This is a genomic window from Paraburkholderia agricolaris (assembly GCF_009455635.1).
Classification (GTDB): domain Bacteria; phylum Pseudomonadota; class Gammaproteobacteria; order Burkholderiales; family Burkholderiaceae; genus Paraburkholderia; species Paraburkholderia agricolaris.
The window spans coordinates 3,731,508-3,789,178 of record NZ_QPER01000002.1 but is presented as its reverse complement, the minus strand read 5'-3'; the positions used below and the strand labels follow the sequence as shown (position 1 = coordinate 3,789,178).

General features: G+C 61.4%; 48 protein-coding genes (1 of these 48 only partly in view). 35 read left to right on the top strand and 13 right to left on the bottom strand.

Annotated features, from left to right (window positions below; genetic code table 11):
* Positions 1–75: 75 nt before the first annotated feature.
* Positions 76–351: a hypothetical protein gene (locus GH665_RS38130; RefSeq protein WP_028196065.1), complete on the top strand. Its 276-nt coding sequence runs from the start codon at positions 76–78 to the stop codon at positions 349–351.
* Between the two features lie 53 nt (positions 352–404).
* On the opposite strand, the gene GH665_RS38125 is transcribed toward GH665_RS38130, so the two are convergent.
* The gene (locus GH665_RS38125) at positions 405–1,511 is read right to left on the bottom strand and encodes an AGE family epimerase/isomerase (protein ID WP_153142146.1); all 1,107 of its coding nucleotides are present in this window, start codon (positions 1,509–1,511) and stop codon (positions 405–407) included.
* Between the two features lie 161 nt (positions 1,512–1,672).
* Between GH665_RS38125 and GH665_RS38120 the strand changes: the two genes are divergently transcribed.
* The 5 genes from GH665_RS38120 to GH665_RS38105 all read left to right on the top strand — a co-directional run bounded on the left by GH665_RS38120 (position 1,673) and on the right by GH665_RS38105 (position 6,197).
* A complete protein-coding gene (locus GH665_RS38120; RefSeq protein ID WP_153142145.1) occupies positions 1,673–2,359 on the top strand; it encodes an MgtC/SapB family protein in 687 nt (228 codons plus the stop codon).
* A 132-nt stretch (positions 2,360–2,491) separates the two neighbouring features.
* On the top strand, positions 2,492–3,913 hold the full coding sequence (locus GH665_RS38115; RefSeq protein WP_153142144.1) for a hypothetical protein: 1,422 nt from the start codon (positions 2,492–2,494) through the stop codon (positions 3,911–3,913).
* A gap of 328 nt (positions 3,914–4,241) precedes the next feature.
* Positions 4,242–4,400: a hypothetical protein gene (locus tag GH665_RS38870; RefSeq protein ID WP_167346801.1), complete on the top strand. Its 159-nt coding sequence runs from the start codon at positions 4,242–4,244 to the stop codon at positions 4,398–4,400.
* A 431-nt stretch (positions 4,401–4,831) separates the two neighbouring features.
* Entirely contained in the window at positions 4,832–5,134 is a 303-nt protein-coding gene (locus GH665_RS38110; protein ID WP_153142143.1) for a hypothetical protein, read from the top strand.
* Between the two features lie 187 nt (positions 5,135–5,321).
* Positions 5,322–6,197 carry a 3-hydroxyacyl-CoA dehydrogenase family protein gene (locus GH665_RS38105; RefSeq protein WP_246216546.1) on the top strand — a complete coding sequence of 292 codons (876 nt, stop codon included), beginning with the start codon at positions 5,322–5,324 and terminating at the stop codon, positions 6,195–6,197.
* A gap of 297 nt (positions 6,198–6,494) precedes the next feature.
* Here GH665_RS38105 and GH665_RS38100 read toward each other — a convergent pair whose 3' ends face one another.
* On the bottom strand, positions 6,495–6,890 hold the full coding sequence (locus GH665_RS38100; RefSeq protein WP_153142141.1) for a helix-turn-helix transcriptional regulator: 396 nt from the start codon (positions 6,888–6,890) through the stop codon (positions 6,495–6,497).
* A 260-nt stretch (positions 6,891–7,150) separates the two neighbouring features.
* On the opposite strand from GH665_RS38100, the gene GH665_RS38095 reads away from it, so the two are divergent.
* Both GH665_RS38095 and GH665_RS38090 read left to right on the top strand, forming a co-directional pair.
* The gene (locus GH665_RS38095; RefSeq protein WP_153142140.1) at positions 7,151–7,762 is read left to right on the top strand and encodes a flavin reductase family protein; all 612 of its coding nucleotides are present in this window, start codon (positions 7,151–7,153) and stop codon (positions 7,760–7,762) included.
* A 170-nt stretch (positions 7,763–7,932) separates the two neighbouring features.
* A complete protein-coding gene (locus GH665_RS38090) occupies positions 7,933–8,367 on the top strand; it encodes a cupin domain-containing protein (protein ID WP_153142139.1) in 435 nt (144 codons plus the stop codon).
* A gap of 1 nt (position 8,368) precedes the next feature.
* Here GH665_RS38090 and GH665_RS38085 read toward each other — a convergent pair whose 3' ends face one another.
* Positions 8,369–9,826: a polyhydroxyalkanoate depolymerase gene (locus GH665_RS38085; protein WP_153142138.1), complete on the bottom strand. Its 1,458-nt coding sequence runs from the start codon at positions 9,824–9,826 to the stop codon at positions 8,369–8,371.
* A gap of 218 nt (positions 9,827–10,044) precedes the next feature.
* Here GH665_RS38085 and GH665_RS38080 point away from each other — a divergent pair, with 218 nt between their 5' ends.
* Positions 10,045–10,698 carry a glutathione S-transferase family protein gene (locus tag GH665_RS38080; protein ID WP_153142137.1) on the top strand — a complete coding sequence of 218 codons (654 nt, stop codon included), beginning with the start codon at positions 10,045–10,047 and terminating at the stop codon, positions 10,696–10,698.
* Between the two features lie 85 nt (positions 10,699–10,783).
* Here GH665_RS38080 and GH665_RS38075 read toward each other — a convergent pair whose 3' ends face one another.
* The 3 genes from GH665_RS38075 to GH665_RS38065 all read right to left on the bottom strand — a co-directional run bounded on the left by GH665_RS38075 (position 10,784) and on the right by GH665_RS38065 (position 16,243).
* Positions 10,784–12,766, bottom strand: coding sequence for a methyl-accepting chemotaxis protein (locus GH665_RS38075; RefSeq protein WP_153142136.1), 1,983 nt, complete (start codon positions 12,764–12,766; stop codon positions 10,784–10,786).
* A gap of 140 nt (positions 12,767–12,906) precedes the next feature.
* Positions 12,907–15,453 carry a heavy metal translocating P-type ATPase gene (locus GH665_RS38070; RefSeq protein ID WP_153142135.1) on the bottom strand — a complete coding sequence of 849 codons (2,547 nt, stop codon included), beginning with the start codon at positions 15,451–15,453 and terminating at the stop codon, positions 12,907–12,909.
* A gap of 121 nt (positions 15,454–15,574) precedes the next feature.
* Positions 15,575–16,243 carry an FMN-binding negative transcriptional regulator gene (locus GH665_RS38065; protein WP_153142134.1) on the bottom strand — a complete coding sequence of 223 codons (669 nt, stop codon included), beginning with the start codon at positions 16,241–16,243 and terminating at the stop codon, positions 15,575–15,577.
* A gap of 297 nt (positions 16,244–16,540) precedes the next feature.
* On the opposite strand from GH665_RS38065, the gene GH665_RS38060 reads away from it, so the two are divergent.
* Together GH665_RS38060 and GH665_RS38055 are read left to right on the top strand one after the other, a co-directional pair.
* On the top strand, positions 16,541–17,959 hold the full coding sequence (locus GH665_RS38060) for a DUF1254 domain-containing protein (protein ID WP_153142133.1): 1,419 nt from the start codon (positions 16,541–16,543) through the stop codon (positions 17,957–17,959).
* A gap of 263 nt (positions 17,960–18,222) precedes the next feature.
* A complete protein-coding gene (locus GH665_RS38055) occupies positions 18,223–22,014 on the top strand; it encodes a DUF748 domain-containing protein (RefSeq protein ID WP_153142132.1) in 3,792 nt (1,263 codons plus the stop codon).
* A 5-nt stretch (positions 22,015–22,019) separates the two neighbouring features.
* On the opposite strand, the gene pdxR is transcribed toward GH665_RS38055, so the two are convergent.
* Entirely contained in the window at positions 22,020–23,573 is a 1,554-nt protein-coding gene (gene pdxR / locus GH665_RS38050; protein ID WP_153142131.1) for a MocR-like pyridoxine biosynthesis transcription factor PdxR, read from the bottom strand.
* Between the two features lie 128 nt (positions 23,574–23,701).
* On the opposite strand from pdxR, the gene GH665_RS38045 reads away from it, so the two are divergent.
* From GH665_RS38045 to GH665_RS38010, 8 genes are all read left to right on the top strand, one after another.
* Positions 23,702–24,808 (top strand): ABC transporter ATP-binding protein, encoded by a 1,107-nt coding sequence (locus GH665_RS38045; RefSeq protein WP_153142130.1) that lies wholly within the window; start codon positions 23,702–23,704, stop codon positions 24,806–24,808.
* 115 nt (positions 24,809–24,923) lie between these two features.
* Positions 24,924–25,973, top strand: coding sequence for an ABC transporter substrate-binding protein (locus tag GH665_RS38040; protein WP_153142129.1), 1,050 nt, complete (start codon positions 24,924–24,926; stop codon positions 25,971–25,973).
* A gap of 180 nt (positions 25,974–26,153) precedes the next feature.
* Positions 26,154–27,422, top strand: a complete 1,269-nt coding sequence (locus tag GH665_RS38035) for an ABC transporter permease (protein ID WP_174771800.1) — start codon at positions 26,154–26,156, stop codon at positions 27,420–27,422.
* 24 nt (positions 27,423–27,446) lie between these two features.
* Entirely contained in the window at positions 27,447–28,286 is an 840-nt protein-coding gene (locus tag GH665_RS38030; protein ID WP_028196096.1) for an ABC transporter permease, read from the top strand.
* Positions 28,287–28,433: 147 nt separating this feature from the next.
* Entirely contained in the window at positions 28,434–29,483 is a 1,050-nt protein-coding gene (locus GH665_RS38025) for an OmpA family protein (protein ID WP_153142127.1), read from the top strand.
* Positions 29,484–29,804: 321 nt separating this feature from the next.
* The gene (locus GH665_RS38020) at positions 29,805–30,440 is read left to right on the top strand and encodes a response regulator transcription factor (RefSeq protein ID WP_153142126.1); all 636 of its coding nucleotides are present in this window, start codon (positions 29,805–29,807) and stop codon (positions 30,438–30,440) included.
* A gap of 594 nt (positions 30,441–31,034) precedes the next feature.
* Positions 31,035–32,039: an Hpt domain-containing protein gene (locus GH665_RS38015; protein ID WP_153142125.1), complete on the top strand. Its 1,005-nt coding sequence runs from the start codon at positions 31,035–31,037 to the stop codon at positions 32,037–32,039.
* 107 nt (positions 32,040–32,146) lie between these two features.
* The gene (locus GH665_RS38010) at positions 32,147–33,049 is read left to right on the top strand and encodes a hypothetical protein (RefSeq protein WP_153142124.1); all 903 of its coding nucleotides are present in this window, start codon (positions 32,147–32,149) and stop codon (positions 33,047–33,049) included.
* A 113-nt stretch (positions 33,050–33,162) separates the two neighbouring features.
* Here the strand turns inward: GH665_RS38010 and acnA are convergent, their stop codons facing one another.
* From acnA to GH665_RS37980, 6 genes are all read right to left on the bottom strand, one after another.
* A complete protein-coding gene (gene acnA / locus GH665_RS38005) occupies positions 33,163–35,880 on the bottom strand; it encodes an aconitate hydratase AcnA (RefSeq protein ID WP_153142123.1) in 2,718 nt (905 codons plus the stop codon).
* 45 nt (positions 35,881–35,925) lie between these two features.
* The gene (locus GH665_RS38000; RefSeq protein WP_153142122.1) at positions 35,926–37,377 is read right to left on the bottom strand and encodes a bifunctional 2-methylcitrate dehydratase/aconitate hydratase; all 1,452 of its coding nucleotides are present in this window, start codon (positions 37,375–37,377) and stop codon (positions 35,926–35,928) included.
* Positions 37,378–37,402: 25 nt separating this feature from the next.
* Entirely contained in the window at positions 37,403–37,915 is a 513-nt protein-coding gene (locus GH665_RS37995; protein WP_153142121.1) for a hypothetical protein, read from the bottom strand.
* Between the two features lie 101 nt (positions 37,916–38,016).
* Positions 38,017–39,204 carry a bifunctional 2-methylcitrate synthase/citrate synthase gene (gene prpC, locus GH665_RS37990; RefSeq protein ID WP_153142120.1) on the bottom strand — a complete coding sequence of 396 codons (1,188 nt, stop codon included), beginning with the start codon at positions 39,202–39,204 and terminating at the stop codon, positions 38,017–38,019.
* A gap of 25 nt (positions 39,205–39,229) precedes the next feature.
* Entirely contained in the window at positions 39,230–40,246 is a 1,017-nt protein-coding gene (locus tag GH665_RS37985) for an HpcH/HpaI aldolase/citrate lyase family protein (RefSeq protein ID WP_153142119.1), read from the bottom strand.
* A 228-nt stretch (positions 40,247–40,474) separates the two neighbouring features.
* Positions 40,475–41,458, bottom strand: a complete 984-nt coding sequence (locus tag GH665_RS37980; protein ID WP_074289036.1) for a malate dehydrogenase — start codon at positions 41,456–41,458, stop codon at positions 40,475–40,477.
* Between the two features lie 504 nt (positions 41,459–41,962).
* Here GH665_RS37980 and GH665_RS37975 point away from each other — a divergent pair.
* From GH665_RS37975 to trpB, 16 genes are all read left to right on the top strand, one after another.
* A complete protein-coding gene (locus GH665_RS37975; RefSeq protein WP_153142118.1) occupies positions 41,963–42,763 on the top strand; it encodes a GntR family transcriptional regulator in 801 nt (266 codons plus the stop codon).
* 157 nt (positions 42,764–42,920) lie between these two features.
* Entirely contained in the window at positions 42,921–43,337 is a 417-nt protein-coding gene (gene sdhC / locus GH665_RS37970) for a succinate dehydrogenase, cytochrome b556 subunit (RefSeq protein WP_074289034.1), read from the top strand.
* A gap of 4 nt (positions 43,338–43,341) precedes the next feature.
* Positions 43,342–43,710 (top strand): succinate dehydrogenase, hydrophobic membrane anchor protein, encoded by a 369-nt coding sequence (sdhD, locus tag GH665_RS37965; protein ID WP_153142117.1) that lies wholly within the window; start codon positions 43,342–43,344, stop codon positions 43,708–43,710.
* Between the two features lie 4 nt (positions 43,711–43,714).
* Entirely contained in the window at positions 43,715–45,490 is a 1,776-nt protein-coding gene (gene sdhA / locus GH665_RS37960; protein ID WP_153142116.1) for a succinate dehydrogenase flavoprotein subunit, read from the top strand.
* 26 nt (positions 45,491–45,516) lie between these two features.
* Positions 45,517–46,221 (top strand): succinate dehydrogenase iron-sulfur subunit, encoded by a 705-nt coding sequence (locus GH665_RS37955; protein WP_054034792.1) that lies wholly within the window; start codon positions 45,517–45,519, stop codon positions 46,219–46,221.
* Between the two features lie 84 nt (positions 46,222–46,305).
* Positions 46,306–46,581 carry an FAD assembly factor SdhE gene (locus tag GH665_RS37950; RefSeq protein ID WP_153142115.1) on the top strand — a complete coding sequence of 92 codons (276 nt, stop codon included), beginning with the start codon at positions 46,306–46,308 and terminating at the stop codon, positions 46,579–46,581.
* 92 nt (positions 46,582–46,673) lie between these two features.
* Entirely contained in the window at positions 46,674–47,975 is a 1,302-nt protein-coding gene (gene gltA, locus GH665_RS37945; protein ID WP_153142114.1) for a citrate synthase, read from the top strand.
* 407 nt (positions 47,976–48,382) lie between these two features.
* Positions 48,383–49,792 (top strand): 3-isopropylmalate dehydratase large subunit, encoded by a 1,410-nt coding sequence (leuC, locus tag GH665_RS37940; protein WP_153142113.1) that lies wholly within the window; start codon positions 48,383–48,385, stop codon positions 49,790–49,792.
* Between the two features lie 6 nt (positions 49,793–49,798).
* Positions 49,799–49,957, top strand: coding sequence for an entericidin A/B family lipoprotein (locus tag GH665_RS37935; protein WP_028196115.1), 159 nt, complete (start codon positions 49,799–49,801; stop codon positions 49,955–49,957).
* Positions 49,958–50,043: 86 nt separating this feature from the next.
* Positions 50,044–50,697, top strand: a complete 654-nt coding sequence (gene leuD, locus GH665_RS37930; protein ID WP_153142112.1) for a 3-isopropylmalate dehydratase small subunit — start codon at positions 50,044–50,046, stop codon at positions 50,695–50,697.
* A 26-nt stretch (positions 50,698–50,723) separates the two neighbouring features.
* Entirely contained in the window at positions 50,724–51,791 is a 1,068-nt protein-coding gene (gene leuB, locus GH665_RS37925; RefSeq protein WP_153142111.1) for a 3-isopropylmalate dehydrogenase, read from the top strand.
* 361 nt (positions 51,792–52,152) lie between these two features.
* On the top strand, positions 52,153–53,274 hold the full coding sequence (asd, locus tag GH665_RS37920) for an aspartate-semialdehyde dehydrogenase (protein ID WP_115104877.1): 1,122 nt from the start codon (positions 52,153–52,155) through the stop codon (positions 53,272–53,274).
* 167 nt (positions 53,275–53,441) lie between these two features.
* Positions 53,442–55,970 (top strand): motility hub landmark protein FimV, encoded by a 2,529-nt coding sequence (locus tag GH665_RS37915; RefSeq protein ID WP_425496067.1) that lies wholly within the window; start codon positions 53,442–53,444, stop codon positions 55,968–55,970.
* A complete protein-coding gene (truA, locus tag GH665_RS37910) occupies positions 55,967–56,779 on the top strand; it encodes a tRNA pseudouridine(38-40) synthase TruA (RefSeq protein WP_153142109.1) in 813 nt (270 codons plus the stop codon). Before GH665_RS37915 ends, truA begins: the two co-directional genes overlap by 4 nt.
* Positions 56,776–57,489, top strand: a complete 714-nt coding sequence (locus GH665_RS37905) for a phosphoribosylanthranilate isomerase (RefSeq protein ID WP_153142108.1) — start codon at positions 56,776–56,778, stop codon at positions 57,487–57,489. Before truA ends, GH665_RS37905 begins: the two co-directional genes overlap by 4 nt.
* Positions 57,490–57,548: 59 nt before the next feature.
* Positions 57,549–57,671, top strand: partial view of a tryptophan synthase subunit beta gene (trpB, locus tag GH665_RS37900; RefSeq protein ID WP_153142107.1) — the 5' end (the start) only. Its footprint extends 1,071 nt past the window's final position; the window shows 123 of its 1,194 coding nt (coding positions 1–123); the start codon lies at positions 57,549–57,551; its stop codon lies beyond the right edge, outside the window.

The following is a 57,671-nucleotide window of genomic DNA, read 5'->3' as shown; positions in this document are numbered from 1 at the left end:
GGGGCCTGGAAAGCATTTGCAGGGATGCTCCGGCCGGTAGGGTAAACTGCTTGTATTACTTTTCCAGGAAAAACATTGACACATTATTTGCAAGAAGAACTTACCTCGTTCTGGAGTCGTTTGACACCTTATCTGGCGATATTGGAGTCGAAATTACCTCAGGAGGGCGCCTTGGACCCGGTCGGCCGCATCACGATCGACACCGAAAATCACCAGGCTTTCGCCCTTCACACCACCGATAAAAAGCCGCACGGCGACACATCGGATACCCCCACCGGACAAAGCGCGACCTACACGCGATTTAAAACTGCCGACGCCGATTGGGGCCCGTGGCAACGCGAAGCCTATTGATTGACCGGCCAGTCGGCTTTTAACGCCGACGGCAGGCAGAGGACGGCCGGTGCTTAGGCCGGCAACGCGCCATAAGCGGTCGCAAGGTGATAGGGCGTGGTCGACGGCATGTCGGCGCGTGCCACTTCACCGGCGGCCGTTTTGCATTCGAACCAGCCTTGCGGACGCAGGAAGCGTTGCCGGAAAAGTTCGATTTGCCGCGGCAGCGCGGCGAGCACGGCGGGGTCGCCGTGGCTTGCCAGGGCACGCAAATACTCCGTCTGGGCCCAGATCCGCTGGGTGGCGTCCTTGATTCCCCCGGTTTCGTCGAGCGAGGCGCACACACCGCCCGTTTGCGGGTCCACGCCATACTGCTGTGCGAAGCTGAATGCGCGTGTCAGCGATTCGTCGAGACCTGAGCCTTCGAACAACGCGCCCGCCTGCTTGACCAGCCAGAACCATTCGAACTGGTGCCCCGGTTCCAGACGGTTGTCATCGGCGCCAATCGGCAATTCGGCAATGCAGCCAGTCGGCGCATGGACGAAGTGATGGGCGACCGCGCCGGCCAGACGGCGCAACGGGGCGTCGAAGGCGCTGTCGCGCGTGACGTGGCGGGCGGCCAGCCAGGCTTCGGTCAGATGCATCAGCGGATTCTGGATCGGCGTGCCGGTCACGCCGGCGAAATCCGCCGTGAGGGCGGCGTTCAACAGGTCGTCATCCGCCGCGAAATGCGACTGAATCAGTGCCGACGTGCGACGCACGACGTCCAGTGCGTCCCGGTTGCCCGAATGGCCGGCATATTCCGCGCAGGCGAATACGATGAATGCATGGGTGTACAGGTCTTTGGTGCTGTCGAGCGGTGCGCCCTGCGCATCCACGCTATAGAACCATCCGCCATGGCGCGTGTCCTGAAAGGTGTGGATCAGCGAGTCGAACAGCACTTTGGCATGAGCCGCATCACCCGCTTGCGAGAACACGAACAGCTGTCGCGCGCACGCCATCGCCCGGTAGCGTTGCGCGGACAACGGTTCGGGACCCTCGGCGCTGACCGCTTCGTACGGCAGCTTCAGTGCGGTATTGAAACCGGGCCCGCGCCACAGTGGCAGCACCACACGAGTGAAGTGATCACGCAGTGTGGCGGCGAGGGCGGTTGTCGAAGCGGGATGGGTCGTGCTTTGCATAGTTCGGTTGGTCAATTGCGGTCATTCGAGGCGCCTGCGGACTCGGCTTGTCGCTTTCTGGGCACCGGCGTGCGGGCAAGCATAAAGCAAAAACCACTGCTGCTGACACTCCACCACGGGCGCGCAATACGCTTCAAATTATTTTAGATAAGGAGAAAACAATGTTGGGGAACCTTGAACTCATTTCCCGCCTGGTGTTGGCCGCCGCACTCGGCAGCGTGATCGGCTTCGAGCGCGAGCGGCTTTCATGGGCAGCGGGGTTGCGCACTCATATGCTGGTCTGCGTGGGTTCGACGCTCATCATGATCGTGTCCGCCTATGGCTTTGCCGAGGTGCTGTCGGCTGATCGCATCGTGCTCGATCCGTCGCGGATGGCCGCTCAGGTGGTCTCGGGCATCGGCTTTCTCGGTGCGGGGTCGATCTTGCTGCGCGGCGAGATCGTGCGCGGGCTGACGACGGCGGCAAGCCTCTGGTCGGTCGCGGCGATTGGGCTGGCGGTCGGCGGGGGGCTGTATACGGCGTCGATTGCCGCGACCATCATCATTCTGATCATTCTTGCGGGGATCAAGCCGCTCGAGCGCCGCTTCATCACGGTGAAGCAGCGGCGTCAGTTGACGATGCTCGTTGAGCGCGGCGCCTTGACCTTCCATTCGCTGCACGACGAACTCGGCGCCGCGAGCCCGCGCGTCAAGCAATTCGTGATGCAGCAAAGCGACGATGCACCGGAATGCGACGAAGTGACAATCACGTTGCATCGCGTGTCGAATACGGAATATGAAGCGATCTGCGCACGCTTGCGTCAGTTGCGCGGCGTCAGGCAGTTCCGGCAGGACGAGACGTCGTCTTAAAAACGGAAAAACGTCGGCGAATGGCTTCGGCTGGGGCGGGCGGCCATGCGACAATGCGGTCTCGAAAAATTCCAATGGCATTGACGAGCGGTGCTCGGCGCCCGCTTTCCGGCGACGACCGCTTTTTTCTCTATGGCAGATTCCGCAGCATCCACGCAGTCCCGGCCTCAGCGCGCCGCTTCGAAGAAGCGGCGTCAGGCCACCGTCTCGACCGAAACTGAAAACAAACTGGCACGCGCCGCGCGCTCGGCCCAACGTCTCGCGCAACTGAGCGATGCCTCACGCGACGACAGCACGCTCGATCTGTTCCCCGACGATCCCACCCGCGCCACGCTGGAAGCGATGAACATCGACGTCCGGCAAGGCACGCTGCACGGCTTCGAATTACCCGATGTGGTGCTGGCCGCGGTCGGTGCGATCGATGCCGACGGCTTGTCGCTGGAGGCAAAGGCCGCGCGTCGCGCGCCGCGGACCACGAAATCCGAAGAACCGGCGCCGGTGTATGCGCAATTGAGCGGCCTGGAGCCGGAGGCGGTCGAGATGCCGACATTACCGGTTGGCGGGCTGGCTTTCGACGATGCCACGGCAGCCGCCGAGGCGCCGGCCGAAGAGAAGCCGGCGACAGCGGCACGCGACGCGGCCGTGCCGCTCACATCGGCGATGGCAGCGGCTACTGTGGCGCGCAGTGTGACCGCGCTGCGCCAGGCGGCTGAATCGGGCGCCACGACGGCGGATGCAGCGGCTGCATCGACCTCGGGCGGAGCGAAGCCGGCTATGCCGCCGCAGCGCTTCGCCGCGACTTTTACCAAGGCGACGACGGTCTCGCGGGAAGCCGCCGGCGCCGACGCCGCGAATGCCGGGCCTGCGAAAGCTGGAGCGGAGCGCGCGTCGTCTTCGACGGAAGCTGAGGCTGGGGCAGCGCGGGGGGGCTCTTCGGGGGAATCTGGCGCCGGCGTGGTGGCTGCTGGACCGAAGCTGGGTACAACGCCCACGTCCACGCCGGGTAATGCCTCCGCATCGGCGCCTGCACCTGCAGCATCTGCAAGCGCTGCTTTTGCTGCCCCCTCTTTCCGGGAAGCCCAGCGCGCCGAAGCCGCCGCGGCAGCGCTGCGAGCCGCGCCTGAACTTGACCGCGCGCGAGCGACGGCTTTCGCCGATACCGTCGACGCCTTATATGGCGTGATCGCCGATCAACGTCTCGCCGCAACCGACCATTCACGCCGCATGAAATGGATGCTGTCGATCGTGGTGGGCGCGTTGCTGATGACGGTCGCGATCGGCATCACGCAGACCGTGCTTCTGATGCGCCTGACGCGTGAAACCACGGCCCAGCAGCACCGCCTCGAACAGATGATGCAGAACCAGCAGGCCGCCATGGCCAGCCTGCTCGATACCCACCTGGCGATGGCCACCGCAGCGGCGGCCACTGCTGCTTCTGGCGTAGCCGCAACCGCAACCGCGGCACTCCAGCCAGCCGCAGCCGCGCCGGCTCATGGCAAACGCAGCGCGCGAGCACAGCACGCGCACAAGCCGAAAGCAGCCAACTCCCACTGACCTTCAGTGACCGCCGCGCCGGCAGAAGCTGGCCGCGGCGGTCGCCGTCAATGCCGCCCTGTTCAGCCCCCGTAAAAGCATGACAAGCTCGAAACCCGCACGCAGCAGGCGGCAGCGGTGAATCACGCTTCAGTAGGCGGACGGTTTGACCCTGAAATATAAAAAACGGGGACGTTGTCATGATGCGACGCATCATGAATAAAAACCCCTGTGGCAAAAAATCACACCCAGGAAATTGCTGCATTGCACTAGCTTTTGCCTAGGGAAAACCCTATAATGCTTATTAAGGGAAAACCCTAGCAAATGCAGTAACTAACCGGGAGTCGCCATGAGCTACATTTTTGCACTGTTCCAAAAGGTCAGCGACCTCTTTGCGTCGCCCCATCTGCCGCTGGATTCGGACTACTCGTATGCAGCGCGTAGCCGCGAAGCAGAGCGCATGCGCAAAGCGCAAGCCACGTTGTTCGGCATCAAGCTGAGCGACTAAGAAGAAAGCTGTACGGCCTGAGCGCGGACCACCGCGTACGGGCGCGCACCTCGAGTGCACCCGCATTATTGAAGCCACCGCCCGCGAAATGCGCGCTGTGGCTTTTGTTTTTGAATGTCACCATTCCGCTCCGCATTTTTCCGAATATTTCCTGGCCGAAATGAGTGTAACGGCGGCTGACATGACGCCGCGCTGCCATCTGGTTGATCCACCGCGCATCCGCTGTAGACGGGCGGCGGACATCAAAAAGGCCCCTCTTCATCCGTCCCTTTCTACGAAACGTGTGCTTACAAGTGCTCACGTCTTCATGCGATTTGCACCGTTAAAGTTGATTTCAAGCGTACGGCGTCCGGTCCGAACCCAAAATCGCGGTTCGATGTCGGCCGAACACGGACGCCGGCTTGATATAAAACTTTGCATGGGAGGTCACGATGAAAACCTTTAACAAGACGTCGCGTTCGATTGTTGCAACCTTGCTGGCAGGCGGCGCGTTGCTCGCGGCCGGCAGCGCTTTTGCTCAGGAACGAGTGATTGTCGAAAATGGTCCGGGGCCGGTGGTTTACGGTCAGCCGCACATGATGCCGGTGGGCGTGTCGATCAACATCGGCTGGCATGGCGATCGTTATTGGGATGGCCATCGCTACTGGGCTCACGACGACTGGATGCGTCATCATCCGCACGACTACGATCCGCATCACCACGACGACCGTCGTCCGCCGCCCCCGCGTTACTAATGCGCGCATGACGGTGCCGCGTGACGCGGCGTGAAGTCCACAAAGCCGGTCCTTCCTCGCGGAAGACCGGCTTTGTCACGTTCAGGCTTGAAAAACGGCGCGCTGCGCTATGCTTGAAAGCTTTCATCGATGGCAGCAGGAGAGCGGCGTGGACAAGGCAGTCATAGGCGTAGTGGGCACGGGATTGATGGGCGTCGGTATTGCGACGCAAAGTGCGCTGCACGGGCATCGGACAATCGTTCACGACGTCGACCCGGCGCGCCTCGCGAGCGTCGTGCCGAAGGCGCAAGCGGTGCTTGACGAACTGATCGACGCCGGACGCATCGACCACGCCACCAGACAGGCGGCGCTCTCGCGCATCGAGACACATGCGCAACTCGAGGTTATGGCGTCGGCACAATTCGTGATTGAGGCGATTCCCGAAGTGTTGGAGTTGAAGCATCGCCTGTATGCATCGTTAACCGGGCTGATGGCGGACGATGCGATTCTCGCGAGCAATACCAGTGGTTTTCCGCCCGATCAGCTGGTCGCTCCGCTGCGCGCGAAGGAGCGTTTTGTGATCGCGCATTTCTGGAATCCACCGCACATGATCCCGCTTGTCGAAGTCGTGCCGGGCACCGCGACCGCGCCGGAAGTGACCGGGCAAACCGCCGCGTTGATGAGCGCAATTGGCATGGAGCCGGTGGTGCTGGCGAAGGCGATTCCGGGTTTTGTCGGCAACCGGTTGCAGTTCGCCGTGCTACGCGAGGCGTTGAACATCGTGCGCTCGGGGGCAGCGACGCCTGACGTGGTCGATCGGGTCATGAAGGCATCGCTTGGGCGCCGGTGGGGGATTGTCGGGCCGTTCGAGGGCGCGGACATGGGCGGCCTCGATACCTTCCTCGATATCTCCACGCATTTGATGCCGGAACTCGCGAAAGACGAAGACGTGCTCGATCTGCTGCGTGCGCAGGTCGACGCGGGACGCGTCGGCGTGCGCAGCGGCGCGGGTTTTTATGAATGGGACGACGCGCATCTGGCGCGAGTCAAGGAAGGCCGCAAGCAGGTGATTAGCCGGGGGTAGTGATATTGCGCACGCATGCCGCATGAGGGTTAATCGTGACGGCATTTAAAACCGACCTGTTCGACATTTGCCAGCGGGTTGCCGACGAATTTCCCGGGTGGACCTTCGCGTCGGGTCAATTCAAGAACAAGTCAAGTGATCGCGCGCAAGTTGACTCATACTCCCGAGCGCTTTCGGCTAGGCGCTCTCATTCGAGATAACTCAGGCGGTCCCCGTCCCGCGCTTTTTCCCAGTAGCCGACGGGCAAGCCGTTCATCCAGATGTTGAGCCGTTGTGTCTGAGAGCGGCGCGCCATGATTACCAGTTTTCCCGTTTCTTTCTGGTCGTGATTGCCCCAAGGGGTTGCTTCGAACTCGACGCTTTCTGGGTTCGGCCCGAGCGGTTGGCGACCGGTGGAGATTTCGCTTTTCTGGCGGCGGAGACGTGTTGTTGAAGCTTCGGCGTCTCGCCCTGCGCTGGTTCACCGTCAGGCGCGGACGACGTCTGACTCATACGCAACTCCACGTTCAGCAAACGCATGACCTTAAAAAGCCGTTCGACGCTTGCCGATGCCGGATTGGCTTCCAGTTGCGCATAGCTTTGCTGCGTGATGCCTAGCAGTTCGGCCACGGCAGCCTGTGTGAGTCCAGCGGACTTGCGGAAGCCCAGCAGAATGGGGCGGAGCTGACTTAGCGTCTTGATAGCGTAATCCATTGGATTTTCTTCAGGCTCGTACAGTCTCTGGACTGTATCACGAAAATACAGACAATAAACTGTAATTTAAATATACAGGCTGTGGTTTGTATTTGCAATTTACAATTCAAAGCCTGTTAAGACGGAACGTAAAGTCACCCGATGAACACGAGTTCACGGAAGCGCGAATAGCCTTGGTCCGCTTCACGCCCGCCCCAGCAGCCCCAACGAGTCTGCGGTATAAATACCTCCCGCCTCACCCGCAAACCCAAACACAACCCATGTCCCACTACTTCTACGACCCCGCTGCCGGTCACGGCCTCCCGCACGATCCGTTCAAGGCCATCGTCGCTCCGCGTCTGATCGGCTGGATTTCCTCCCGCGCGACCGACGGGACGCTAAACCTCGCGCCCTACAGTTTCTTCGGCGCGTTCGCCAGCTTCCCGCCGATCATCGGCTTCTGCAGCGAAGGCCGCAAAGACAGCATCGCCAACATCGAAGCTACCGGCGAATTCGTCTGGAATCTGTCCAGCAAGCCGCTCGCCGAGCAGATGAACCGCTCTTCCGCACCGGTCCCGCCCCACGTCGACGAATTCGAACTCGCGGGTCTTACACCCGCGCCGGGTCGCAACGTAGCCGTGCCGCATGTCGCCGAATCGCCGGCCGCGCTTGAATGCAAACTGCTGCAAGTGATCCGTCTGCATACGCTCGACGGCAAGCCGATGGACAATTACCTGTCGCTGGGCCAGGTAGTCGGCGTCCACATCAACGAGGCTTATCTGAAAGACGGCCTGTTCGACACGCATGCCGCGCAACCGATCATGCGCGCCGGCTACCGCGCCGACTACGCCGATATAGGTGAGATGTTCCAGATGTTCCGCCCGACCGCGTAAGTACCCAAAGCGTTTGAATCATCTCGCGCCGCGCAATGCGGCGCGGCGCCCACCTGATCGCCTCCGCGAAACGCAAAGCCGGCGCCCCGCAAACTGGCCCGCTTGATGCTTGCAACCGACGCTTCAACGCGTCGTTTTCAACTGCCGGCTCACTCAAGAGGAGCGCGATCATGTCCACCGAATTCGCTACGCAGTTCAGCCATATCCGTCCACAAGACACGTCCTACGTGGATCAGGGCTTACGCGATTTTTTTCTGTACCGGGATTTAGGCATCGCGCAGGCAACCGGCGGCAAGGTGCTCGCGCAACTCGTCAAGGCGAATCACGCACCAGAGCAAGGCACCGGTTGGCACCGCCATGAGGCCGATTTCCACATTGTGATCATGTTGAAGGGCTGGGCGCGCTTCATGTACGGCGACAAGGAGACGCTCGTTGCCGCCGGCGATTGCGTGCATCAGGCGCCGGGCATCGTCCACTATCTGTTCGATTACTCGGAGGATATGGAGTACATCGAAATCGTGTCGCCGGCCGATTTCAAGTCGATTGAAGTCGAAGGTCCATGCGAAGTGCCGGCAGTGCAGCCGTGGAAGAGCGCCGTGGCCTGACTCACGATTGCGTCGCGGGTGGCCGCCGACGCGGTGCCCGTGACGCCTGCCGAGTCTTGGCGGCAGACCCGGAGCCAACCCCGTTCGGCGTGGCGGCCACCGCCGCCGCCGAATCCACCTCGACATCAACCACCGCAGCAGCAGCCGGGGCCGACGCGATCGCTTCCGAAGCGGCAGCCATCGACACCGGCTGAATCGTCCGCGCCCGCGAACTCACCACCACAGCACGCGGTTCGTTGTCGTAAATCACCGCCCGCACACGCGGATAAATCTGCCGTTCCCACCGATGTCCATTGAACACGCCATAGTGCCCCACACCGGTCTGCACGTGATGCGTCTTCAGATACGGCCTCAGCTTGTCGCACATATCCTGCGCGGCGAGCGTCTGCCCAACTGCGCAGATATCGTCTTTTTCACCCTCTACCGTCAGCAGCGCAGTACGGCGAATCTTTGAAGGCTCCACAAGCCGTCCTTTCACCTCGAGTTCATGCAACGGCAGCGCATGCCGCTGAAAAACAGTATCAACCGTCTCCAGATAAAAATCGGCCGTCAGGTCCATCGTCGCGAAGTATTCTTCGTAGAAAGTGTGGATCGTGTCGGCCTTCGCCGGATCGCCTTTGGCGCGCTCGTAGTGCATCGTCTCGAACGAGTCGAGATGGCGGCCGAGGTTCATCGACATAAACGCGGTCAATTGCACAAAGCCGGGATACACGCGACGATGCGCGCCCGCAAAACCGAACGGCACCGCGCTGATCAGGTTCTGCTCGAACCACTCGATCGGTTTGCTTTTAGCCAGTTCGTTGACACGCGTCGGGTTGATGCGCGTGTCGAGCGGACCCGCCATCAGCGTCATGCTGGCGGGCTGCGCGGGGTTGTCGTCGGCGGCCATGAGGGCGACTGCGGCCAACGCGGCGACAGTCGGCTGGCACACCGCCAGCAGATGCGTGCCTGGCCCGATCGTCTCGGTGAAGTCGATTACGTGCTGCACGAATTCGTCGAAGCCGAAGCGGCCCTGACTTAGCGATACGTCGCGTGGGTTGTGCCAATCGGTGATGTAGACGTCGTGCTCGGCCAGCATCGTGCGCACGGTGCCGCGCAGCAGCGTCGCGAAGTGGCCGGACATGGGCGCGATCACCAGCACGCGCGGCTGCGAATGAGAAAGAGAGGCATCCTTACGGAAATGCAACAGCGAACAGAATGGCGTGTGCGCCACCACGTCCTCGACGATTCGCACGGATTTGCCTTCCGTCATCACGCTGTCGATATCGAATGGCGGCCTGACAGGCGTAAGTCCGGCGAGCGTCAGCAACTCGCAGGCCGCGCGTATCGAACGTCCATGCGATGTATCGCCAAATGCGGGCCACGCGTCGAGCGAATGGTTCATCAGTGCCGCGCCGTGCCGCATTGGCAGCATCATGTCGGCGAAAGCCTGGTATGTGGGATATGCGAACAGGTTCATAACCTTCGCACGAGTGCAGGAAAGGAAGGAACCCGAGTAGAGGCAAGTCATGTGCCAATCATGTAGTCACATGATGCAGCCGTCACTACACGTTGGCATAGCATTTGCGCGAGTTGTGGCAGCGGGCCGAATTTGCCGCGCTTTGGTGCGTCCGCGCACGACAACGTGCATGCGCATTGTCCGACGTCGGCGGAACGCCTCATCTGGAGGAGAAAAGTATGGCGAATACCACGCTCACCATCAGCAGCAAGAACTATTCGTCATGGTCGCTGCGGGGCTGGCTGCTGACAAAGTTCAGCGGCTTGCCTTTCGAAGAGATCGTGATGCCGATCGACGATCCCGCCGCGCGTGCCGAATTGCTGCTGTTGTCGCCGTCGATCCTGGTGCCGTGTCTCTTTCACGACGGCATCAAGATCTGGGACACCCTGGCGATCGCCGAATATCTGAACGAGTTGAAACCGGAAGCGGCATTGCTGCCGAAAGACATCCGCGCGCGTGCGCATTGCCGCTCGATTTGCGGTGAGATGCATTCGGGTTTTGCTTCGTTACGTTCGGCCTTGCCGATGAACCTGAAAGCGCATTTTCCGGGCTTCAAGGTCTGGGCGCGGGCGCAATCGGATATCGACCGCATCGTGACGATCTGGAGCGAGTGCCTGCAACAGTACGGCGGCCCGTTTCTGTTCGGCGAGCGCAGCGCGGCGGACGCGATGTACGCGCCGGTGGTGACGCGTTTCGTGACCTACGACGTCAAGCTGGACCCGGAGGTCGTCGATTATGGGCAACGCATCATGGCGCTGCCTGAAATGCAGCAGTGGATCGCGGATGCGCAGCAGGAAGTGGAAGAGATCGACGAACTGGATGTGGAGTTTTGATAACGTCGCGCGACGCGGAACGCCGCCGCCGCAGGCCGATATTGGCGCGTGGCACGATGCCCCGCGTCAATGCAAAGGCAAGCTCTTAGTCCCGCCCCGCTTCCAGCTTGAACACGCTAACTACCTGCGCAAGCCGCGCAGCCTGATCGCGCAACTCGGCCGCGGCGAGTTCCGCCTCGCCGACAATCGTCGCATTCTGTTGGGTCGCTTCACCGATCTGCGTGACAGCGAGATTGACCTGCTCGATGCCGCCCGATTGCTCGCGTGACGCAACGCTGATTTCCGCCATGATCGCGCGCACCTGGCTGACCTGGTGAACGATGCCTTGCATGGTCGAGCTGGCTTCTTCGGCGATGCGGAAACCGCTTTGCACGGTCGCCGTGGAGGCGGCGATCAGCCCCTCGATCTCCTTTACCGAAGCCGCGCTGCGCTGGGCGAGCGCGCGCACTTCCGAGGCCACCACCGCGAAGCCCTTACCGTGCTCGCCGGCACGCGCGGCTTCCACGGCGGCGTTCAGCGCGAGAATATTGGTCTGGAACGCAATGCCTTCAATCACGCTGGTGATCTCGGCGATCTTCTGCGACGAGCGGCTGATCTCGCCCATCGTCGAGACCACGCGTTCGACGGCGCGGCCGCCTTCGAGCGCGGCGTCCGCGGCATGCGTGACGAGCGTGTTGGCTTGCGCGGCGTGGTCGGCGTTCTGCTGCACGGTCGAGGTGATCTGTTCCATGCTGGCCGCCGTTTCTTCGAGGCTGCTTGCCTGGGTCGCAATCCGTGCGGCGATGTTGCCACTGCCGGTGGCGATCTTTTCAGTGCCCTCCGACATGTCCGTCGACGCATTGCGCACTTGCGAAACAATGCGTGCGAGGCCTTCGCCGATGCCGTCGATCGACTGCATCAGGCGGCCGATTTCGTCGGCCCGCGCCTTCGTACCGTTGACGCCCTTGGCCACGCGTACGCTCAGATCGCCCGAGGCGAAGCGCTCAGACGCCTTGGCGGCTTCATCGAGCGGACGGCTCACGAGGCGGCGCACGGCGATCAGGAACACGATCGCGAACACGCCGACCAGCACGAAACCGATCAGCAGGAATTGATTGCGCGTGGCGCTCACCTCCGCCATCACCTCGTCGCGCGGCGCAACGCCGCCCACCAGCCATTGCCACTGCGGTACCGTGATAAACGACACGAATTTGTCGCGCGCGCTGTGCTCGCCGAGCGTGGCGTCGGCGGAGCTGAATTCGAGCTGGCCTTCCTTCATGTCGAGCATCTGCTGATACGGCGCGTTCGTGTTGTCCGCGTTCTGCCCGGCGGCGGCCGGATGCACGATCAGCTTGCCGCGATCCGCGCCCTTCGAGGCGTTGACCACGAAGTAATAGCCGCTGTCGCCGATTTTCAGTTTGCGGATACCGTCTTCGACCGACTGGATTTCCTTGTCCACGTTCACGCCGACGAACAGCGCACCGATCACGCGGCCGCTCGCGTCCGTGACCGGCCGATATTGGGTAATCCAGCGTTTGCCAAAGAGCGTCGCAAGTCCCGTATACGATTTGTTCGCGAGGATCGGCGCGTACGCGGGCCCGTTGCGGTCGAGCAGCGTGCCGATCGCGCGCGAGCCGTCCTGTTTCTTCAGCGAAGTCGTCACGCGGACGAAATCGTCGCCGCTGCGGGCGAACACGGTGGCCACCGCGCCACTGCGTTCGAGAAACTGGTCGGGAATCGAGAAGTCCATGTTCAGGACTTTGTCGCCGGCCTTGATGGTTGGCGTGGCGACGCCGTTGACGTCGACTTTCTGGCTGTCGTCGAGCGTGTAGCCGGTGGGCAGGAAACTCGCGAACAGTGACGTCGAGCGATCGACTTCGGCAGACAGCGCTTCGTCGAACAGCGTGATCATGGCGGCGATCGAGCGGTCTTTATCGGCAATGCGCTGCAGCACCTGATCGCTGACCTGCTGGCCGGCGCTGCGCGTGAGCGCCCACGTAAAGGCGGCGAAAATCAGTGCTACCAGCGCGCACGACAGCACGGCGAGCCGGGCGCCAACGCTGGCGCGGCGCAAAGAGAGAAATTCCATGGATATTCGGCGTAAAGGAAGACATGTGGCTTGTAAACCATGCGAATGCATGGTTTACACCTATGTCAAGATTACGGCCGAATTGCGCACATCTTTAGCGATTTCGAAGGCTTTTCGTAATATATCGACGTATATTGCCGTCAACCTGCCGACGCGCCACGCCAGGTGCGTAGCAGTAGCGCGTTGGTGACGACGCTGACGCTCGAAAACGCCATCGCCGCACCGGCCAGCATCGGGTTGAGCAAACCGAAAGCGGCCAGCGGGATGCCGATCAGGTTGTAGACGAACGCCCAGAACAGGTTCTGCTGAATCTTCCGCCAGCTGCGGCGCGAAATGTCGATGGCGTCGGCCACCAGCGCCGGATCGCCGCGCATCAGCGTGATGCCGGCCGCCTGCATCGCGACGTCAGTGCCGGTCGCCATGGCGATACCGATGTCGGCGGCGGCGAGCGCGGGGGCGTCGTTGATGCCGTCGCCCACCATCGCGACGATGCCGGCGCTGCGGATCTTCAGGTCGCGGATCACGCGGGCCTTGTCGTCGGGCAGGACTTCGGCATGGAATTCGGTGATGCCGAGCGCCTGGGCGACGCTTGCCGCACTGCCTTGGTTATCGCCGGTGACGAGCACGCTTTTGATACCCATTTGGGCGAGCCGTTCGACCGCCGCGCGCGCGCTCGGTTTGACGGTATCGCCGAAGGCGATCAGGGCGAGCGCGGCGGGTGCCAGCGGCGCTCGCTGCATCAGCCAGGAGACGGTATTGCCGGCAGCTTCGAGTTGTTTTGCGCGCTCGACGAATGGCGCCGGCAACACGATGCCGAGCTCGTTGAGCCAGCGCGTGCTGCCGAGCGCGAGCGTACGGCCATCGACGTCGGCTTCCACGCCGCGCCCGGGCACTGCGCGCGCGGCGCTTGCCGTGAATGCCGCAACCGGCGTAATTGACGCAACCGGCGCAACCGGCGACTCCGCTGCGGCCTTCACCACGGCCCGCGCCAACGGATGATCGCTATGCCGCTGCACGGCTGCGGCGAGCGCGAGCGCCTCGTCGCGCCCGATACCGTCGAGCGCCTCGAATGCTGTCACCGACGGTTGACCGAGCGTCAGCGTGCCGGTTTTATCGAACGCGACGATATTCACCCGATGCGCGGTTTCCAGCGCCTCGGCGTCCTTGATCAGCACGCCGCGCCGCGCGGCGACGCCGGTGCCGGCCATGATGGCCGCGGGCGTTGCCAGTCCCAGCGCGCACGGGCAGGCGATCACCAGCACGGCGACCGCGTTCAGAATCGCGGTTTCACCGCCCGCACCGGCAATCAGCCAGCCCACCAGCGTGAGCACCGCAATCGCCAGAATCGCCGGCACGAAGATTTCGCTGACACGATCGACCAGACGCTGGATCGGCGCTTTCTCAGCCTGCGCGCTTTCCACGAGGCGAATGATTCGGGCAAGGGTCGTTTCCGCGCCGATTGCGGTGGTCGTCACCGCAATCGCGCCTTCGCCGTTGATCGAACCGGCGGTAACCGGATCGCTGGCCTGCTTGGGCACCGGCAAGCTTTCGCCGGTAATCAGCGATTCGTCGATATGGGTGCGGCCTTCGAGCACCGCGCCGTCGACCGGCACGCGTTCGCCCGGACGCACGATCACCACTGTGCCGACCCGCACTTGCGCGAGCGGCACTTCGCGTTCGTCCGCGCCGACGCGGATGCGTGCCCGATCGGGGCGCAGCGCGTTAAGCGCGCGGATCGCGTCCGTGGTCTGGCGCTTGGCGCGCGCCTCGAGCCATTTGCCGAAGCGCACCAGCGTAATCACCACCGCCGACGCTTCGAAATACAGATGCGTCATGTCGCCGCCATGGGTCGCCAGTTCGTAGATGCTGATCCCATAAGCCGCCGACGTGCCGAGCGCCACCAGCAAGTCCATGTTCCCGGCGCCGGCCCGCACCGCCCGGTAAGCCGCTCGATAGAAGCGCGCGCCGAATACGAACTGCACGATCGAGGCGAGACCGAACTGCAGCCAGGGGGACAGCATCGCGTGCAAGCCGAACCATTCGCCGACCATCGGCAGGACGAGCGGCAGCGTCAGCACGGCGGAGACGAGAACGGCTGCCAGTTCGCGGCGGGTCTGGTTGCGTTTGCTTTGCGCGACGGAGGCGAGCGCGGCCGTGTCGGTGACGGAAGTCGGCGCGTCCGGCGGCGCCATTAGCGTTGCCTCGTAGCCCGCTTTTCTGACCGCGGCGATGAGCGCTTCGATGTCGGCGCCCGCGCCCATCTGGTCCGGATTGACGGTCGCCGTTTCGGTCGCCAGATTCACCGATACGTTCGCGACGCCCGGCACCTTCGCGAGCGCCTTCTCCACGCGCATCGCGCATGAGGCGCAGGTCATCCCGCCGATTGCCAGTTCCGTGGCCTGCGAGCTTGACGCCGGCGTGGCGTCCGGTGGTGCCGACGGGCTGGCTTCGTAGCCCGCTTTGCGCACGGCGCCGGCGAGCGTTTCGGGGTCGACTGCGGCGTCGCTGTCGATGCTGGCCTTTTCAGTGGCGAGATTCACCGACGCGCGGGTGACGCCCGGCACTTTGGCGAGCGCCTTCTCCACGCGCATCGCGCACGAGGCACAGGTCATCCCGCCGATGTCGAGTTCGATGGTTCTGGCGGGCGTAGCGTCCGTGGGACGCAGGGGTGTGGCAAGTTCGGTCATGGTAGGCAAGGCTCATCGCAGCATTGGGCCGCATCATGAACCGAGTATTGACCTTCCCATGATGGGAAGGTCAAGGATGTTTTTGTCGCACGACGGTGGATAAGGCCGGGGAGCAAAAAGCTCAGAATGGCGGCGGAGCGTCCAGCATCGCCTGGCCAACGGCTTTCTGTTCGTCGCTCGTGCGCACCAGCAGCGTTTCGGCCGCGCCGCGCCGGTCGGCGGCTTCCTTGTTCTGACCGAGTTTCCATTTGCCGACCAGTCGCGTGACCTCGATCTCGAGGCCGACGATCGCCCCCAGCATCTGCGCAATATAGTCGGCCGGCGCATCACCCATCTTCCAGGGTACCGGTTCGCCCGCTTCCATCTTGCGGGTGAGCCGCGCGACCAGGCCGCGCAAGAACGCCTCGTCGTCACGCACCACAATCCGGCCGTGCGCATGCACCACCATATAGTTGTAAGTCGGCACCTGGCGATGTGTCTCGTGCTTGCTCGGATACCAGGTCGGCGAGATATAGGCGGCGGGGCCCTGGAAAATGACGAGGGTTTCCGGGTTGGCGGCGACTTCCTGCCAGACCGGATTGGCCCGGGCGACGTGAGCGCGGAGGATGCCGTGGGTTTGGATGACGCCGTCAGCCCCTCCGGGGACTGGTTTTGCGTCGAACTCGAATGGCAAATGGTTCGCATCGAGCCCATTCGGTCCATGAGTAACCAGCGCGCCGAACGGCTGCCCGGCAATCAGGCGGTGGAGCACCTCCGGGCGGTTCTCTTCGAAATGGGCGGGCATATACATAAAAACGCTCCGGGAACAAAGGACAGCGAGTGGCCGGGGTGGGCAGCCAACCGGCAGGCAGGAACCGGCTCGGGAGTGACAAAAGCGTTACACACACCGCAAATGGTGTCCGCGCGCGCATTACAACGCGCTATTGCTGCCTTTGCGCTTGCCTGGCGAACAAGGATACGATACAACCCGATGTTGTCGGCAACACAAGCTGCGGACTCGCTGCGCCTGGCTTTGGGAGGCCACGCAAACAGGTTTCGCCGCGTACCGACGCCTCCCTTAGGACCGCACGTTCTGCCACCTGAACGAATGATAAAAAATCGCCAAGAACTGTTTTCGCTTCACTGGACCTGCGCATCGCTCGCAGGCCTCGCATTTCTGGCTGGTTGTGCGTCGACTCCGTCCACGACGCAAAAAACCACCGGCTGGATCAAGGACGAAGTTGCCGATTCGTACGTGTTCGGCTATCCGCTGGTGCTGATGGGCGTCGCGCGCGACGCGGCGGTTGGCACCGATCCGGGCCAGGCGCCGATCAATACCTTGCGCCACGCCCAGGCCTTGCCGCCGATCGGCGCAGCCAATCCATTGCAGCCGAGCCTCGATACGCTCGATTCGACCGGCTGGCTGGACGTGGGCAGCGAGCCGGTGATCGTAGCGCTGCCCGACTCGCACGGCCGCTACGTCGATGCCCGCGTGCTCGACATGTGGACCAATGTGGTGTGGTCGACCAGCTCACAATTTGCCACCCGCGCTGCGGGCATCAAGGCGCAAACGATTGCTTTCGTCGGCCCGGGCTGGCAGGGCGATCTGCCCAAGGGCGTCACGCGCGTCGACGTGCCGACCCGCAACGCATGGGTGAGCGTGCGTATCCAGTCGAACGGCACCCGCGACCTGACAGCGGTGCGCAAGCTGCAGCGCGCGATTCGCGTTGTGCCGCTGAGCGTCTACGCCGGCGGCACACGCTCGGCGTCGATCGCGGCGCCGCGCAGCACGGCCGCCGATGCCGCGGTGGCCGCTTCCGGCACACCGGCCGCGCAAGTTGCCGCGCTCGACGCGAACGGTTTTTTCAGCCGGCTCGCGCAGGCCCTGCCGGACAACCCGCCAACGCCGGCTGACCCGCATGCGCTGAAAATCCTTTCCGACTTCGGCGTGACGCCGGGCGACCCGGTGAAGCTGCCGAACTCGCCCGACGTGATTGCCGCGGGTCTCGCCGACGGTCACGAGCGCGTCGTCACGCCGCCGTCCAATCTGCTGAGCAGCAATGGCTGGAGCTGGTTCGGCGACGGCGTCGGCAACTACGGCCCTGACTATGCGATGCGGGCGTACGCTGCGGCGACCCAACCGGGCATCGGCACGAAGGACGATGAAGTGCGCGCAGTCGTTACCCAGGACAGCGACGGTCATACGCTCAACGGCGCAAACCGCTACGTGATCCACTTCGCGTCGAACCAGTTGCCGCCGGTGCGTGGTTTCTGGTCGATCACCGCGTACACGAAGGACGGTGCGTTAGGGGAAAGCGCGCCGGCGCGTCTGGCGGTTGGCGATCGCAACGGTGCGCGCCGCAATCGCGACGGTTCGCTCGACGTGACGGTGTCCTCGGTGCGCAGCAAGAGCGGCAACTGGCTGCCGGCGCCGCGCGCCGATCTGCAACTGGTGCTGCGCCTGTACGCGCCGAAGCCGCAAGCGACTGACGGCAGCTGGCAACCACCGGCCGTGGTGCGTCAGTGAATGGCCGTAGTGCAGTTTGCCAGCGAAATGCCTCAATGAAATACCTTGGCGATTTGCGTCGCTACTGTGACAGCCGTGCATGAGTGACGCATAAATCGCCCATGTCCGCCGCTTTGTGCCGGCGGACATGGGCGGCGGCAGCATGCAACAATATGTAAGCTGCGTCTGACATTGCTACCCCGCGTAAGATTCACCACTTATACTGCCGCTTGCGGGATTTTCGTTTCGCGGCGGGCTTGCCGCCGCATTACCCAAGACCGAGCATGGCAAGCCTCAACAAAGCATCAATCGCTTCTTCCATGCAGACCGTGCGCAATGTCGCGCAGTCACGCCGCACCCGGCGTGTCATCACGGGTCTGCTGATCTTCCTCGTATTGTTCGGTCTGCTGGGCTTTTTCGCGGCACCGCCGTTGATTCGCCACATTGCCGAGCAGCAACTCAGCAAGCAACTCGACCGGCCTGCCACGATTGGCCGCATCGCGCTCAATCCATACACGCTCAAACTCGAAGCCGATCGCGTGCATATCGGCGAGCGGGGCGGCGCGGGCGATTTCGTCGATATTTCGCGGCTTATCGTAAAGCCGTCGTGGAGTTCACTGTTTCGCGCAGCACCGATCATCGACGAAGTGCAGCTCGATTCACCGCGTTTTCATATCGTTCGCTACGATGCGCAGCGCTTCAATTTCACCGACCTGATCGAGAAATTCTCGAAGCAGCCGGCCAAACCCGATAGCAAGCCGACGCTCTTTTCGGTGTCGAACATTCGCCTCGAAAATGGCCAGATCACGTTCGACGACAAGCTGCTCGGCGTCACGCATGTGATCGATCAATGGAAGCTGGGCATTCCGTTCATTGCCACGCTGCCTTCGAAAACCGATATCTTCGTCGAGCCGTTGCTGCGTGCGCGGATCGACGGCAGCCCGCTCGCTATCGACGGCAAGACCAAGCCGTTTGCCGCGTCGCGCGAATCGGAAGTGTCGCTGCGCTTCGACGGGCTCGACGTGCCGCGTCTCATTTCCTACGCGCCGACCAAACTGCCGGTGGTTGTGCAGAGCGGCAAACTGTCCACCGATCTCAAGCTCAATTTCGTGGTCTCCAACGACGCGCCTTCGTTGCGGGTGGCGGGCACGGTCGATTTGAACGACGTGGACATACGCGATCAGAGCAAGGCGCCGTTCTTTGCCGCGCGCACGGTGCATGTGGCCGCAGCGACGCTCGAGCCGCTGAAGAGCCTGTATCACTTCGACGATATCCGTATCGACGCGCCGAGCGCCAGTCTTGCGCGTGATAAAGACGGTGTGCTGACTGTCGAGAAAATGTTCACGCCTGAGCCTGCCGCCGAGGCTTCCGCCCCGGCATCGGCCGCGGCCGCATCCACGACGGCTAAAAATGCGGCGAGCGCGCCCGTCGCCGCATCCGGCGCAAGCGCCACAGAGAAGACCGCGCAGCCGCTGGACCTGTCGATCAAGCGTTTTGCGATCAACGACGGCACCGTCAACGTTCACGACGAAGCCGCCTCGCGGCCGGTCGAGCTTGGCCTGCAAAAACTGGCCGTCACGCTGACCGATTTTTCGACGCTCGCGACTGCTCCCGCGCACTACACGCTCAATACCAACTTCAAGGACTCTACCGGCTCGCTCGGCGTGGCCGGTGCGTTCGGCCTGGTCGCGAAGACCGCCAGCGCGAAGCTCGATCTGAAGTCGCTGCCATTGCCGCCGCTGCAGCCGTACCTCGATACGGCGACCGCGGCGCAAGTCGTCGACGGTGCGTTGTCTGTCAATGCGAATCTCGACGCGAACTGGTCGAAGTCACCGGCCGCTGTGATGGTCGGCGATACGCAACTGAATCTGCAATCGCTCAAACTCGCGGCGCGCGGCAGCAAGGCGCCGGCCGTCTCGCTCGCGCAAGGCCAGGTGACGATCAAGCAGGTGGACGTGGCGGGACGCACGGCCGACATCACCGGCGTCGATACGACTGGCCTGGTGGTCAATGCTCAGCGTCTGAAAGACGGCAGCATCGACCTCGCCGCGCTCGCGGGTCCGCATCAAGCCGAACAGCAGCGCACCGCGATCCACGCGGCGAAGAAAGCAGAGGCGGAGGGACCCGCTTGGCACTACAAGATCGGCGAACTCAACCTGAAAGACGCGACCGCGAATTTTACCGACAACACCACGCCGAATCCGGTGAAGCTGAGCGTGACGCTGCTGCAACTGAAGGTGCAGCAGATCAGCGACGATCTGAGCAAACCGTTGCCGATCGATCTGCAAGCCACGCTCAATAAAAAAGGCACGCTCGGCGTAAAAGGCGATGTCACGGCGACGCCGCTCAAGGTGGCCGTCAAGGTGAACGCAAACCGCCTGGATGCGGCGGCTTTCGAACCGTACTTCGGCAGCAAGCTCAATGCGCTGATCGCAAGCGCGTTGCTCAACGCGAACGGCGATCTCGCGCTGAGTCAGGCGAAGGCGCTGAAAGCGACCTATCGCGGCGACGTCGCGCTGGTCGACGTGCGGATGCTCGACAAGGCGACGTCCGACCCGTTCGCGGGATGGGGCTCGCTCGCGCTGACCAATCTGAAGGCCGACTACGACGAACGCGGCACGGTGGTCGATGCCGGCCGCGTCACGTTCACGAAGTTCTATGGGCGTGTGCTGCTCGACGCACAAGGCAAGCTGAATCTCAACGACGTGGTCGCGCATGAAAGCGGCGCCGCGCAATCGCTGACCCGCGACAAGAGCGGCTCGGAACCCGTGCCGTTGACGCCGCAAGCGGCCTCGTCGCCCGAGGTGGCGCCCGCGCCGGTACCGGCGTCGTCCGTCAAGTCCTCCGCTCCTGCCACGGTCACGGCAGCAACGCCGCCGCAAAGTCCCGTCAAACTGCATTTTGGCCAACTGGTGCTGCAACAGGGCCGCGTGACGTACACCGACAACTTCATCAAACCGAACTTCACGGCGAACCTGGTCAGTATTCAAGGCACGGTGGGTGCATTCGGCACACAATCGACCACCCCCGCTCCCGTGGACATTGCCGCGAAACTGGCAGCCAATGGCCCGTTGTCGATTCGTGGCACGGTCAATCCGCTGATTGCGAAGCCCGCACTCGATCTGACCGCGAGCGCGCACGATATCGAACTCACCAACCTCACGCCGTATTCGGCGAAATACGCCGGGTATCCGATCACCAAGGGCAAGCTGAACGTCGATCTGCACTACAAGCTCGATAACGATCAGTTGAACGCGAACAACCACATTTTCATCGACCAGCTCACGTTCGGCGATCACGTCGAGAACAATACGGCAACCAGGCTGCCGGTGCGTCTCGCGATCTCGCTGCTGAAAAATTCGCGTGGCGAAATCGATGTGAACCTTCCGGTGTCGGGATCGTTGTCGAATCCTGAGTTCAGCATTGGCGGCTTGATCTGGCATGCCGTGCTCAATCTGCTGCAGAAGGCCGTGACCGCGCCGTTCTCGTTGATTGCCAACGCGTTTGGCGGCGGTGGCGAGGAGATGGGCTATGTCGAATTCGACCCGGGCTCGGCGAAACTCTCCGACGCCGCGGATAAAAAGCTCGACGCCATCGTAAAAGCACTGGCCGACAAGAGTTCGATCCGTATCGATCTGATTGGCCGGGTCGATCCGGCGGTCGACGAACCGGGCCTGCGGGCGCAATACGTCGATCGCGCGGTCAAGCAGCAGAAGATCAAGGACGTGGTGGGCAATGGCGAAAGCGTGGATCTGTCGACCGTCACCGTGGATCCGAAGGAATACGACAAGTACCTGACCAAGGCCTACAAGGCAGCCGACTTCAAGAAACCGCGCAATTTTGTCGGCTTGACCAAGAGCCTGCCGGACGACGAGATGAAGGCCGCAATGGCCGCCAACGCGCCGATCGACGACGCCAGCTTGCGCCAGCTCGCGCAGCAACGGGCGCAAGCCGTGCAGCAGTATTTCGAGGGCAAGATCGACAGCAGCCGTGTGTTCATCGTCGCGCCGAAGCTGAACGCGGACGGCATCAAGGACAAGGGGGCGACGACGCGAGTGGACTTCGGCCTGAAGTGAGGCGCTCAGGCGGCGCGCGTGGGCTTTTTCTGCAACACCGTCTGCTCGATCACGCGCGCGAGGGTGTCGAACGCGGGTCCGATCTTCTCGTTCGCGACGCACGCGTATCCCAGCAATAGTCCGCGCCGGGCGGGCGTCTCGCTGCTGTAGTAAGCGGCGAGCGGCCGCACGATCACGCCGGCATCGTAAGCCGCGGCGGTTACTGCCCGATCGTTCGCATGATCCGGCAGGCCGAGTACCAGATGCAAGCCGGCCTCGTCACCCATCACCGGCAGTTCGTTGCCGAAACGCGCGGTGATCGCGTCGATCAGAATCTGCCGCCGCTCACCGTATAGCGCACGCATACGGCGAACGTGCGACGTGAGATGCCCGTCCATGATGAAATCGGTCATCACAGCCTGCTGCATCAACTGGCCCTCGCGGTATAGCTCGGCAACGCCCGTGCGGAAGGTGTCCACCAGATGCTCCGGCGCGATCATGTAGCCGATCCGCAAACCCGGAAACAGCATCTTCCCCAGGCTTCCCACATAGATCACCTGACCGGCGTCGTCGAGCCCTTGCAAGGACGCGAGTGGGCGGCTGCCGTAGCGGAACTCGCTGTCGTAGTCGTCTTCGATGATCCAGACGTTGTGCTGCCGCGCGTATTCGAGCAGCGTGCGGCGGCGCGCGAGACTCATCACCATGCCGAGTGGATACTGATGCGACGGCGTGACGAGCGCCAAGCGCGGTGGCTGTTGCAAATCCTGCTCGCGCGGGTTGAGTCCCTCATCGTCCACCGGCACCGGCACCAACGTGATCCCCGACGATTGCAGCACGCTGCGCGCGCCCCAGTAGCACGGCTCCTCCACCCAGGCGCGATCGCCGACGTCGGTCAACAGGCGCACGGCCAGATCGATCGACTGATGGATGCCTGTTGTGATGATGATCTGATCGGGCGTGCAGTTCACCGAGCGGGCGACGCGCAGGTAATCGGACAACGCACGCCTCAACGGCCGATAGCCGCCGCCTGGCGCATAAGTCAACAGATCGGGATTGGCCTCCTTCCAGAGTCTTGCCTGCAAACGGCTCCATGTGCGCGCCGGAAATTCGGCGACGTCGGGCACGCCCGGCATGAACGCGCCCCATTGTTTGGCGGAGACGCCGGCCTGATCGATGAGTCTGCGTCCACGCGTGGAGAGGTCACCTAGATCGCGTGCTGGCGGCTTCAAGGCCTCGTCGGCTGGATTGGCGCCGCCCGCGTCGACGCTCACCACCACCGGCTTCTTGCGCGTATTCATGGCCGCCGCGTCCGGCCGCGTGTCGGCGACGTAGGTGCCGCTGCCGGTGGTCGAGATCACGTAGCCTTCGGCGGTCAACTGGTCGTAGACGTGCAGCACCGTATTGCGCGCGATGCCGAGGTCTTCGGCAAGCGTGCGCGAACTCGGCAGCTTGGTGCCCGGCGGCATCTGGCCGGTCAGGATGGCCTGCTGCATCAGCCGCAAGGTCTGCCTGTAGACCGGTTCGGCGGCGGCGCGGTCGAGCCGCGCGGCAAGCCAATCCGACAAGATCACGGTGTCCAAGTGGTTCTATCCAGAATAATGAAATGGCTCCATATTGTAGAACCGTAAGGGACTATAGTGAGCCACGCAATTGATACACACCTCTGTTTGCAGAGGGAGTCAGCCGGACCGTAGAGGAGACTGGAGCGATGAAAACCGATGACGTGATCGTCAGCTTTCGAGGGGTACGCAAGACGTACGACGGCGAAACGCTAGTCGTCAAGCAACTCGATCTGGATATCTATCAAGGCGAATTCCTGACGCTGCTCGGGCCTTCGGGATCAGGGAAAACCACATGTTTGATGATGCTGGCGGGCTTTGAATTTCCCACCGGCGGCGAGATCTGGCTCGATGGCACGCTGCTCAATACCGTGCCGCCGCATAAGCGAAACATCGGCATGGTGTTTCAGAACTACGCGCTGTTTCCGCATTTGACGGTCGAGCAGAACGTCGCATATCCGCTTACGGTGCGCAAACTGTCGGCGCAGGAGCGTGCGCATCGCACGAATAACGCGCTGAAGATGGTGCGCATGGAGAGCTTCGCGAAGCGCTATCCGGCGCAGCTTTCCGGTGGCCAGCAGCAACGTATCGCGTTGGCGCGGGCGCTCGTATTCGAGCCGAAGCTCGTGCTGATGGACGAGCCGCTCGGCGCACTCGACAAACAATTGCGCGAACACATGCAGTACGAACTTAAATCACTGCACGAGAAGCTTGGCGTGACCTTCGTGTACGTCACACACGATCAGGGCGAAGCGCTGACCATGTCGGACCGTGTTGCCGTATTCGATAAGGGCATCGTGCAGCAACTCGATACCGTGGACCGTTTGTACGAATCGCCGTGCAACGAGTTCGTTGCGAACTTCATCGGCGACAGCAACAAGCTGCGTGGCACGATCGCGAACGTCGATGGCGAGTACTGTGAGTTTCACCTGATCGACGGCACGCGGCTCACAGGACGCAATATCGGCGGCGCGCGGGCGGGCACGCCGGCGGTCGCGTGCATCCGGCCTGAGCGTATGAAACTCGCCAATCTGGCCAATGGTGCGTCGCGGCACGGCGCCAATGCGCTCAGCGGCGAAGCGCGCGGGTTGATCTATTTTGGCGACCACGTGCGCATGCGCTGTGGCCTGCCGGAGCAGGAAGAGTGCTTCGTCAAGGTGCCGCTCGGTACCGACGCACTCGAAACCTTCGCGCCTGGCGCGCCGGTTGCGCTGGAGTTCGCGCCCGAGCATCTGCGGGTGTTCGCAGGGGCGTGAGGCTGTTCGAGACGTGAATCGTTCAACGCAGGAAAGAAGAAATTCACATAAGCAGTACATAACAAGTCGCACTCTAAGTAGCTTGAAGCACACCACCAAAGGAGAGCAACACACCATGAGCAAGATCGGGAAATCGCGCTGCGCCATCGCTGTCGGTGCTGTGGCGCTCGCGTTGGGCGCTGCGCAAGTCAATGCAGCCGAACTGACAGTCGTCAATTTTGGCGGCGCAAATGGCGACGCGCAAAAGGTCGCCTTCAACCAGCCTTTCGAAACGCAAACCAGCAACAAGGTGACCGCCGTCGAGTACAACGGCGAGCAGGCCAAAGTGAAGGCGATGGTCGAAGCGAAGCACGTGAATTGGGATGTGGTGGAAGTCGAATCGGGCGACATCGGCCGTGGTTGTGACGAAGGGTTGTACGAGAAACTCGACTGGTCGAAGATCGGCAAGAAGTCCGATCTGATTCCGGAAGCGCCGCAAACCTGCGGCGTGGGTTTCTTCGTGTGGTCGACGGCGCTGGCCTATAACGCCGACAAACTCAAAACCGCACCCACCGGTTGGGCCGATTTCTGGGACGTGAAGAAATTCCCGGGCAAGCGCGCAATGCGCAAGGGGGCGCGTTACAACCTCGAATTCGCACTGATGGCCGACGGCGTACCGCCGAAGGACGTCTACAAGGTGCTCGCCACCAAGGAAGGCCAGGACCGCGCGTTCAAGAAGCTCGACGAACTGAAGCCGAACATCCAGTGGTGGGAAGCGGGCGCCCAGCCGCCGCAATTCCTGGTTGCGGGTGACGTGGTGATGTCCACCGCTTACAACGGCCGGATCGACGCCGCGCAGCGCGAAGGCAAGAACCTGAAAGTGGTGTGGAACGGCAGCATTTACGACCTCGACTACTGGGCGATTCCGAAGGGCACGCCGAATAAGGCGCTGGCTGAGAAGTACATCGCCTATTCGATTTCGTCGAAACCGCAACAGGACTATGCGCGCAACATTGCGTACGGTCCGGTGAATGTGGCCGCCATCAAGGCGCTTGATCCGAAGACGCTCTCCAATCTGCCGAACTCGCCGGCCAACGGCAAGAACGCCGTGCTGCAGAACCTCGCGTTCTGGACTGACCATGGCGATGAACTGGAGCAACGTTTTGCGTCGTGGGCCTCGAAGTAATTAGCCGGGTGCAGGAAGGCGCGGTTTTTCTACGGTGAAACCGCGCCGTATTGATGCAATGAAGCGCAAACGCAGGTCTTCGCGATGTGCGCGAACGGGCGGATCGACTTGCGATGCGTGGGATTGGAATAGACGCCAAAGCGTCAACTCCGGTCGACTTAGGAGACGGGTGTGACTACGATGACGATCGCCGCCGATTCAACGCCTGAGTCGAGTGTTCGGCTCAAGCGAGAACTGAAAGCAGCGGAAGCGAAGAAGCGCGCGATGGCGCTGTTATTGATTGCGCCGCTGGCTATTTTTTTGCTGCTGATTTTCGTCGTGCCAATTGGCGCGCTGCTTACGCGCGCCGCACAGAATCCGGAAGTGGTGAGCGCCTTGCCGCATACGTTGAATGCGTTGAGTGGCTGGGATCGCAAGACGCTGCCTCCTGACGCCGCGTATGCGGCATTGGCAGCGGACCTAACCACCGTTGCCGATGGCGACGGCATGGGTGCGCTGGCACGCCGGCTGAACGTCGAAATTCCGGGCTACCGTTCTTTGGTCGCGAAATCGGCACGCGCGATGCCGTTTGTCGACGATAACAGCAAGCCGTTGAACCTCACGCCTGCCCAGACCCACGCGAAGTTCGTCGAACTCGACGAGCGCTGGAATGACATTACTTACTGGCAAGCGATTGCAAAGAACTCAGGCGCATATTCGCCGTTTTATCTACTGGCTTCGTTGGACCACAAACAGGACGCATTCGGCCATATCATTCCGACCGACCCGGACCAGCAGATCTATCTCGCCGTATTCAGCCGTACGTTTGTGATCGGCGCAGCTGTGACGTTTTTCGCGCTGCTGCTCGGCTATCCGCTCGCGTACTGGATATCCACGCTTTCCGACCGTCGTGCGAATCTGGTGATGATTCTCGTGTTGATTCCGTTCTGGACGTCGATTCTCGTGCGTGTTGCCGCTTGGATTGTGATTCTGCAAAGCGAGGGCTTGGTGAACAAGGCGCTGATGGCCACCGGGCTACTGCATGATCCTCTGTCGTTACTGTTCAACCGCACGGGCGTCTACATCTCGATGACGCATATTCTGCTGCCTTTTATGATTCTGCCGCTGTACAGCGTGATGAAGTCGATCCCGCCGACGTATCAGCGTGCCGCGATCTCGCTCGGCAGCCATCCGTTTGCCGCATTCTGGCGCGTGTACGTGCCGCAGACCTATCCGGGTATCGGCGCCGGCGCACTGCTCGTGTTCATTCTCGCGATCGGTTACTACATCACACCGGCGCTGCTCGGCGGACCGGGCGACCAGATGGTCAGCTACTACGTCGCTTACTTCACCAACGTGACGATCAACTGGGGCATGGCGTGTGCGCTCGGCGGTTTGCTGCTTGCCGCGACCCTCGTGCTGTATGTCATCTATGGGCGCTTTACGCGTTCGTCACTGAGCCTTGGCTGATTGCCTGAACGGAGCTGATTCGCGATGAAACTTGCCAAGCCCCTGTTCGCGCCGCACACATCGTTGGTGGAACGTGTGTGGTACTTCGCGCTGCGTGCGCTTGCCGTGCTGACCCTGCTGTATCTGATCTTGCCGGTGCTGGCGATCGTGCCCTTGTCGTTTTCGTCGAGCACGTTTCTGGTGTATCCGATTCCGGGCTGGTCGCTGCGCTGGTATCAGAACCTGATCGCGTCCGATGAATGGCGCATGGCGGCGAAGAACAGCTTTATCGTTGCGCCGTCCGCGACGGTCGTGGCAACCGTACTCGGCACGCTGGCCGCTATCGGACTGACGAAAGCCAACTTCCGCGGCAAGGCGCTACTCATGGCGATTCTGATCTCGCCGATGATCGTGCCGGTGGTGGTGGTTGGTGTGGGCATGTATCTGTTCTTTGCGCCGCTGGGACTGGCAAATACGTACATCGGGTTGATTCTTGCGCATGCTTCTCTGGGCGTGCCGTTTGTCGTGACGACGGTAGCGGCGACGTTGCAGGGCTTTAACTACAACCTGGTGCGCGCGAGCTTGTCGTTGGGCGCGAATCCGGTGAAGACCTTCTTTCGCATCACATTGCCGGTGATTGCGCCGGGAGTGATTTCCGGGGCGCTGTTTGCATTTGCCACTTCGTTCGATGAGGTGGTCGTGACGCTGTTCCTGGCCGGCGCGGATCAAACGACCCTGCCGCGGCAGATGTTCACCGGCATTCGCGAAAACATCAGTCCGACGATCGCGGCATTGGCGACGATCTTGATCGTGTTTTCCACCTGTTTGCTGCTGGCGTTGGAGTGGCTGCGTGGGAGAAATGCGGCGCGGGCTGTCAGGGCTTGAGCCTCGGTCTGCAGGGATAGTCACCTGACTCGTAATTCGAATCGCAGGATTCCGATGACAATCTAAGAATGTTCCCATTCCGCGCCTGTCTGCGTCTGTTCATACTCCGAGACTTCTCAAAGAAGATGCGCTCGACGCAGATAGTCAATGAAATTTCAGCTAACAGTTCTGGCGCTCGCTCTGGTTTTGTCGGGCTGTGCGGAACATGTCGCGCGGGACCGGCTCGGCATTGAAGATGTCACGGTGTTGAAAACGGGCATTGCCTCGCAAGACGGCGCTGCCGGCGCGGCGACATCGCAATGGGTTAATACATATGCCCCTATCGTTAGCGGTAAGGCAGCGATAGCTGCGCTCCAGCAACGGCTTGACCAGGCGCCCGGCGACAAAACAAACTATTTCCATGCCAAGGCGCAATGCTGGATTGATGCCGCTCGGCAAACGTCCCAGACCAACGATCATTGGGGTTTTGTAGAAGAAGCGATCGGGCAGGCCGCAATGATCACGATGAGCCTCGAGAAGGGCACGCCGCTGAGTGCCGCCAATCCCGTTCTTCGGACTGTCTCAACGGTACGTCCGGATTTGTGGCAGATCGTCAATACCATCAAGAGTGATCCTGCGATTGCCCAATGTCTACCGGCGCAACAGCCACTGGCTTGCGCGGAAGTTGAATTGATGCAGGCCGGACATGATGCGTGGGCTCGAAGCTTTGTCTCCGCGGAAAAGCGCTTACCCGAGATCAAAGACAATCTGCGCAAGTCTGCCGAGACGGCGCTGCAGTGCGCTCAGGCGAGGCCGCAGCCAGCCGTAGCCGAGTCACCGCAGAAGATTACGTTGCGAGCGGATTCGCTGTTCCGCTTTAACGGCGGTAATGAGGCTGCGATCCTGGCCACGGGTAAGCCGCGGCTCGACGCGGTGGCAAAGGGACTTGAGCAAGTGCATGGAGTCGGCGAACTCAGGGTTACGGGTTTCACCGATCCGCTTGGTACTGCTGCTTACAATCAACGTCTCTCTTTGCAGCGCGCACAGACGGTCAAGCAGTATCTGCTCAACAAAGGTGTGACATTGCCGATCACCGCGCAAGGGCTCGGCAGTGCGAATCAGGTGGTGGTATGTACGCAACGCAAACGCGAGGATCGGGTGCGCTGTCTCGCGCCGAACCGTCGAGTTGAGATCGAGTTTGTGCACGCGGCACCGTGAGTTTGTGTCGACACGGCGCAATACGCATTGAATACACCGCACACTCCGCGTGGAACAAGGTGTCGGCGCGCCAACTCAATACCGGCCGTCACACTGCGTGTCTGAACTTCCCCCGATTTTTTGCAGAGACCCCGTGCTTTTACGCAATGAAAGTACACGCGACGCGACGTCGTTTCTTTGCGTACAAAACATGAACGAGTTTTTACCGGTTGGAGAATAGCGTGACATCAATGTCATTCGATGTTCGCCGACTGTGACTTGTTGCGCGGCGCGAATACCAACATCGGTGTGGAACCGAAAACGTTTTTTAGGAATAAAAATATGGCTACGATTTTGGTTATTGACGATCATCCTGCGTTTCGATTGGTCATCAAGATGCAACTCATGCAGTTGCTTGGCGTTGAAAACGTCATTGAGGCAGACAACGGGCAAACGGCCGTAGAAATGGCGCGCTTGCATACCCCCGACCTGGCGATACTAGATCTCGATATTCCGCGGATTAGTGGACTTGACGTGATTCCTCGTCTTAAACTCGCGCATCCGTCGATCCGCTTGCTGGTTCTGTCTGGTCAGGACGCTGCTACGTTCGCGCCACGGGCAATGCGTTCAGGTGTGCACGGATTTGTCGGAAAAACGCAGGAAATGAAGGAAATAATGCGTGGCGTGGAAGCCGTGCTCGCCGGGTACACAGTGTTTCCAGTCACAAGCAGTGGTTCGGGCGTGGCGTTTCATGCAAGCGCAGCCAGCGAGGAAGATAAGCTTGGTTTGCTGTCGGACAAAGAAATTGTGATTCTTCAAATGCTGGCCAAAGGCATGTCGAACAAGGCGATTGGAGATGTGCTATTCATGAGTGACAAGACGGTCAGTACATACAAGAGTCGCATCCAGGAGAAACTGGGGTTGTCATCGTTGGCTGGGCTGATTGAGTTTGCTTCGCTGCATCGGTTGATCGACTAGGTTTTTCGGGCTATGAACAAAATGAGCCTGCTTGGTTCTTCAACTGCCGCGCGTTGTCGCGCGCAGCGTTTCTCTCACACTTTCTCTCGCGATGCAGGGCTTACTTCGATCCGTTTCGCGACGGTATTGGGTTGTCTCTTCGCATTCGCGCTGCTGTGTGTGCTCTCTATACGCGCCAATGCGATGCCATTAGTCGACGATACACCGCGCGTGCAGCAAGTCGATGAATCTGCGGCTCGGCCGGCGGCGAGTGCGCATGATGCGGCGATTGAGCGACAAACATGGCTATTGGCGCTCGCGGCTCCGGCAGTCGTTGCACTGGCCGGTACCTGCCTGTCCCGCGCAGCGCTGAGACGCGCTGCGGAGGAACTGCATCGAGTTAAAGACAAATGGACACGTGAGTGCCAGGCTGCCGAAGCGCGGGAGACGGCCGCGCGCAGTGCAGCGGCTACTCAGGCGAGAGCTGCCGCACTGAAGGAGCGACTCTGGCTCCTAGGCGCAGCGCGCCTCTACGCAGAAGCGCCGTTGGCTGCGGTGACGGATTTGCTTGAATCGATCGACACGGTGTCCATGCCGGCCGCTCAACGCGCTCAGATGTCCATGCTTCAATCCGCGGTGCGCACATGGGGCCAAACGCTTCACGATTTACTCGAGGCGTTGCCATTGGAGTCGCGCGCCTTTGTTCTCGACGAAAGTGCAACGAACCTGCGCGAACTCATCGACGGTGTTATCGCGCTGTTGTCTCCGTCTGCGACTCAGCGCGGTTTGCACTTGAGTTCGGACATCGACCATGCAGTCGCGGAGCGGATTCTCGTCGATAGCGCCCGGCTCGGGCAGATTTTCTTCCATCTGCTAAACCGTACGGTTCAACTGAATACGCATGGCGAGATTGCAATTGTCGTACGTGCGGAGCCGTTAAACGCCGGCTCGCAGCAGATTTTCATCAACGTGGCGCATACCGGTGAGAAAGCCATGTATGCCGCGCAAGGGCAACTTTTTGAAGCCGACGCTAACGAATCGACTGAAGGCAAGCAGCTTAGCAACGTCGATGCGTGTTTGCCGCTTTGCCAGATACTTGCGCAGCGTATGCAAGGTGAACTCGCCATCGCAAGCGACTCGCATTCCATCATTCGCGCGAGCTTCAATGCGCCGTTCACTGTCGAGCAATGGGGGACGTCCGCGGATCAGGTCCATTATGCACACGCTCACTTGCCGGGCATTGCAGTACAACCAGAGAAGGCTTTCGAAAGTGTGTTGGCCGAGCCTTTCGAACTTCGCTATCTCGAAGCGCTGTCTGCTGAGGGGATTGATCTCGACACGTTTCTGAGCGGCTGGCGCCGTGCGATGAAGGACGATCTGGAGCAGATGAGTGATTTGCGTCATCAGGAGGATGTTGCGGGGCTGCGCACCTTGCTGCACCGCTTGAGCGGAGCTGTAGGCCTCGTCGGCGCACACAGTTTGATGGAGGCGTTGCGGCATGCCAGCGCCGCGCCGCAGGAGCACGGGGTCGGCGCAATCGACGCGCTTATTGAACGTGCCGAAATTCTCATTACGCAACTCGATACAGAGATCGCTTCCCACCGGAGCACGTTAGGATGAACCAACCGCAGGTTTTGATCGAAGGCGGCTTGGCATTCCCAAAGCTGCGGCCATTCGACGGCTTACCGCCTCCCTTCGGGTCGATATCGCGTATCGCGCGACTCGCTATGCAACGTACTCCCCAGACTGCAGTGCAACGGGCGATCCAGGGTGCCGTGCAACGCGAACCTCAGGCGGCGCGCCCGGGTCAGTTTCCTCCGGGTGTCAAGCACGTCCTTTTCTACAAGGCGCCGCCGCAGCGAGTGGACACCCATCGCTGGGACGCGGCACTGGAAGAAGCGAAACGTTACTTGCAAATGGGCACGCCCCGCCCGCGTTCGTCGCGCTCGGACCGTCTGCTGGCCGGGGCTATCTTCGCGGGTTGCACCATCGCGCTGACATGGTTGTTGGTCACCTGCTCCATGAAGGAAGCGGAGAAGGTGAAAGCGTCGTCAGTGACGCTGGCCGCTGCAGCCCGCCAAGCGGAGATTGCCGCCGGGAAGCCGGCAGCCAGGGCGGATGCCGCAATCGTGAGCGCGGTGCCGCCGGTGGTTTCCGCGCGCGCCGACGCAGTACCTGAGACTCAGGTCGCGCAGGCTGTGCCCTTATCTATCGCGCCGCCGAAACATGTCGCGCAAGCGTCACCGCCGGACTCGTTCGCAAGGAAGCCCGGAACACACGCTGCTACCCGTGACCAGAACATGCCGTCGCGGGAAAAAGCGGTGAAACGTGTCAAGGTGGCGCGTTTGTCCGAAGCCCACGTCAACGAGCGTGTGGTCTTGAATCGAGCCGCTCATCCGGCTGCGAAGCCTAAGGTGTCGAATCAGCCCGAGTGGGTCGCCGGCGCGGCGCGTAGCACCGCTGTGGTCGACGACGCATCGTGGCTGAACTGGGCCGCCCAGCAGCATCGTCCGGCGCCGACCATGCGCGCGGCAATGCCGATGGACAACAACTGGAACGCCCGCATGACCCAACGCCGGGTCACCGACAACCCGGATGCCTTTCAGCACGATGATCGTAGTAAGCAGTAAAGGTCCATAAAAAAAGCCCGACCAGAGGTCGGGCTTCTAAAGTCGGCTGCGCCCTCCACAGGACGCAGCCCCTGCAAAACAACTCGCAGTTACTACACGCGTTAGCTAGTACCTTAAGCAGCCAGCAACGAACGCAGCACGAACGGCAGAATCCCGCCGTGCTTGTAGTAATCGACTTCGATCGGCGTGTCGATACGCAGCAGCACCGGCACACGCTTTTCCTTGCCGTCCTTGCCACGAATCACCAGCGTCACTTCCTGTTGCGGCTTGAAGTCAGCGCCCAGGCCTTCGATGTCGTACGTTTCTTCGCCGGTGATGCCGAGCGATTGGACGCTATCCGAGCCCTTGAATTGCAGCGGCAGAACGCCCATGCCGACCAGGTTCGAACGGTGGATCCGCTCGAAGCTGCGTGCGACCACAGCTTTCACGCCCAGCAGTTGCGTACCCTTCGCAGCCCAGTCACGCGACGAGCCCGTGCCGTACTCTTCGCCCGCGAACACGATGGTCGGCGTGCCGGCGTCGATGTACTTCATCGCTGCGTCGTAGATCGACTGTTGTTCGCCGCTCGGCTGGTGAATCGTCAGGCCGCCCTCAACGCGCGAGCCGTCTGCCTTCGCCGGGATCATCAGGTTCTTGATCCGGACGTTCGCGAACGTGCCGCGCATCATCACGTCGTGGTTGCCGCGGCGTGAGCCGTAGCTGTTGAAATCGGCCTTCTGCACGCCGTTTTCCTTCAGCCACTTGCCTGCCGGCGAGTCTTCCTTGATCGAGCCAGCCGGGCTGATGTGGTCGGTCGTGACCGAGTCACCGAAGATGCCCAGTGCGCGTGCGTTCGTGACCGCAGCGATGCTGTCGGCCGGCGTCATCGAGAAGTCCTTGCCGAAGAACGGCGGCTCAGCGATATAGGTCGACTTCGGCCAGTCGTAGACTTGGCCTTCTTCGCCTTCGATCTTGCTCCACAGGTCGCCCTTCTTGGTCAGCGACGAGTAGTTCTTGCGGAACGCATCGGCGTCCAGCGCGAACTTGAGCAGTGCATCGACTTCTTCGCTGGTCGGCCAGATGTCGCCCAGGTAGATGTCGCGGCCACCCTTGCCCTTGCCGACCGGTTCGGTCATCAGGTCGCGCGTGATGTTACCGGCGATCGCGTAAGCCACAACCAGCGGCGGCGAGGCCAGGAAGTTCGCGCGGATGTTCGGGTGAATACGCGCTTCGAAGTTACGGTTGCCCGACAAGACCGCTGCCGCGACGATGTCGTTCTTCGTGATCGCTTCGTTCAGTTCCGGCGTCAGGTCGCCCGCGTTACCGATACAGGTCGTGCAACCGTAAGCGGCCAGCGTGAAACCGAGCTTGTCGAGGTACTTCATCAAGTCGGTCTTCGTCAGGTATTCCGTGACGATGCGCGATCCCGGAGCCAGCGACGTCTTGATGTGCGGCGCGACCGTCAGACCAGCTTCCACAGCCTTCTTCGCCAGCAGACCAGCGGCCAGCAGCACGCTCGGGTTCGACGTGTTCGTGCACGACGTGATCGCGGCGATCAGGATGTCGCCGTTCTTCACGTCGACGCCGTTGCTCGTCGTGTATTGCGTGTCGAGGTCTTCCGACTTCTTCGCAAAGCCGTTTTCTGCCACCGGCTTCGAGAACAGGTCGCTGAAGGTCGACTTCACGTGACCGATTTCGATACGGTCTTGCGGGCGCTTCGGACCTGCCAGCGACGGCGTGACCGTGCCGAGATCCAGCGTGACGACCTTGGTGTAGTCGATCTGGCCAGCCTTCGGAATACCGAACAGACCCTGCGCCTTGAAGTAGTTTTCGAAGGCGGAGATTTCTGCGTCGGTGCGGCCCGTGCCCTTGAAGTAGTCGATGGTTTTTTCGTCGACCGGGAAGAAGCCCATGGTTGCGCCGTATTCCGGCGCCATGTTGCCGATCGTCGCACGGTCCGGCAGCGACAGCGACTTCGTGCCTTCACCGAAGAACTCGACGAACTTGCCGACAACCTTTTCCTTGCGCAGCAGTTCGGTGACGGTCAGGACCAGGTCGGTCGCCGTCAGGCCTTCGCGCAGCTTGCCCTTCAGTTCGACGCCGACCACGTCCGGCGTCAGGAAGTATACCGGCTGGCCGAGCATGCCGGCTTCAGCTTCGATACCGCCCACGCCCCAGCCCACCACGCCGATACCATTGATCATGGTGGTATGGCTGTCGGTGCCGACCAGCGAATCCGGGTAGTACACGGTGTCCGCGCCTTCGGCCTTCTTGTGCACGCCGCGTGCGAGGTATTCGAGGTTCACCTGGTGAACGATACCGACGCCCGGCGGCACGACCTTGAACGTGTCGAACGCCTGCATGCCCCACTTCATGAACTGGTAGCGCTCGTTATTGCGCTGGAATTCCAGTTTCATGTTCAGATCGAGCGCGTTCTTTTCGCGGAAGTGATCGATTTGCACCGAGTGATCGACGACCAGATCGACCGGGACCAGCGGTTCGATCGACTTCGGATCCTTGCCCATGTGCTTCGCGACACCGCGCATCGCTGCGATGTCGGCGAGCAGCGGCACGCCGGTAAAGTCTTGCAGCACGACGCGCGACACGACGAACGGGATTTCGTCGACGCGTGCTGCCGTCGGCTTCCAGTTCGCGAGTTGCTCGATGTGTTCTTCGGCGATCTTCTTGCCGTCGTAGTTACGCAGCACCGATTCCAGCACGATACGGATCGAAACCGGCAGGCGGTCGATCTTGATGTTCAGTGCCTTGCCGAGTTGCGGCAGGGAGTAGAACTTGCCTTTGCCGGAACCGCTGTCGAATTCCTTGAGCGTTTTGTGGAGGTTGTGGGCCATGGTGTTTTCCTTGGTTTGATCGCGGAACTACAGTACTTAACTTGACTAGATGACGTACAGATCGACGTATTCATTGACCGGCATGGCTTCGAGCCGTGCCTGATCCAGCGACACATCGAGAATCGCCAGTTGTTGCCTGACCGGAAAGCGGCGCGCGAGGTTGGTCTTGAACTTCTCGACCAGCAACGGAATTCCGTCTTCGCGACGACGCTTATGACCGATCGGGTATTCGACTACAACTTCGTCGAACGTCGACCCGTCGTTGAATTCGATCGTCAGTGCATTGGCGATCGAACGCTTCTCCGGATCGTGGTAATTCTTCGTGAACTGCGCGTCTTCCACACATTCCATCCTGGCGCGCAGCACATCGATGCGCGCGTCCTGCGCGATCGAATCTTCATAATCCGCGGCCGTCAGGCGGCCATGGATCAACGGCACGGCGATCATGTACTGAATGCAATGATCGCGGTCGGCCGGATTGTTCAGGGGGCCTTTCTTGTCGATGATGCGGATTGCGGCTTCGTGCGTGCGGATCGTGATCTTCTTGATGTCTTCCACTCGCTTGCCCGCGCTCTGCAATTGCGCGTGCAACGTCATCGCCGCCTCCACCGCCGTCTGCGCGTGGAATTCAGCCGGGAACGAAATCTTGAACAGCACGTTTTCCATCACATACGAGCCGTAAGGGCGCTGGAACCTGAACGCGTTACCCTTGAACAGCACATCGTAGAAGCCCCACGTTTTCGCGGTCAGCACCGACGGATAGCCCATCTCGCCGGTCTTCGCGATCAACGCGAGCCGTACGGCGCGCGAGGTTGCATCGCCCGCAGCCCACGACTTGCGCGAGCCGGTATTGGGTGCATGGCGGTAGGTGCGCAGCGCATGCCCATCGACAAACGCCTGCGATACCGCGTTGATCAACTCGTCGCGCGTCAACCCGATCATCTGGCCGACCACCGCGGTCGAAGCCAGTTTCACCAGCAGTACATGATCGAGCCCGACTTTGTTGAACGAATTTTCGAGCGCGATACAGCCTTGAATTTCGTGCGCCTTGATCATGCCGATCAACACGTCTTTCATCGTCAGCGGCTGCTTGCCCGCTGCGATGGCACTGCGCGAGAGCCAGTCGGCCGTCGCCAGAATTCCGCCGAGGTTGTCCGACGGATGACCCCATTCGGCGGCGAGCCATGTGTCGTTGAAATCGAGCCAGCGGATCATCGCGCCGATGTTGAAGGCGGCCTGAACCGGATCCAGCTGGAACGACGTGCCCGGCACCTTCGCGCCGTTGGGGACGATCGTGCCTGGCACGATCGGTCCCATCAGCTTGGTGCAGGCCGGGTAGGTGAGCGCCTCGAGTCCGCAACCGAGCGTATCGATCAGGCAGTTACGCGCGGTATCCAGCGCGAGCGTGCTGTCGATCGGGAAATCCAGCACGTAATCGACAATATCGACCAGGACGGAATCCGGGGCGGGTCGTACGTTGGAAATCGGAGCGGACATCGGGGTGCTTTCCTGATGTAACGGATTAGTTGGTTTTGTTGATCGCGTTGGATTGCGTCGGAGCCGGTGCGCCCTGGATCATCTCTGCCGTCTTGCACTCGTCGGCCAGACGCGAGCTGTCCTTGTCCGAGAACAACATCGCCTTCGTCGGGATCACGACCAGATCCATACCCGATGCAGCGTCGTGGAAACGGTCTGCGCCCGTGGTGGTCGCTTCGCGCGGCAGATTGTAGTTTTTGTTCGCCCAGTGAACCGTGACGATCTGGTCACGCTTCATGTCGCCCTTCAGATCGAAGGCCAGACCTTCGTTGCACGACCACTTGATCGAGCCGTCCGGCACCGGGTCGACCTTCGCTTCCTTGGCAGGATTGGCTTTGCGCTTGATCAGGCGCTTCGGTTGCGGGCGCTTCGCCACAGCCTTGGCAGCCGGTTTCGTGGCAGGGGTGGTGGTCGCCGTTTGCGCAGCGGCGTCAGTTGCGACGGTCAGCATCGTGGTGGACAGGGCGCCAATCACGGCAGCGATCATCAGCTTTTTCATGGAGAAAACCTTTCTATCTAGTTTCAGTTAACAGTGCGCGGTTGGCCATCTGGAGAACCGCGAGGTTAAACCGCACGCGCTTTGAAAGCGCACAGCGACCGCTATTTTCTCCTATTTAGCGGCACGTACTTCAAATTCTCGGGACCGGTGTAATTCGCGCTCGGCCGGATGATCTTGTTGTCGATCCGTTGCTCGATAATGTGCGCGCTCCAGCCTGCCGTGCGGGCGATCACGAACAGCGGCGTAAACATCGCCGTCGGCACGCCCATCATGTGATACGACACCGCGCTGAACCAGTCCAGATTCGGGAACATCTTCTTCACCTCCGCCATCACCGTTTCAAGCCGCTCGGCGATGTTGAACAGCTTCAGGTTGCCCGCTTCCTTCGACAGCTTCTTCGCAACGTCCTTGATGACCTTGTTGCGCGGATCGGAAATCGTGTACACCGGGTGGCCAAAACCGATCACCACTTCCTTGTTTTCCACGCGCTTGCGGATGTCGGCTTCAGCCTCATCCGGCGTCTGATAGCGCGACTGGATCTCGAAGGCGACTTCGTTCGCGCCGCCGTGCTTCGGGCCACGCAGCGCGCCGATCGCGCCGGTGATTGCCGAGTAGATGTCCGATCCCGTGCCCGCGATCACGCGGCCGGTGAAGGTCGACGCGTTGAATTCATGCTCGGCATACAGGTTCAGCGACACGTGCATCGCGTCGACCCACTCCTTCGATGGTTCCACGCCGTGCAGCAGGTGCAGGAAGTGGCCGCCGATCGAGTCGTCGTCGGTTTCGACCTCGATGCGCTTGCCGTTGTGCGAGTAGTGGTACCAGTACAGCAGCATCGAACCGAGCGAGGCCATCAGCTTGTCGGCGATGTCGCGCGCGCCCGGCAGGTTGTGGTCGTCTTTCTCGGGCAGCACGGTGCCGAGCACCGAGACGCCGGTGCGCATCACGTCCATCGGGTGCGCGGCGGCCGGAATCCATTCGAGCGCGGCCTTGACGTTCGCGGGCAGGCCGCGCAGCGCCTTGAGCTTCGTTTTGTAGGCGGTCAGTTCGGCTTGCGTCGGCAGCTTTTCGTGGACCAGCAGATAGGCGATCTCTTCGAATTCGCACGCACCGGCGATGTCGAGAATGTCGTAGCCACGGTAGTGCAGATCGTTGCCGGTCTTGCCGACCGTGCACAGCGCCGTGTTGCCGGCCGTCACGCCGGACAGGGCGACCGATTTCTTCGGTTTGAAGCCGCTTTTGGGCTCGTTCTCGCCTTGTGCACCGGCGGTTTGCGTCGTCTCACTCATCTTCCGCAATCTCCTTTATGCCTGCTCATGATGCGGCTTGCCCGTTAGCGCCCACTTTCGTGAAGAGCGGCGCGGCGTCTTGCGGGACGGCGCGGCCAGTGGATTGCGCGCGACGCAGCACCGACCAGTAGTAGCGATAGCTGGCCCGGTCGTGCAGCGTGTCGTGATGGCGCGTCGGTCCCCATTGTGCGGACTGCGCGGCCAGCAGAATCTCGGTAGCGGTGGCGATTTCTTCGTCGCGAGGTGCAAACGCGGCCACGATCGCCTCGATCTGCGCCGGGTGGATGCTCCACATGCGTGTGTAGCCGAACTCGTTGCGGGCGCGGGCGGCGTCGTTCGCGACCACGCTCATGTCGCGCACTTCGGTGCTGACGTTGTGCGACGGCACCTTGCCGTACGCGTGACAGGCCGCCGAAATCTCGAGCTTCGCGCGCCGCACCAGCGGGTGATCGAACTGACCGGGCGAGCGCATGGCGGTATCGGGAATCGCGCCGTTGTGCGCGGAAACGAAGTCCATCAGGCCGAAGCTCAGCGCCTCGACGCCAGGCAGCGCGGCCAGATCGAACACGCGCGTCAACGCGCCATGTGTTTCGACCAGCAATTGCACCGGCACCGGTTGTGCAATGCCGAGTTCGCGCCGCGTCGCCTCGATGAACGCGACCATTTCGGCAGCATCGGGGACGTTGCGGATCTTCGGGAGGGTGATGTAAGCAGGCGCGCGTTTCGCTGCGCGCAGAATGAGGCGGATGTCGTCGCGCCAGTGCGCGTGATCGAAGTCGTGAATCCGCACGCCGACGCGGCCAAAGCGGTCATGCTCGCTGCCCAGCAGCGACGCGACCAGCTCCGCGTGCTCGGCTTCCCGGCCTACTTGCGCGCCGTCTTCACAATCGAGCGTGATGTCGAACACCGGGCCGAGTTGCTGCTGCAATGCCAGTGATTTCAGCATCAGCTTCTCGCTGCCGGCGTAGTGATCGCAGGCAGGCAGCACAGCGGGCGGCACTTCGCCGTCAAACAGCACTTCGGCGGGTGTGAGGGCGCGCATCTTCGGCGTCAGGATTCTGGGTGGTCGGGTGGCTAAATCGGATTCGGACGCGTTCTGCTCGGCGATTAGCCGGCCATGACGCAAAGCGCGTTCGAATCAGAGGCGAATACTGGCACGACAAATTGCGAAGTGAACCGCAATTTCGTGGGGCGTACCTGCATTCGCACGTAAAAAACCGGAACCCGCCGCAACGAAGCTACGGAGTTCCGGTTCATCTGCATCAGGCGCTTAGCCGAGCAGGTGTTGAACGCCTTCGCGCTCTTCGAGCAGCTCGTTCAGCGTGCCGTCCATCTTTTCGCGCGAGAACGCGTCGATTGCCAGACCTTCGACGCGCTTGTACTCGCCGTTTTCGCACGTAACCGGCACACCGTAGATGATGTCTTCCGGAATGCCATACGAGCCGTCCGACGGGATACCCATCGTGACCCACTTGCCGTTCGTGCCGAGCACCCAGTCACGCACGTGGTCGATTGCAGCGTTAGCTGCCGACGCTGCCGACGACAGGCCGCGCGCTTCGATGATCGCTGCGCCGCGCTTGCCGACGGTCGGGATGAACGTGTTGCGATTCCATTCTTCGTCGTTGATCAGCTTGGTCAGATCTTGACCTTCAGCCGTTGCAACGCGGAAGTCCGGGTACATGGTCGGCGAGTGGTTGCCCCACACAGCCAGCTTTTCGATCGAAGCGACCGGCTTGCCCGACTTGGCGGCCAGTTGCGACAGCGCACGGTTGTGGTCGAGGCGCAGCATGGCGGTGAAGTTCTTCTTCGGCAGATCCGGCGCCGACTTCATCGCGATGTAAGCATTCGTGTTGGCCGGGTTGCCGACCACCAGCACCTTCACGTCGCGGCTGGCGACTTCGTTCAGCGCCTTGCCCTGAACCGTGAAGATTTCGGCGTTTGCCGACAGCAGGTCTTTACGCTCCATGCCTTTCGAGCGCGGACGTGCGCCGACCAGCAGGGCAACGTCTGCATCCTTGAATGCAACCTTCGGGTCGTCGGTGATCACGACACCCGACAGCAGCGGGAATGCGCAATCATCCAGTTCCATCACGACGCCTTTGACGGCGCCTTGCGCTTGCGGCAGGTCGAGCAGTTGCAGGATAACCGGCTGATCCTTGCCGAGCAGATCGCCATTGGCGATGCGGAATAGCAGGGAGTAAGCGATTTGACCTGCGGCGCCGGTGACGGCAACGCGCTTTGCGGGCTTAGCCATTGAGAAATCTCCAGGACGATGCGTTAGACGCTAGGGAAAACGCCATTCTATATGCGCGTTCAGCGAAGCGTTGTGAAACACGGCGGAATTCACTGTTCGCGTACGGCCTCGTAATTTTCCGAGGCTGTGCGGCGCGCTGCGGCAAGACCGCCATGCCGGAAACCTGTACTACTAGCGGGAAGCGAGGCAGGTTGGCGCCGGTAGCCGCTGCACGGTGCGGGCTCCTGCAAACAGCGCGTTTCGGCAAGCGTCTGACCAAACGAATGGCGGCGAATCGAAACCTGGACTGCGTGGGAACAGCATGGTGCAGAGTGGCTGCCGGTGCGCTACGGCGCTGCATTGCACAGTGCAAAACAGCCGCCAAAAACCCCGCAAACCCTTGCTCGACAAGGAGTGTAGGAGTCGTCAGACACAAAGTCAACATTATCTTATGTCTTATATAAGACATATCTGTTGCGGGGAAAACCCTAGACGCGGCCCGGCCCTTTATGATGAAATGCGCGGATGAATTCGAACCCGGCGAACACCACGAATCCGAGCGGCCATGGGGCCGCGGGCGAGGGTGTATCCGCCGCCTCGGCCGCTACATCGCCCACCTTCAGCCCCTTGTATCAGCAGATCAAGGGTTTGATTACGCAGAGTCTCGAAAGCGGCGAGTGGAAGCCTGGCGAGATCATTCCTAGTGAAGTCGAATTGGCGGCAAGATACAAGGTCAGTCAGGGAACCGTGCGCAAAGCGATTGACGAGCTTGCCGCCGACAACCTGCTGGTGCGCCGCCAGGGCAAGGGCACTTTTGTTGCAACGCACAATGAAGACCGCGCCCAGTTTCGCTTCCTCAGATTACTGGCCGATGACGGCGCGGAACACCCGCACGTCAGCCGCCTGCTTGAATGCCGGCGCTTGCGCGCATCGGCGGACATCGCCCGGCAACTTGATCTCAAGCCCGCCGATCCGGTGGTGTTGATCAAGCGCTTGCTGCAGTTCGACGGCGAAGTCACCGTACTCGACGAAATCTGGTTGCCTGGCGCGGTGTTCCGCGGGCTCACGCTCGAACGGCTGTCGGAGTATAAAGGTCCCCTCTACGCGATGTTCGAGACGGAATTCGGTACCCGCATGATCCGCGCAACGGAGAAGATCCGCGCGGTCGCGGCCGAGCCTTCGGTGGCCGACCTGCTGCATGTGCCGGCTGGTTTTCCACTGCTTTCCGTCGACCGCGTGTCCTATACATATGGAGACCGGCCGGTTGAGGTGCGCCGTGGTTGGTATGTCACAACCGGGTATTACTATCAGAACGATCTGAGCTGAATCAGGATGAAAAAAGGCGCCGCGCCCCACGCGCGCGCCTGTTTGAAGGCGCCTTTATCGCGCACGCTGTAACGGACCTGTGGTGGTTTTCGCTGCAGCGCGATATAAAAAGGCGCTAAAATTGCGGATTAGTGTGACTACATAGTAGGGGTCTAGCATGGCTGAAGCCGTAAAAAAACCGAGGCCGGAATTCCGGAACATCGGTATCGGGCAGATTTTGACGGCATACCGTCTCCCGCTAGCGGGGCGCGTGTCGATCTTGCACCGCCTAAGCGGTGGGCTGCTTTTTGTTTTTCTTCCGTTCCTGCTGTACCTCTTCGATCAGAGCCTGACTTCCGAACTTAGCTTCGAGGTCTTCAAGGGCTTCCTCTCCAACATCGTCGTCAAGCTCATCACGCTCGTTCTCGCGTGGGCCTTCCTGTTTCACTTCTGCGCCGGTGTCCGTCACCTGTTCATGGACACGAGCCACGGTCTCACGACTAAAGAGAAGGGTAAGCAAACCTCCATCGTGGTGCTGGTCGTTTCGTCGCTTCTGACGATTGCATTCGCGCTCAAACTCTTCGGAGCATTCTAAAAAAATGGCAGCTAATAACCGAATCGGTCCGAAGCGTCTTGTCGTCGGCGCACATTATGGTCTGCGCGACTGGCTCGCCCAGCGCATTACCGCCTGCATCATGGCGATCTACACGGTCATCCTGCTCGCCTGGTTCTTCGGCGCGCGCGATTTCTCGTACGACGGCTGGGCATCGATCTTTGCAACGCAATGGATGAAGCTCGCCACGTTTGTCACGCTGCTGTCGCTGTTCTATCACGCGTGGGTTGGTATCCGCGACATCTGGATGGACTATGTGAAGCCCGTTGGCATGCGCCTGTTTCTTCAGGCGCTGACGATCGTCTGGCTGCTCGCATGTGCGGGCTACGCTGCGCAGATTCTCTGGAGAGTGTAAAAGAATGGCTGCAATCAAGAATTCTCTGCCGCGTCGCAAATTTGACGTGGTTATCGTCGGCGCAGGCGGCTCGGGGATGCGCGCTTCGCTGCAACTCGCGCGCGCCGGTCTGTCGGTCTGCGTGCTGTCCAAGGTGTTCCCGACGCGTTCGCACACGGTCGCGGCTCAAGGCGGCATCGGCGCATCGCTCGGCAACATGAGCGAAGACAATTGGCACTATCACTTCTACGACACGATCAAGGGTTCCGACTGGCTCGGCGACCAGGACGCGATCGAGTTCATGTGCCGTGAAGCACCGAACGCCGTGTACGAGCTCGAACACTTCGGCATGCCGTTCGACCGCAACGCTGACGGCACGATTTACCAGCGCCCGTTCGGCGGCCACACCGCCAACTACGGCGAAAAGCCGGTGCAACGCGCTTGCGCGGCCGCTGACCGTACCGGTCACGCGCTGCTGCATACGCTGTACCAGCAAAACGTGGCGGCCAAGACGCAGTTCTTCGTCGAATGGATGGCGCTGGATCTGATCCGCGACGCCGACGGCGACGTGCTGGGCGTGACCGCGTTGGAAATGGAAACCGGCGACGTTTATATCCTCGAAGGCAAGACCACGCTGTTCGCTACGGGCGGCGCGGGCCGGATCTTCGCGGCATCCACGAACGCGTTCATCAATACCGGTGACGGTCTGGGCATGGCGGCGCGTTCGGGCATCGCGCTGCAAGACATGGAATTCTGGCAATTCCACCCCACCGGCGTGGCCGGCGCGGGCGTGCTGATTACCGAAGGTGTGCGTGGTGAAGGCGGTATTCTGCGTAACTCGAACGGCGAGCGTTTCATGGAACGCTACGCACCGACGCTGAAGGATCTGGCGCCGCGCGACTTCGTTTCGCGTTCGATGGACCAGGAAATCAAGGAAGGCCGCGGCGTGGGTCCGAACAAGGATCACGTGCTGCTCGACCTGTCGCACATCGGCGCCGAGACGATCATGAAGCGTCTGCCGTCGATCCGCGAAATCGCGATGAAGTTCGCGAACGTCGATTGTATTAAAGAGCCGATTCCGGTTGTGCCGACCATCCACTATCAAATGGGTGGTATCCCGACGAACATCAACGGCCAGGTCGTTGGCACGTCGCGGGATCACAAGGAAGTCGTCAACGGTTTCTACGCAGTGGGCGAATGCTCGTGCGTGTCGGTGCACGGCGCAAACCGTCTCGGTACGAACTCGCTGCTCGACCTGGTGGTGTTCGGCCGCGCGGCCGGCAACCACATCGTCAAGCACGTGAAGGACATCAAGGAGCACAAGCCGCTGCCGGCCGACGCGGGCGAATTCTCGCTGGCGCGTCTGAACAAGCTCGACAAGTCTACGTCGGGCGAATACTCGCAAACCGTCGCGGCTGACATCCGTTCCACCATGCAAGCACATGCCGGCGTGTTCCGCACGTCGAAGCTGCTGGCCGAAGGCGTCGAGCGGATCCGCGAAGTGGCTGACCGGGTCGATAACATCTACCTGAAAGACAAGTCGAAGGTGTTCAACACGGCACGTATTGAAGCGCTGGAAGTGGAGAACCTGATCGAAGTGGCACGCGCCACAATGGTTTCCGCCGAAGCGCGCAAGGAAAGCCGCGGTGCGCATGCGCAAAACGACTTCGAACATCGCGACGACGAAAACTGGCTGCGTCATACGCTGTGGTTCAGCGAAGGCGATCGCCTCGACTACAAGCCGGTTCAAATGCAACCGCTGACCGTCGAATCGGTGCCGCCGAAAGCGCGTACCTTCTAAGGCACAAGTCAAAGGAATTCAGGAAAATGGCTAAGCGTACATTTGAAATTTACCGCTACGACCCGGATAAGGACGCAGCACCGCGCATGCAAACGTACGAGATCGAAATCGACTCGCACGAACGCATGCTGCTCGACGCGCTGCTCAAGCTGAAGGCGATGGACGAAACCTTGTCGTTCCGCCGTTCGTGCCGCGAAGGCGTGTGCGGTTCGGACGCAATGAACATCAACGGCAAGAACGGTCTGGCCTGCTTGCAGAACATGAACGATCTGCCGCAAAAGATCGTGCTGCGTCCGCTGCCGGGCCTGCCGGTCGTGCGCGACCTGATCTGCGACTTCACGCAGTTCTTTAACCAGTATCACTCGATCAAGCCGTACCTGATCAACGATACGCCGCCGCCGGAAAAGGAACGTCTGCAGTCGCCGGAAGAACGCGACGAGCTCGACGGCCTGTACGAATGTATTCTGTGTGCTAGCTGCTCGACCTCGTGCCCGAGCTTCTGGTGGAATCCGGATAAGTTCGTCGGCCCGGCTGGCCTGTTGCAAGCCTATCGTTTCATCGCGGACAGCCGCGACGAAGCAACGGGTGAGCGTCTGGATAACCTGGAAGATCCGTACCGTCTGTTCCGTTGCCACACCATCATGAATTGCGTCGACGTTTGCCCGAAGGGCCTGAACCCGACCAAGGCAATTGGCAAGATCAAGGAATTGATGGTTCGCCGCGCAGTTTGATATGAACAGCCCCACGCTCCCTATCGTTCGCTGCCCCCCGAGGGGGCGGTCAGTACGCTTGGGGGCGGCCCGGCGCGTACAGACATGAACACAGAAACATCGCATCAGTCCGACCCTCTCCGCCGCGCGCGCCTTCGCTGGCGTGCGCGGCGGGGCCTGCTGGAAAACGATCTGATTTTTGAACGTTTTTTCAGCCGATATGAGCATGACCTCAGCGATGCCGATGTGGGCGCTCTCACGCGCCTGCTTGAGCTGAGCGATAACGACCTGATGGACTTGCTGCTTGCTCGCAAGGAACCGGAAGGCGAGCTTGCCGACCCGGATCTGGTCCGGGTGCTGGAGCTGTTGCGGAATGCTTGAGCGCCGCTAACGCCTTGAGCACCGCTTGTCCGTTGTTCCCAGGCGTGCAAATTATCGAAACCCTGTTTCCATACTTCGATTGAGGATGTGCTATGACCCCGTCAGATGTTAAAGCCACGCTATCGTTCAGCGACAATTCGCCGAGCGTTGAAATGCCGATTTACAAGGGCACTCTCGGCCCGGACGTGATCGACATCCGCAAACTGTACGGCCAGACCGGCAAGTTCACGTACGACCCGGGCTTCATGTCGACGGCGGCGTGCAACTCCGCGATCACTTACATCGACGGCGACAAGGGCGAGCTGCTGTACCGCGGCTACCCGATCGACAACCTTGCGCAAAACGCCGACTTCCTGGAAACCTGCTACCTGCTGCTGAAAGGCGAATTGCCGAACGTTCAGCAGAAGGACGAGTTCGTCAACACCGTCACGAAGCACACGATGGTGCACGAGCAGATGCACTTCTTCTTCCGCGGTTTCCGTCGCGACGCACACCCGATGGCGATTCTGGTCGCGGCAGTCGGCGCCCTGTCGGCGTTCTATCACGACTCGCTCGACATCAACAATCCGCGTCACCGTGAAGTGTCGGCCATTCGCATGATCGCGAAGCTGCCCACGCTGGTCGCGATGGCGTACAAGTACAGCATCGGCCAGCCGTTTGCGTACCCGAAGAACGACCTGTCGTACAGCGCGAACTTCATGCACATGATGTTCTCGAACCCGTGCGAAGAGTACAAGGTCAACGACGTGCTGGTGCGCGCGCTCGACCGTATCCTGATCCTGCACGCTGACCACGAACAGAATGCGTCGACCTCGACGGTTCGTCTGGCCGGCTCGTCGGGCGCGAATCCGTTCGCATGTATCGCAGCGGGTATCGCCTGTCTGTGGGGCCCGGCGCACGGCGGTGCGAACGAAGCCGCACTGAACATGCTGGAAGAAATCGGCTCGGTCGATAACATTCCTGAGTTCATCAAGCAGGTGAAGGACAAGAACTCGGGCGTGAAGCTCATGGGCTTCGGTCACCGCGTCTACAAGAACTACGATCCGCGTGCGAAGCTGATGCGCGAAACCTGCCACGAAGTGCTGGAAGAACTGGGTCTGCACGACGACCCGCTGTTCAAGCTGGCCATGGCTCTGGAAAAGATCGCACTGGAAGACGAATACTTCGTGTCGCGCAAGCTGTACCCGAACGTCGACTTCTACTCGGGCATCGTGCAACGCGCGCTGGGCATCCCGACCTCGATGTTCACGTGTATCTTCGCGATGGCACGTACGGTCGGCTGGATTGCACAGTGGAACGAAATGATCGCTGATCCGGAGCAGAAGATTGGCCGTCCGCGTCAACTGTTCATCGGCGACACGCAGCGCGAAGCGAAGCCGATCGCGCAACGCTAAGCGGTAGTCTTTGCGGCGCGTTTTATCGCCCAAAGGGCCATGAAATGCGTGCGGCTGGATGAATGAAAAACGCCCCAACGGGTTGACCGTTGGGGCGTTTTGTTTTGGATACATGCAACTGCGTGTGGCAAATGGGGTTCGATTTCAATCGCTGAGGCTGGGAGCGCGTCTGGCTGTGTCTCCTGGCGCACGAAGCGCCAAGTTGCGGTAACGCCTGAGCATGGCTGGCGTTGCATCGCGCACACCATGCAATCCCTTGCCGGGTAACACCCATACAGGTATCGTCACTACCACCCAACTCCCTGTTTTTTATCGGTTTTTTGCATGATTCATGGGCCCTAAGCGAGGTTCTGCGTGGCATAATCGACCGACACAGTCAGCCCGCAGTCATTACTACCCCGCATACCATGGCACAGACTCTCTACGACAAATTGTGGAACACACACGTGGTCCACACGGAAGAAGACGGTACGACGATTCTTTATATCGACCGTCACCTGCTGCACGAAGTGACCAGCCCTCAGGCGTTCGAAGGCCTGAAACTGGCTGAGCGCCCGGTGTGGCGTATCAGCGCGAACCTGGCGGTGTCGGATCACAACGTCCCCACCACGGATCGCAGCCACGGCATTGCCGATCCGGTCTCCAAGCTGCAAGTCGATACGCTCGACACGAACTGCGACGCCTACGGCATCACGCAGTTCAAGATGAACGATCTGCGCCAGGGCATCGTGCATATCATCGGGCCGGAGCAGGGCGCTACGCTGCCGGGCATGACCATCGTCTGCGGCGACTCGCACACGTCCACGCACGGCGCGTTCGGCGCGCTGGCGCACGGCATTGGCACCTCGGAAGTCGAGCATGTGCTGGCCACGCAAACGCTCTTGCAGAAGAAGAGCAAGAACATGCTGGTGAAGGTCGAAGGTCCGTTACCGCGCGGTTGTACCGCGAAAGACATCGTGCTCGCGATCATCGGGAAGATCGGCACGGCAGGCGGTACGGGCTACGCAATCGAATTCGGCGGTTCGACGATTCGCGCGCTGTCCATGGAAGGCCGCATGACGGTCTGCAACATGGCGATCGAAGCAGGCGCGCGCGCCGGCATGGTCGCCGTGGACGACACCACGATCGAATACCTGAAGGGCCGTCCGTTCTCGCCGGCAGGCGGCGAGTGGGATCACGCGGTCGAGTACTGGAAGCAGTTCAAGTCGGACAATGGCGCGCAATTCGATCGCGTGGTCGAACTGAACGCCGCGGAGATCGTGCCGCAAGTTACGTGGGGCACGTCGCCGGAAATGGTCACCGCCGTGGACGGCCGTGTGCCGGACCCGGAACGCGAAAAAGACCCGGTCAAGCGCGACGCCATGGAGCGCGCGCTGAAGTACATGGCGCTCGAACCGAATGCGCCGATCGAATCCATCAAGCCGGATAAAATCTTCATTGGGTCGTGCACCAACGCGCGCATTGAAGACATTCGCGCCGCGGCCTACGTCGTAAAGAAGCTCGGCCGCCGCGTTGCGCCGAATATCCGTCTGGCCATGGTCGTGCCGGGTTCGGGTCTGGTGAAGGCGCAAGCGGAACGCGAAGGCCTCGACAAGGTCTTTACCGATGCCGGTTTCGAATGGCGTGAGCCCGGTTGCTCGATGTGTCTCGCGATGAACGCCGACCGGCTGGATCCGGGCGAGCGTTGCGCATCCACGTCGAATCGTAATTTCGAAGGTCGTCAGGGCGCCGGTGGCCGTACCCACCTCGTGAGCCCCGCGATGGCTGCCGCTGCGGCTATCGAAGGGCATTTCGTCGATATTCGCAAGCTTGGATAAACACGCATGATGAAGAACATGAATCGCACCACTCTATTGCGCCGCTTCGCACTCGGTACGCTAGCCGGGCTATTGCTCGGTCTGGCCGGTTGCAACACGGTGCACGGATTCGGCGAGGACATGTCGCACCTCGGCAATTCGATCAGCAATCACGCTGACAAATAAGCGGTTTTTGATTTTTGCCGGCAATGCGGCGAGCGGCTTTCCAGCCGCCACGCGCATCGCCCGGTCTTGAAACAGGCGCAAGCGTCATGGATAAATTCATCGTACATACCGGCGTCGTGGCGCCGCTCGATCGCGAGAACGTCGACACGGACGCGATCATTCCGAAGCAATTCCTGAAGTCGATCAAGCGCACGGGCTTCGGCCCGAACGCGTTCGACGAATGGCGCTACCTCGACCACGGCGAGCCGGGTCAGGACAATTCGAAGCGTCCGCTGAATCCGGATTTCGTGCTGAATCAGCCGCGCTATCAGGGCGCGTCGGTGCTGTTGGCACGCAAGAACTTCGGTTGCGGCAGTTCGCGTGAGCATGCGCCGTGGGCGCTGCAGCAATACGGCTTCCGCGCGATCATTGCGCCGAGCTTCGCCGATATTTTCTACAACAACTGTTTCAAGAACGGGCTGCTGCCGATCGTGCTGACCGAGCAGCAAGTCGATCACCTGTTCAACGAAACGTACGCATTCAATGGCTTCCAGTTGACTATCGACCTGGACGCGCAAGTCGTACGCACAACGGATGGCAACGCCGCGTATCCGTTCGAAGTCGCGGGCTTCCGCAAGTACTGCCTGCTGAACGGCTTCGACGATATCGGCCTCACGCTGCGTCACGCCGACAAGATTCGCCAGTTCGAAGCCGAGCGGATCGCGAAGCAGCCGTGGCTGAATCACCGCATCGTCGGGTAAACAGAAAAATCATCAAGGAAACTCGCATGAAGATCGCAGTCTTGCCGGGCGACGGCATCGGTCCCGAAATCGTCAAGGAGGCCCTCAAGGTCCTGAACGTGCTCGGCGAAAAGTTCGAACTCGAAGAAGCGCCGGTTGGCGGCGCAGGATACGAAGCCAAGGGCCACCCGCTGCCCGATTCGACGCTGGCCCTGGCGAAAGAAGCCGATGCGATCCTGTTCGGCGCCGTTGGCGACTGGAAGTACGACTCGCTCGAACGCGCGCTGCGCCCGGAGCAGGCCATTCTCGGTCTGCGCAAGCACCTGCATTTGTTCGCGAACTTCCGTCCGGCAATCTGCTATCCGCAACTGACGGGCGCTTCGTCGTTGAAGGAAGAAATCGTTTCGGGTCTCGACATCCTGATCGTGCGCGAACTGAATGGCGACATTTACTTTGGCGCGCCGCGTGGCGTGCGTTCGTCGCCGGACGGGCTGTTCGAAGGCGCGAAAGAAGGCTTCGACACGATGCGTTATTCGGAACCCGAAGTACGTCGCATCGCGCACGTGGCGTTTCAGGCGGCGCAAAAGCGTCAGAAACGGCTGACGAGCGTGGACAAGGCCAATGTGCTCGAAACGTCGCAGTTCTGGCGTGACGTGATGATCGATGTTTCGAAGGAATACGCGGACGTCGAGTTGTCGCACATGTACGTCGACAATGCCGCGATGCAATTGGTCAAGGCGCCGAAGGCGTTTGACGTGGTCGTGACCGGCAACATGTTCGGCGACATTCTCTCCGACGAAGCCGCCATGCTGACGGGTTCGATCGGCATGCTGCCGTCGGCCTCGCTCGACAAGAACAACAAGGGCTTGTACGAGCCGTCGCATGGTTCCGCACCGGATATCGCCGGCAAGGGCGTGGCCAATCCGCTGGCCACGATCCTGTCGGCGGCGATGATGCTGCGTTACTCGCTGAACAAGGCGGAGCAGGCGGATCGCATCGAAAACGCGGTGAAGAAAGTGCTGGAGCAGGGCTTCCGCACGGGCGACATTCTCACGCCGGGCTGTAAGCAAGTCGGCACCGTCGCCATGGGCGATGCGGTTGTCGCGGCGCTGTAAAGCGGTAAAAGGCAGGTGGCCGTCGGATCGCTAGACGATCGTCAAAGCGGCCTTTAAAACGCGAATCGGCCTCAAAACAGGCCGATTCGCGCGTAATACGGACGATAGCGGCAGACAATCGCGTCGCCAGATTCCGGTTTTCGTGTATATTGTAGCGATGGCGCACCTAGCTCAAATCTCCTCGATTTCGAAACTGCACGGCAAAACGGCCCGTGCGGTTGAGCTCGCCATTACCACCACAAAAACGATTACCCCGAAAACGATCACGAAACGCTGATCGTCCGTCGTGCCCGCTCATCTTCCCCGCGCGGTCACTGCGGGCAAAGATGCGGGGAAGTTTCCATTCGAAGGGTATGAAGTCATGAACGTAGGTCTCGTAGGTTGGCGCGGTATGGTCGGCAGCGTCCTGATGCAACGTATGCAACAGGAAGGCGATTTCGACTTGATCGAACCGGTGTTTTTCAGCACCAGCAACGCGGGCGGCAACGCGCCGTCGTTCGCCAAAAACGAGACCAAGCTCAAAGATGCGACAAGCATCGAAGACCTGAAGAAGTGCGAAGCGATCATCTCCTGCCAGGGCGGCGATTACACGAATGAGGTGTTCCCGAAGCTGCGCGCAGCGGGCTGGAACGGCTACTGGATCGACGCGGCTTCGTCGCTGCGCATGAAGGACGACGCAGTCATCATTCTCGATCCGGTCAACCTCGACGTGATCAAGAACGCGCTGGTCAAGGGCCAGAAGAATTTCATCGGCGGCAACTGCACGGTCAGCCTGATGCTGATGGCGCTGGGCGGCCTGTTCCGCGAAAACCTCGTCGACTGGATGACGGCCATGACGTATCAGGCCGCTTCAGGCGCGGGCGCGCAAAACATGCGCGAACTGCTGCAACAAATGGGCACGCTGTACGGTGCGGCCAAGGAAGACCTAGCTGATCCGTCGTCGGCGATTCTCGACATCGACCGCCGCGTGCTGAACGCCATGAATAGCGACCGCATGCCGACCGACAACTTCGGCGTGCCGCTCGCCGGCTCGCTGATTCCGTGGATCGACAAGGATCTCGGCAACGGCATGTCGAAAGAAGAATGGAAGGGCGGCGCGGAAACCAACAAGATCCTCGGCAAGCCGGCCATGGGCACGCCGGGTTCGATCCCGGTGGATGGCCTGTGCGTGCGGATCGGCGCAATGCGCTGCCACTCGCAGGCGCTGACCATCAAGCTGAACAAGGACGTGCCGCTGGACGAAGTGAACAGCATCCTCGCGTCGGGCAACGATTGGGTCAAGGTCGTGCCGAACGAACGTGAAGCGTCGATGCGCGATCTGTCCCCGGCGGTAGTCACAGGCACCTTGACCGTGCCGGTTGGCCGGGTGCGCAAATTGGCGATGGGCGGCGAATATCTGTCGGCCTTCACGGTCGGCGATCAGCTGCTGTGGGGCGCTGCGGAACCGCTGCGTCGCATGCTTCGCATTGTGCTCGACAAGTAAAGTAAACTACGCGCTCACGACGCGTAGAAAACTCAAGAAGCGTCGCGCTTGCGCGGCGCTTTTTTCATTGTGCTCCGATTATCTTGTCTCTTTCCAACCGCAAAAAAGGGCTGCGCGCTGACGCGCCAGGGGTCCCGATGAACCTTCGATTCTCCTCCCTTCGGGCTATGTTTATGCATCAAGGTACCGGCCGACTGACGGCCGCAGCCGCTTTGGCGCTTGCATTGGCCGGTGCCGGCATGAATAGCGCGATGGCCGCGCCCGGTGACGCCGCAAGCGCGCCGGAGGGCGCCTCCATGTCTTATGCCGCCGGGAGTCAATATACGGTGCGGCCCGGGCAGTCGCTGAACGACGTGGCGATCGCCGTCACGCAATCGCGCGACAAGGGGACGCTCGCACGTGCTTCGCGCGCGCTGTTCGATGCGAATCCGAATGCCTTCATGAGTCACGACCCGAGCCGGATGCGCGTCGGCGCGCTGCTGACGATTCCGGCACTGGATGCATCGGGCGCGCTGGCCGCTTCCGCGCCGGTGGCGGGGTCTGCGTCTGCCGCACCATCGGCTGCGCCGGTGACGTCGGCTTCCGTGCCGAACGCAGCGGCGGCCGGTGCGGTGGTCGGCGCCGCGAGCAGCGTGGCACAGGTCAACGCCGCTGCTGCAAGCGCGGCAAGTGCGGCGGCTCGCGCGGCAGCACCAGCCACAGCGGCGGTTTCAGAAGCGGGCAGCTCGACGGTTGGAGCCGGTCCGGTTGCGCCGGGCAGCTCGACAGCGGCGGGGACGGTTCCGGCAGCGCCGGCAGCGGGCTCACAGGCTGCGGCCGCGTTGCCGGGCAGCGGCGCCCATGTCTGGTCGGGTGCGATCCAGCCTTCTGCCAGCGAGGCGGCCGAAGGCGCGTCGGCGGCCACAGCAGCCGCTCCGGCAACGGCCGCCGCGCAGTCGGCGTCGCAACCGCGCGCGCAGGTGTCCAGCCTGCAGCAATTGCTCGCGCTGAAAAACCGCGTGCTGATGGAGTTGCAAAAACATGGTATCGGCGGTTCGCCTGCCGCGCCGGTCAAGCCTTCGACGAACGCGGTGCAGCCGGCCACAGGCGCTTCGTCTGCGGCTGCGGTTTCCAGCAATGGCGCCGTGCCGACTTCCACGTCGAATGACATCGGCATCTCGCAGACGAATTTGAGCATAGCGGCGGCAATCGGTGCGGCTTTGGTCGTACTGCTGGCGGCTTTCCGCATGCGTCGGCGTAAGCGTGTCGCTGTTGCCGCGACTGAGGGTACGCTGGCAGCCGATGCGGCGGCCGCTGCCGCGCGAGCGGCAGAGTTACATGAAGCCGGTTCGACGCATGAGCCGACCCCGGTGCCCGAAGCGTCGGACGCAGGCGGCGAAGCGGCGGAAGGATACGCAGTAACGCTGACGCAGGCTGACCGGGAGGCCGCGGAAGGTGACGCAGCGGCGCGGGAAACGGCAGAACGCGTGGCAGCGGAGCGCGCAGCGGAAATTCGCGCGGCGGCGGAGCGTGAGGCAGCGGAGCGGGAAAGGGCGGAACAAGCCGCAACTGTCCGTGCGGATCAGACGCGTGCAACAGCGGAACGTGAAGCCGCAGAACAAGCTGCAGCGGAACATGAGGCCGTTGGCCGCCAACTGCACACCGACTTGCCTGCGCAAGATCCCAACGCGCCCCAACACGTGTTGCAGGAAAGCCACCCGGCGCCTACCCCCATCGAACCAGGCGAGCAACGGAATCCGGAGCTCACGTCGGCTGCCCAAGGCGGTCCGACGGTCGAACTGCTTCCCGCCGCTCATCACGAAAACCTCGACGGCGCGACCACGGCTGCGAGCCTCGCTGCCGCGGCGGAACTCGGCGCTGACGCATTGCCGCGTACGCCGCTTGAACCGGTCAACGACACCTTCCCGGAAGAGGTGCCTCCGCACCGTCTGCAATGGGATGACGAACCGGCATCAAGCGTGCCGCAGGCAGAGCCGAAGAACGACGTGCCTGCTGATTCGCCGCACCCGCTTGGCACGCCGGCTCCGGTCATCGATTTCACGCAGCAGCAGGTCGAGCCGCATACGACTTCGCCATTCGGCAATCCGCTTGTCGAGACGCAACCGCAGCCCACTCAGCCAGCCGAAACCGCGACGCCTCATGAAGCGTCCCATGCCGAGCCGGCGCCGGTCGCGCAAGTTCCGCACGCGCTGTCTGTGCCGGCCGAGTTCCCGCGTGACGCCGTCGATGCGTTTAGCAGTCTCGACATGCCATTGCCGCCGCGCATCGAATTGCCCGACGCAGCGTTGAGCACGCCCGAATCGCTGGCGACCCAGCCGGTCGCATCGCCGGAAAGCACCGCACAGCAAGCTGTGGCGCCGCACGATCCGGACGACGCCCCGCACGCCGCCGATGAAATCTCCGCGGGCACTGCGGGCCATGCCGCCGTCGCGGGCCTGGGCGCGGTCGGCTTCGGTGCGTTGAAGCTCGATTTCGACCTTGAGTTGCCGCCGAGTCCGGCTCAGCCCTTGCCCGTTTTCACATCAGCCGATCTCACCCGCATCGCCCGTAACAAGCTCGATCTGGCTGCCGAATATATCGACCTCGGCGATCTGTCCGGCGCGCGCGTGCTCATCAACGAAGTGATCGAAGCGAACGATCCGGCCACGCGCACCGAGGCCCGCGCGCTGCTCTCGACGCTTGCGCCGTTGTCGTGAAGCGTATTGCGCTAGGCGTCCAGTACGACGGTTCGGCATTCTGCGGCTGGCAGTCGCAGCCGCACGGCAAAACCGTGCAGGACGAGCTCGAACGGGCGTTGCGCGAGTTCGCACAAACGCCCGTGCAAACCGTTGTAGCCGGTCGCACGGATACCGGCGTGCACGGCTTGGGCCAGGTGGTGCACTTCGACACGGAACTCGATCGCACGGATTTTTCGTGGATTCGCGGCACCAACGCGTTTCTACCGAAGACGATCGCCGTGCAATGGGCCAAGCCTATGCCGGATGAGTTCCACGCGCGCTTTTCGGCGTTCGAGCGCACTTATTACTACGTTCTGTACGTCCATCCGTTCCGTTCGCCGATGCAGGCCACGCGGGCCGGCTGGGTGCACACGCCGCTCGACGTCGAGGCCATGCGGGCTGCCACCGCTCACCTGATCGGCGAGCACGATTTTTCGGCGTTTCGTTCGTCGCAATGTCAGGCGAAGACGCCGGTCAAGCATCTGTATCAGATCGACATCCTGCAACAGGGCGACTTCGTTCATTTCCGCTTCCGGGCAAACGCGTTCCTGCATCATATGGTGCGCAACCTGATGGGTTGTCTCGTCGACATCGGCCGGGGACGCCATCCGGCCGAATGGATGGCGGAGGTGCTCGTCAGCCGCGATCGCGATTGTGCCGCGCCGACTTTCATGCCTGACGGCCTGTATCTGGCGCAGGTGGGCTATCCTGAGCAATTCGCCGTGCCCGCGCCGCAGACCGGCAGCGTGCCCTGGAATACCGTATGGACCGAGCAAGCGAAACCATGAAATCAACCGAAAACCTGGCGGCCGAAGCTCGCGCGGGCGCATCGCAACACGCCGCGCCGCATCGCACGCGTATCAAGCTGTGCGGCCTGTCGAAGCAGGAAGACGTGGCGTACGCGATCGACCTCGGCGCCGACGCGATCGGCCTCGTGTTTTATCCGCCGAGCGCGCGCTCGGTGAGCGTCGCGCAGGCCGTCGAACTGGTGCACGATGTGCCGCCGTTCGTGTCGGTAGTCGGCTTGTTCGTGAACCCGACGCAGGACTGGATTCGCGAAGTCGTCAGCAACGTCGGGCTCACGCTGCTGCAGTTCCACGGCGACGAAACCGTGGCGCAATGCGAATCGCTCGCCAGTCTTGCGGGTTTGCCTTGGTTGCGTGCTTTGCGAGTTGCGGCGGATACTCAACCGGCAGATTTGGTAAAATCAGCGCTTAACTATTCAGCAGCCAATGGCCTTCTGTTCGACACCCATGTCGAAGGCTATGGCGGCGGCGGGAAGGTTTTCGATTGGTCACTTATTCCAGCAGAGCTCGCGCGTCGGGCCGTTTTGAGTGGTGGGTTGAACGCGCAAAACGTCAGTGATGCGATCCATCGCGTGCGCCCGTACGCAGTCGATGTCTCGAGCGGCATCGAAGTACCGGGCGCCAAGGGCGTGAAAGATCACGCCCGGATGGCGGCGTTCGTACGCGCAGTGCGCGCAGCGGACGCTGAATGATTCAGGCGGCGCGGTTTCTCCCATGACAATCGCGCGCCACACTGAGAAGAGTGATCACCATGTATAACTTGCCTGACGAAAGAGGCCATTTCGGCCCATATGGCGGCGTGTTCGTCGCCGAAACGCTGGTTCATGCACTCAACGAGTTGCGTGCCGCATACGAGAAATATCAGAAAGACCCG

Bases quoted from the DNA above. Each gene is read 5' to 3' on its own strand.
- GH665_RS38030 (WP_028196096.1), top strand. From the start codon at position 27,447: ATGAAACTTGCCAAGCCCCTGTTCGCGCCGCACACATCGTTGGTGGAA.
- GH665_RS37905 (WP_153142108.1), top strand. From the start codon at position 56,776: ATGAAATCAACCGAAAACCTGGCGGCCGAAGCTCGCGCGGGCGCATCG.
- GH665_RS38870 (WP_167346801.1), top strand. From the start codon at position 4,242: ATGAGCTACATTTTTGCACTGTTCCAAAAGGTCAGCGACCTCTTTGCG.
- acnA (WP_153142123.1), bottom strand. From the start codon at position 35,880: ATGGCCCACAACCTCCACAAAACGCTCAAGGAATTCGACAGCGGTTCC.
- GH665_RS38090 (WP_153142139.1), top strand. From the start codon at position 7,933: ATGTCCACCGAATTCGCTACGCAGTTCAGCCATATCCGTCCACAAGAC.
- GH665_RS38095 (WP_153142140.1), top strand. From the start codon at position 7,151: ATGTCCCACTACTTCTACGACCCCGCTGCCGGTCACGGCCTCCCGCAC.
- GH665_RS38010 (WP_153142124.1), top strand. From the start codon at position 32,147: ATGCAACGTACTCCCCAGACTGCAGTGCAACGGGCGATCCAGGGTGCC.
- leuD (WP_153142112.1), top strand. From the start codon at position 50,044: ATGGATAAATTCATCGTACATACCGGCGTCGTGGCGCCGCTCGATCGC.
- GH665_RS38120 (WP_153142145.1), top strand. From the start codon at position 1,673: ATGTTGGGGAACCTTGAACTCATTTCCCGCCTGGTGTTGGCCGCCGCA.
- GH665_RS38100 (WP_153142141.1), bottom strand. From the start codon at position 6,890: ATGGATTACGCTATCAAGACGCTAAGTCAGCTCCGCCCCATTCTGCTG.
- GH665_RS37985 (WP_153142119.1), bottom strand. From the start codon at position 40,246: ATGCGCGCCCTCACACCCGCCGAAGTGCTGTTTGACGGCGAAGTGCCG.
- GH665_RS37980 (WP_074289036.1), bottom strand. From the start codon at position 41,458: ATGGCTAAGCCCGCAAAGCGCGTTGCCGTCACCGGCGCCGCAGGTCAA.
- prpC (WP_153142120.1), bottom strand. From the start codon at position 39,204: ATGAGTGAGACGACGCAAACCGCCGGTGCACAAGGCGAGAACGAGCCC.
- sdhD (WP_153142117.1), top strand. From the start codon at position 43,342: ATGGCAGCTAATAACCGAATCGGTCCGAAGCGTCTTGTCGTCGGCGCA.
- GH665_RS38110 (WP_153142143.1), top strand. From the start codon at position 4,832: ATGAAAACCTTTAACAAGACGTCGCGTTCGATTGTTGCAACCTTGCTG.
- GH665_RS38015 (WP_153142125.1), top strand. From the start codon at position 31,035: ATGTCCATGCTTCAATCCGCGGTGCGCACATGGGGCCAAACGCTTCAC.
- GH665_RS38040 (WP_153142129.1), top strand. From the start codon at position 24,924: ATGAGCAAGATCGGGAAATCGCGCTGCGCCATCGCTGTCGGTGCTGTG.
- leuC (WP_153142113.1), top strand. From the start codon at position 48,383: ATGGCACAGACTCTCTACGACAAATTGTGGAACACACACGTGGTCCAC.
- sdhA (WP_153142116.1), top strand. From the start codon at position 43,715: ATGGCTGCAATCAAGAATTCTCTGCCGCGTCGCAAATTTGACGTGGTT.
- GH665_RS37995 (WP_153142121.1), bottom strand. From the start codon at position 37,915: ATGAAAAAGCTGATGATCGCTGCCGTGATTGGCGCCCTGTCCACCACG.
- asd (WP_115104877.1), top strand. From the start codon at position 52,153: ATGAACGTAGGTCTCGTAGGTTGGCGCGGTATGGTCGGCAGCGTCCTG.
- leuB (WP_153142111.1), top strand. From the start codon at position 50,724: ATGAAGATCGCAGTCTTGCCGGGCGACGGCATCGGTCCCGAAATCGTC.
- sdhC (WP_074289034.1), top strand. From the start codon at position 42,921: ATGGCTGAAGCCGTAAAAAAACCGAGGCCGGAATTCCGGAACATCGGT.
- GH665_RS38070 (WP_153142135.1), bottom strand. From the start codon at position 15,453: ATGACCGAACTTGCCACACCCCTGCGTCCCACGGACGCTACGCCCGCC.
- GH665_RS38000 (WP_153142122.1), bottom strand. From the start codon at position 37,377: ATGTCCGCTCCGATTTCCAACGTACGACCCGCCCCGGATTCCGTCCTG.
- GH665_RS38035 (WP_174771800.1), top strand. From the start codon at position 26,154: ATGACGATCGCCGCCGATTCAACGCCTGAGTCGAGTGTTCGGCTCAAG.
- GH665_RS38060 (WP_153142133.1), top strand. From the start codon at position 16,541: ATGATAAAAAATCGCCAAGAACTGTTTTCGCTTCACTGGACCTGCGCA.
- GH665_RS38105 (WP_246216546.1), top strand. From the start codon at position 5,322: ATGGGCGTCGGTATTGCGACGCAAAGTGCGCTGCACGGGCATCGGACA.
- GH665_RS37975 (WP_153142118.1), top strand. From the start codon at position 41,963: ATGAATTCGAACCCGGCGAACACCACGAATCCGAGCGGCCATGGGGCC.
- GH665_RS37915 (WP_425496067.1), top strand. From the start codon at position 53,442: ATGTTTATGCATCAAGGTACCGGCCGACTGACGGCCGCAGCCGCTTTG.
- GH665_RS38085 (WP_153142138.1), bottom strand. From the start codon at position 9,826: ATGAACCTGTTCGCATATCCCACATACCAGGCTTTCGCCGACATGATG.
- GH665_RS37950 (WP_153142115.1), top strand. From the start codon at position 46,306: ATGAACACAGAAACATCGCATCAGTCCGACCCTCTCCGCCGCGCGCGC.
- gltA (WP_153142114.1), top strand. From the start codon at position 46,674: ATGACCCCGTCAGATGTTAAAGCCACGCTATCGTTCAGCGACAATTCG.
- GH665_RS38045 (WP_153142130.1), top strand. From the start codon at position 23,702: ATGAAAACCGATGACGTGATCGTCAGCTTTCGAGGGGTACGCAAGACG.
- GH665_RS38075 (WP_153142136.1), bottom strand. From the start codon at position 12,766: ATGGAATTTCTCTCTTTGCGCCGCGCCAGCGTTGGCGCCCGGCTCGCC.
- GH665_RS38055 (WP_153142132.1), top strand. From the start codon at position 18,223: ATGGCAAGCCTCAACAAAGCATCAATCGCTTCTTCCATGCAGACCGTG.
- GH665_RS37935 (WP_028196115.1), top strand. From the start codon at position 49,799: ATGATGAAGAACATGAATCGCACCACTCTATTGCGCCGCTTCGCACTC.
- GH665_RS38080 (WP_153142137.1), top strand. From the start codon at position 10,045: ATGGCGAATACCACGCTCACCATCAGCAGCAAGAACTATTCGTCATGG.
- GH665_RS38025 (WP_153142127.1), top strand. From the start codon at position 28,434: ATGAAATTTCAGCTAACAGTTCTGGCGCTCGCTCTGGTTTTGTCGGGC.
- GH665_RS37955 (WP_054034792.1), top strand. From the start codon at position 45,517: ATGGCTAAGCGTACATTTGAAATTTACCGCTACGACCCGGATAAGGAC.
- GH665_RS38020 (WP_153142126.1), top strand. From the start codon at position 29,805: ATGGCTACGATTTTGGTTATTGACGATCATCCTGCGTTTCGATTGGTC.
- GH665_RS38065 (WP_153142134.1), bottom strand. From the start codon at position 16,243: ATGTATATGCCCGCCCATTTCGAAGAGAACCGCCCGGAGGTGCTCCAC.
- GH665_RS38125 (WP_153142146.1), bottom strand. From the start codon at position 1,511: ATGCAAAGCACGACCCATCCCGCTTCGACAACCGCCCTCGCCGCCACA.
- GH665_RS38115 (WP_153142144.1), top strand. From the start codon at position 2,492: ATGGCAGATTCCGCAGCATCCACGCAGTCCCGGCCTCAGCGCGCCGCT.